Source organism: Mesorhizobium sp. M0894, assembly GCF_040319725.1.
GTDB lineage: Bacteria > Pseudomonadota > Alphaproteobacteria > Rhizobiales > Rhizobiaceae > Mesorhizobium.
This window is the reverse complement of record NZ_JAMYOG010000018.1, coordinates 57,672-113,728: the sequence shown is the minus strand read 5'-3', so window position 1 is coordinate 113,728 and position 56,057 is coordinate 57,672. Positions and strand designations below refer to the sequence as shown.

At 60.3% G+C, this 56,057-nt stretch carries 46 protein-coding genes, 1 tRNA gene and 7 pseudogenes (1 of these 54 only partly in view); 38 read left to right on the top strand and 16 right to left on the bottom strand.

Annotated elements, in window-relative coordinates; all coding sequences use genetic code 11:
- Window positions 1-255: 255 nt before the first annotated feature.
- On the bottom strand, window positions 256-435 hold the full coding sequence (locus NKH91_RS26800) for a hypothetical protein (protein ID WP_352484153.1): 180 nt from the start codon (window positions 433-435) through the stop codon (window positions 256-258).
- Window positions 436-688: 253 nt separating this feature from the next.
- Complete coding sequence (locus NKH91_RS26795) at window positions 689-1,078, bottom strand: hypothetical protein (RefSeq protein WP_023722055.1); 390 nt, start codon at window positions 1,076-1,078, stop codon at window positions 689-691.
- Window positions 1,079-1,689: 611 nt separating this feature from the next.
- Between NKH91_RS26795 and queC the strand changes: the two genes are divergently transcribed.
- Genes queC through queE form a run of 3 tightly spaced genes read left to right on the top strand, consistent with a single transcriptional unit; the run spans window position 1,690 to window position 3,475 of the window.
- Complete coding sequence (gene queC / locus NKH91_RS26790; protein ID WP_352484154.1) at window positions 1,690-2,388, top strand: 7-cyano-7-deazaguanine synthase QueC; 699 nt, start codon at window positions 1,690-1,692, stop codon at window positions 2,386-2,388.
- On the top strand, window positions 2,388-2,744 hold the full coding sequence (queD, locus tag NKH91_RS26785; protein WP_352484155.1) for a 6-carboxytetrahydropterin synthase QueD: 357 nt from the start codon (window positions 2,388-2,390) through the stop codon (window positions 2,742-2,744). Before queC ends, queD begins: the two co-directional genes overlap by 1 nt.
- Entirely contained in the window at window positions 2,741-3,475 is a 735-nt protein-coding gene (gene queE, locus NKH91_RS26780; protein WP_352468486.1) for a 7-carboxy-7-deazaguanine synthase QueE, read from the top strand. Before queD ends, queE begins: the two co-directional genes overlap by 4 nt.
- A gap of 559 nt (window positions 3,476-4,034) precedes the next feature.
- Here queE and hemN read toward each other — a convergent pair.
- Window positions 4,035-5,384: an oxygen-independent coproporphyrinogen III oxidase gene (gene hemN / locus NKH91_RS26775; protein WP_352885395.1), complete on the bottom strand. Its 1,350-nt coding sequence runs from the start codon at window positions 5,382-5,384 to the stop codon at window positions 4,035-4,037.
- Window positions 5,385-5,538: 154 nt separating this feature from the next.
- On the opposite strand from hemN, the gene NKH91_RS26770 reads away from it, so the two are divergent.
- The 11 genes from NKH91_RS26770 (at window position 5,539) to NKH91_RS26720 (ending at window position 16,415) form a co-directional block, all read left to right on the top strand.
- Window positions 5,539-6,285, top strand: a complete 747-nt coding sequence (locus NKH91_RS26770) for a Crp/Fnr family transcriptional regulator (protein ID WP_352484157.1) — start codon at window positions 5,539-5,541, stop codon at window positions 6,283-6,285.
- Window positions 6,286-6,541: 256 nt separating this feature from the next.
- Complete coding sequence (locus NKH91_RS26765) at window positions 6,542-6,844, top strand: hypothetical protein (protein ID WP_352885396.1); 303 nt, start codon at window positions 6,542-6,544, stop codon at window positions 6,842-6,844.
- Between the two features lie 45 nt (window positions 6,845-6,889).
- A complete protein-coding gene (gene ccoN, locus NKH91_RS26760; RefSeq protein WP_352813726.1) occupies window positions 6,890-8,521 on the top strand; it encodes a cytochrome-c oxidase, cbb3-type subunit I in 1,632 nt (543 codons plus the stop codon).
- Entirely contained in the window at window positions 8,512-9,243 is a 732-nt protein-coding gene (gene ccoO, locus NKH91_RS26755) for a cytochrome-c oxidase, cbb3-type subunit II (RefSeq protein WP_352516162.1), read from the top strand. Before ccoN ends, ccoO begins: the two co-directional genes overlap by 10 nt.
- Window positions 9,244-9,254: 11 nt before the next feature.
- On the top strand, window positions 9,255-9,404 hold the full coding sequence (locus tag NKH91_RS26750) for a cbb3-type cytochrome c oxidase subunit 3 (protein ID WP_023679629.1): 150 nt from the start codon (window positions 9,255-9,257) through the stop codon (window positions 9,402-9,404).
- Window positions 9,405-9,406: 2 nt separating this feature from the next.
- Complete coding sequence (gene ccoP / locus NKH91_RS26745; protein ID WP_352516163.1) at window positions 9,407-10,270, top strand: cytochrome-c oxidase, cbb3-type subunit III; 864 nt, start codon at window positions 9,407-9,409, stop codon at window positions 10,268-10,270.
- A 131-nt stretch (window positions 10,271-10,401) separates the two neighbouring features.
- The gene (gene ccoG, locus NKH91_RS26740; RefSeq protein ID WP_352813724.1) at window positions 10,402-11,961 is read left to right on the top strand and encodes a cytochrome c oxidase accessory protein CcoG; all 1,560 of its coding nucleotides are present in this window, start codon (window positions 10,402-10,404) and stop codon (window positions 11,959-11,961) included.
- Entirely contained in the window at window positions 11,958-12,455 is a 498-nt protein-coding gene (locus NKH91_RS26735) for a FixH family protein (protein WP_352516165.1), read from the top strand. Before ccoG ends, NKH91_RS26735 begins: the two co-directional genes overlap by 4 nt.
- Window positions 12,452-14,737 carry a cation-translocating P-type ATPase gene (locus NKH91_RS26730; RefSeq protein ID WP_352706906.1) on the top strand — a complete coding sequence of 762 codons (2,286 nt, stop codon included), beginning with the start codon at window positions 12,452-12,454 and terminating at the stop codon, window positions 14,735-14,737. The genes NKH91_RS26735 and NKH91_RS26730 overlap by 4 nt, the downstream gene beginning before the upstream one ends.
- Complete coding sequence (gene ccoS, locus NKH91_RS26725) at window positions 14,737-14,889, top strand: cbb3-type cytochrome oxidase assembly protein CcoS (protein WP_352595335.1); 153 nt, start codon at window positions 14,737-14,739, stop codon at window positions 14,887-14,889. Before NKH91_RS26730 ends, ccoS begins: the two co-directional genes overlap by 1 nt.
- A 1,154-nt stretch (window positions 14,890-16,043) precedes the next feature.
- Window positions 16,044-16,415, top strand: coding sequence for a hypothetical protein (locus NKH91_RS26720; RefSeq protein WP_352706909.1), 372 nt, complete (start codon window positions 16,044-16,046; stop codon window positions 16,413-16,415).
- A gap of 909 nt (window positions 16,416-17,324) precedes the next feature.
- Here NKH91_RS26720 and NKH91_RS26715 read toward each other — a convergent pair.
- From NKH91_RS26715 to NKH91_RS26700, 4 genes are all read right to left on the bottom strand, one after another.
- Complete coding sequence (locus NKH91_RS26715) at window positions 17,325-17,456, bottom strand: hypothetical protein (RefSeq protein ID WP_352706911.1); 132 nt, start codon at window positions 17,454-17,456, stop codon at window positions 17,325-17,327.
- Between the two features lie 414 nt (window positions 17,457-17,870).
- Window positions 17,871-18,494, bottom strand: coding sequence for a hypothetical protein (locus NKH91_RS26710; RefSeq protein ID WP_352813722.1), 624 nt, complete (start codon window positions 18,492-18,494; stop codon window positions 17,871-17,873).
- 23 nt (window positions 18,495-18,517) lie between these two features.
- Entirely contained in the window at window positions 18,518-19,630 is a 1,113-nt protein-coding gene (locus NKH91_RS26705) for a ComEC/Rec2 family competence protein (RefSeq protein WP_352706916.1), read from the bottom strand.
- A gap of 151 nt (window positions 19,631-19,781) precedes the next feature.
- A tRNA-Glu gene (locus NKH91_RS26700) sits at window positions 19,782-19,881 on the bottom strand.
- Between the two features lie 240 nt (window positions 19,882-20,121).
- On the opposite strand from NKH91_RS26700, the gene ubiM reads away from it, so the two are divergent.
- Both ubiM and NKH91_RS26690 read left to right on the top strand, forming a co-directional pair.
- Window positions 20,122-21,303 (top strand): 5-demethoxyubiquinol-8 5-hydroxylase UbiM, encoded by a 1,182-nt coding sequence (gene ubiM, locus NKH91_RS26695; RefSeq protein ID WP_352707063.1) that lies wholly within the window; start codon window positions 20,122-20,124, stop codon window positions 21,301-21,303.
- Window positions 21,304-21,605: 302 nt separating this feature from the next.
- Window positions 21,606-23,513: a putative bifunctional diguanylate cyclase/phosphodiesterase gene (locus NKH91_RS26690; protein ID WP_352813720.1), complete on the top strand. Its 1,908-nt coding sequence runs from the start codon at window positions 21,606-21,608 to the stop codon at window positions 23,511-23,513.
- 90 nt (window positions 23,514-23,603) lie between these two features.
- Here the strand turns inward: NKH91_RS26690 and NKH91_RS26685 are convergent, their stop codons facing one another.
- Complete coding sequence (locus NKH91_RS26685) at window positions 23,604-23,885, bottom strand: DNA -binding domain-containing protein (RefSeq protein ID WP_352813719.1); 282 nt, start codon at window positions 23,883-23,885, stop codon at window positions 23,604-23,606.
- 116 nt (window positions 23,886-24,001) lie between these two features.
- Between NKH91_RS26685 and NKH91_RS26680 the strand changes: the two genes are divergently transcribed.
- The 13 genes and pseudogenes from NKH91_RS26680 to nolL all read left to right on the top strand — a co-directional run bounded on the left by NKH91_RS26680 (window position 24,002) and on the right by nolL (window position 36,281).
- Window positions 24,002-24,253 carry a helix-turn-helix domain-containing protein gene (locus NKH91_RS26680; protein WP_023722035.1) on the top strand — a complete coding sequence of 84 codons (252 nt, stop codon included), beginning with the start codon at window positions 24,002-24,004 and terminating at the stop codon, window positions 24,251-24,253.
- A 135-nt stretch (window positions 24,254-24,388) separates the two neighbouring features.
- Window positions 24,389-24,616 carry a hypothetical protein gene (locus NKH91_RS26675; protein ID WP_352453620.1) on the top strand — a complete coding sequence of 76 codons (228 nt, stop codon included), beginning with the start codon at window positions 24,389-24,391 and terminating at the stop codon, window positions 24,614-24,616.
- A 58-nt stretch (window positions 24,617-24,674) separates the two neighbouring features.
- Window positions 24,675-24,995, top strand: a complete 321-nt coding sequence (locus NKH91_RS26670; RefSeq protein ID WP_352468497.1) for a sunset domain-containing protein — start codon at window positions 24,675-24,677, stop codon at window positions 24,993-24,995.
- Window positions 24,996-25,481: 486 nt separating this feature from the next.
- Entirely contained in the window at window positions 25,482-26,444 is a 963-nt protein-coding gene (locus NKH91_RS26665; protein WP_352778493.1) for an ArdC family protein, read from the top strand.
- Entirely contained in the window at window positions 26,441-26,644 is a 204-nt protein-coding gene (locus NKH91_RS26660; RefSeq protein WP_352593339.1) for a hypothetical protein, read from the top strand. Before NKH91_RS26665 ends, NKH91_RS26660 begins: the two co-directional genes overlap by 4 nt.
- A gap of 17 nt (window positions 26,645-26,661) precedes the next feature.
- Window positions 26,662-27,081, top strand: a complete 420-nt coding sequence (locus tag NKH91_RS26655) for a DUF2958 domain-containing protein (protein WP_352593336.1) — start codon at window positions 26,662-26,664, stop codon at window positions 27,079-27,081.
- A 78-nt stretch (window positions 27,082-27,159) separates the two neighbouring features.
- Complete coding sequence (locus NKH91_RS26650) at window positions 27,160-28,881, top strand: ParB/RepB/Spo0J family partition protein (RefSeq protein ID WP_352813717.1); 1,722 nt, start codon at window positions 27,160-27,162, stop codon at window positions 28,879-28,881.
- Window positions 28,882-29,426: 545 nt separating this feature from the next.
- Window positions 29,427-29,750 carry a DUF736 domain-containing protein gene (locus NKH91_RS26645; protein ID WP_023672372.1) on the top strand — a complete coding sequence of 108 codons (324 nt, stop codon included), beginning with the start codon at window positions 29,427-29,429 and terminating at the stop codon, window positions 29,748-29,750.
- A 151-nt stretch (window positions 29,751-29,901) separates the two neighbouring features.
- Window positions 29,902-30,171: a helix-turn-helix transcriptional regulator gene (locus NKH91_RS26640; protein ID WP_352549561.1), complete on the top strand. Its 270-nt coding sequence runs from the start codon at window positions 29,902-29,904 to the stop codon at window positions 30,169-30,171.
- Window positions 30,168-30,716 carry a signal peptidase I gene (lepB, locus tag NKH91_RS26635; RefSeq protein WP_352791161.1) on the top strand — a complete coding sequence of 183 codons (549 nt, stop codon included), beginning with the start codon at window positions 30,168-30,170 and terminating at the stop codon, window positions 30,714-30,716. Before NKH91_RS26640 ends, lepB begins: the two co-directional genes overlap by 4 nt.
- Window positions 30,704-31,390 carry a lytic transglycosylase domain-containing protein gene (locus NKH91_RS26630; protein ID WP_352813009.1) on the top strand — a complete coding sequence of 229 codons (687 nt, stop codon included), beginning with the start codon at window positions 30,704-30,706 and terminating at the stop codon, window positions 31,388-31,390. Before lepB ends, NKH91_RS26630 begins: the two co-directional genes overlap by 13 nt.
- 208 nt (window positions 31,391-31,598) lie before the next feature.
- Entirely contained in the window at window positions 31,599-33,569 is a 1,971-nt protein-coding gene (rlxS, locus tag NKH91_RS26625; RefSeq protein ID WP_352813011.1) for a relaxase/mobilization nuclease RlxS, read from the top strand.
- A 1,640-nt stretch (window positions 33,570-35,209) separates the two neighbouring features.
- A pseudogene (gene nolL / locus NKH91_RS26615) lies at window positions 35,210-36,281 on the top strand (nodulation factor fucose acetyltransferase NolL).
- A gap of 9 nt (window positions 36,282-36,290) precedes the next feature.
- On the opposite strand, the pseudogene NKH91_RS26610 reads toward nolL, so the two are convergent.
- Window positions 36,291-36,527 (bottom strand): annotated as a pseudogene (locus NKH91_RS26610) (hypothetical protein); the annotation flags it as partial.
- Window positions 36,528-37,080: 553 nt separating this feature from the next.
- Window positions 37,081-38,727 (bottom strand): MFS transporter, encoded by a 1,647-nt coding sequence (locus NKH91_RS26605; protein ID WP_352813012.1) that lies wholly within the window; start codon window positions 38,725-38,727, stop codon window positions 37,081-37,083.
- A 516-nt stretch (window positions 38,728-39,243) separates the two neighbouring features.
- Here NKH91_RS26605 and NKH91_RS26600 point away from each other — a divergent pair.
- A pseudogene (locus NKH91_RS26600) lies at window positions 39,244-40,220 on the top strand (class I tRNA ligase family protein); the annotation flags it as partial.
- A 196-nt stretch (window positions 40,221-40,416) separates the two neighbouring features.
- Here NKH91_RS26600 and NKH91_RS26595 read toward each other — a convergent pair.
- Window positions 40,417-41,610: a trans-sulfuration enzyme family protein gene (locus NKH91_RS26595; RefSeq protein WP_352813013.1), complete on the bottom strand. Its 1,194-nt coding sequence runs from the start codon at window positions 41,608-41,610 to the stop codon at window positions 40,417-40,419.
- 43 nt (window positions 41,611-41,653) lie between these two features.
- Between NKH91_RS26595 and NKH91_RS26590 the strand changes: the two genes are divergently transcribed.
- From NKH91_RS26590 to NKH91_RS26580, 3 genes and pseudogenes are all read left to right on the top strand, one after another.
- Window positions 41,654-42,316, top strand: coding sequence for a helix-turn-helix domain-containing protein (locus NKH91_RS26590; RefSeq protein ID WP_023722008.1), 663 nt, complete (start codon window positions 41,654-41,656; stop codon window positions 42,314-42,316).
- Window positions 42,234-42,805 (top strand): annotated as a pseudogene (locus NKH91_RS26585) (FMN-binding negative transcriptional regulator). Before NKH91_RS26590 ends, NKH91_RS26585 begins: the two are co-directional and overlap by 83 nt.
- Window positions 42,802-42,987, top strand: coding sequence for a hypothetical protein (locus NKH91_RS26580; RefSeq protein ID WP_352813015.1), 186 nt, complete (start codon window positions 42,802-42,804; stop codon window positions 42,985-42,987). Before NKH91_RS26585 ends, NKH91_RS26580 begins: the two are co-directional and overlap by 4 nt.
- A 585-nt stretch (window positions 42,988-43,572) precedes the next feature.
- Here NKH91_RS26580 and NKH91_RS26575 read toward each other — a convergent pair.
- Window positions 43,573-44,007, bottom strand: coding sequence for a hypothetical protein (locus NKH91_RS26575; protein ID WP_023722004.1), 435 nt, complete (start codon window positions 44,005-44,007; stop codon window positions 43,573-43,575).
- Between the two features lie 308 nt (window positions 44,008-44,315).
- Here NKH91_RS26575 and NKH91_RS26570 point away from each other — a divergent pair.
- Window positions 44,316-44,618 (top strand): annotated as a pseudogene (locus NKH91_RS26570) (transposase); the annotation flags it as partial.
- Window positions 44,619-44,896: 278 nt separating this feature from the next.
- Window positions 44,897-45,865, top strand: coding sequence for a glycosyltransferase family 10 domain-containing protein (locus NKH91_RS26565; protein WP_352813018.1), 969 nt, complete (start codon window positions 44,897-44,899; stop codon window positions 45,863-45,865).
- Between the two features lie 138 nt (window positions 45,866-46,003).
- Here the strand turns inward: NKH91_RS26565 and NKH91_RS26560 are convergent, their stop codons facing one another.
- From NKH91_RS26560 to NKH91_RS26550, 3 genes and pseudogenes are all read right to left on the bottom strand, one after another.
- Window positions 46,004-46,360: a hypothetical protein gene (locus tag NKH91_RS26560; protein WP_352764467.1), complete on the bottom strand. Its 357-nt coding sequence runs from the start codon at window positions 46,358-46,360 to the stop codon at window positions 46,004-46,006.
- Between the two features lie 83 nt (window positions 46,361-46,443).
- A complete protein-coding gene (locus NKH91_RS26555) occupies window positions 46,444-48,510 on the bottom strand; it encodes a carbamoyltransferase family protein (protein ID WP_352813021.1) in 2,067 nt (688 codons plus the stop codon).
- A 1,046-nt stretch (window positions 48,511-49,556) separates the two neighbouring features.
- A pseudogene (locus NKH91_RS26550) lies at window positions 49,557-49,967 on the bottom strand (type II toxin-antitoxin system VapC family toxin); the annotation flags it as partial.
- 155 nt (window positions 49,968-50,122) lie between these two features.
- Between NKH91_RS26550 and NKH91_RS26545 the strand changes: the two are divergent.
- The 3 genes and pseudogenes from NKH91_RS26545 to NKH91_RS26535 form a co-directional block, all read left to right on the top strand.
- Window positions 50,123-50,524: pseudogene (locus NKH91_RS26545) on the top strand (restriction endonuclease); the annotation flags it as partial.
- Between the two features lie 911 nt (window positions 50,525-51,435).
- On the top strand, window positions 51,436-53,190 hold the full coding sequence (locus NKH91_RS26540; protein WP_352885397.1) for a hypothetical protein: 1,755 nt from the start codon (window positions 51,436-51,438) through the stop codon (window positions 53,188-53,190).
- A 113-nt stretch (window positions 53,191-53,303) separates the two neighbouring features.
- Window positions 53,304-54,461 (top strand): NAD(P)/FAD-dependent oxidoreductase, encoded by a 1,158-nt coding sequence (locus NKH91_RS26535; RefSeq protein ID WP_352813028.1) that lies wholly within the window; start codon window positions 53,304-53,306, stop codon window positions 54,459-54,461.
- On the opposite strand, the gene NKH91_RS26530 is transcribed toward NKH91_RS26535, so the two are convergent.
- Window positions 54,400-56,057, bottom strand: the 3' portion of a protein-coding gene (locus tag NKH91_RS26530) for a LodA/GoxA family CTQ-dependent oxidase (RefSeq protein WP_352813030.1). 295 nt of this gene lie beyond the right edge of the window; 1,658 of the gene's 1,953 nt are visible here — the last part of the coding sequence; the start codon falls outside the window, past its right edge; the stop codon is at window positions 54,400-54,402. The two genes, NKH91_RS26535 and NKH91_RS26530, sit on opposite strands and share 62 nt — an antisense overlap.

Sequence of the window (56,057 nt, the reverse complement as noted above, 5' to 3'; positions counted from 1 at the left end):
GCGGCAGCGCAAGATCGTTCATGGTGGGTGTGGTCTCCGGGAAATGGTTCGGATCGGCTTAAGCAACCAAATCCTACGTCATTTCCGATCAGATCCCGAGCAGCCAGCCAGTATTCGACCGTCGCTTGCGCCTCTGCCCGCTGAGGCCTTGTGCTTCCTCCAGGGAGTCAAGCCGATCACCATGGGTGTCCTGGTGCTCACCCACGTGCCATTTGCGATCTCGTGTCGGTGAGAGCACCGCAAGCACCTCCCCTGCTAGAGGGCAAGGCGGCTTGCGTCGCCCGTGTTGTTACTATTCTTCGCTGTGGTCGGAGTTTTTTCCTTGGCTTTGGAATCGGGCCATTCGACTTTGCAAAAAAACAGGCCATCGTGGTCGATCGTCACGCCCCCGAGTTCGGCGGCACGATGCGACGACAACGGCAGCGCAAGCTCCATTTGCGCGAGGGGCTCGTCCCTTCAACTACTTGATGCATTTGCGCTTTGCGTACCTCCGTGCATGTTGCTCGATGCCAGGCGGAGATCTCCGTCTCAAACGATCGCGCATCGATGCAACGCCCACGCGTTGATCGCCATCATCGCGGCGATCGCTTCGCCGCGATCGCCGCCGCCGTTTTCGAGCACGACAATCATGCCGGCGGTTCGGCAGCGATGCGCATGCAAAAATTCACAGATGCATTCTGGCCAAATGCTAGCTGCCCAGCAAATGTCCGGCATTTCGCAAGGCCCCTAGGAAGAGACTGGCATGGCCGTTGGCATCGATCTTGGCCTGCATCGACAGGGGCATGCTGTGCCAGTTCTCCAAGGGCGCAATGAAATGTGAGAACGTACCGTTGACGATGCAATGGTGGGTAACAAGGCCCTGTCTGTCCAACGCCAGCACGCCGATCTGGTCGCCCTGATATCGGATGGCTGCGACCCGCTGGACCCCCGCATCACCGTCGACCCGCACGTCGAAAAGCAGGATGCCGCGGCTCCTGGTGGCTACCTCGGCGGCCTTTTCAGCGAAGCTTAAGGAGAGCGAGCGGACGCTTTCGACCGCCAGCTGTAAAACCATCAAATCCAGTTCATCCACTGCCATAAGGTACCTGCGCGCAACACATGGGTGATAGCAATCGACCACACCGCTTGTTCACAGATGTCGGCTCACGACCGATCATTCAGGTTGTTGCCGGACGTCCATTGACCGAGGGAGTGCTCCGGTTCGAACCGATCCTGAAGCGGAATGCGCTGGATCTACGGAACCCGAGAGCAGGCCAGCCAAAGTTGCCGCGACAATTGATGTCGTGATCATTCCAGACATCTGCATCGGCGTCGCTGAACATCCCACTGGTAAGTCCGTTCTCTTGCGGCAAGCCCATCCTCGGGCCGTCTTGTACCTGAAACCCTCGCGGTGGCGTCCCTCGAAGCTCGGGACCGCCGGGCGCTTGATCGTCGAGAACTTTGTTTACGAAGGTCCGGACCTCCTGCAGAGCATATTCTGGTGCGCTCGCCTTTGAGCATTCCGCTGAAGCGTGACGTTTCGCTAGTCCGTGTTCCTTGCAGGCTCACCGCGAGGGCGCCTTGCACACAGCGGCACGTCAGCGCATGAAACTCGTTCCCCGTTCACTTCACAAAATGGATTTCCTGAAGTACTGGGAGCGCAGAGAAATCTCCGGTCGCAGCCTACCCGGTTAAAACAAGGACCCAACGATGAAGACTCTCGTCGTCTGCTCCGGCGGATTGGACTCCGTTACCCTTGCTCACAAGGTGGCAGCGGAGCACGAACTCGCCGGCCTCCTATCTTTCGATTACGGCCAACGGCATAGGAAGGAATTGGGCTTCGCCGCCCTTTGCGCGGAGCGACTGACCGTCCCGCACCGCATCGTCGACATCCACGAAATCGGCGGCGGCCTTTTCGGCTCCGCGCTGACCGATAATGTGGACGTGCCCGACGGGCACTACGCCGAAGACACGATGAAGGTCACGGTGGTGCCGAACCGGAACGCCATCATGTTGGCCATTGCCTTCGGCTTCGCCGCAGCGCACGACGCTGACGCGGTGGCGACGGCCGTGCATGGTGGGGATCATTTCATTTATCCCGACTGCCGTCCGGCCTTCATCGACGCTTTCCAGATGATGCAGGACCATGCGCTCGACGGCTACGCGAAGATTCGCCTTTATGCGCCTTATGTGAACCTCACGAAGGCGGACATCGTTGAGGATGGAGCAAGATACGGCACACCATTTGCGCAGACCTGGTCCTGCTACAAGGGCGGCGAGCGTCACTGTGGACGGTGCGGGACCTGCGTCGAGCGGCGCGAGGCGTTTCATCTTGCAGGGCACCCGGACCCCACCGAGTACGAGGACTCCGACTTCTGGCTCGACGCGCTGCGCAGGAGGATCGTGTAATGTTCTGCATCACTAAGGAATTCCACTTCTCGGCCTCGCATCAGCTCACCTCTTTGCCGCCCGAGCACCAATGCGCGCGCCTGCACGGGCATAACTACATCGTCGAAGTAGAGCTTTCGGCGAAGGAACTGAACGAGCACGGCTTCGTGCGCGACTATCATGATCTGGCGCCGCTAAAACGCTACATCGACGAGAGCTTCGACCACCGACATCTCAACGACGTGCTGGGACATGAGCAAGTCACGGCGGAATATCTGGCCAGACATTTTTATGAATGGTGCAAGGCACGCCTGCCCGAAACCTCGGCCGTGCGGGTGAGCGAAACGCCGAAAACCTGGGCGGAATACCGGCCATGACCGATACGCATCCCGCAATCCGCGTGAGTGAGATTTTCGGGCCGACGATCCAGGGCGAGGGCGTGCTCATCGGTTTGCCGACGGTCTTCGTCAGAACCGGCGGGTGTGACTATCGCTGTTCCTGGTGCGACAGCCTGCATGCGGTGGACAATCAATTCCGCCATGAATGGGAGATGATGTCCATTGCCGCGGTGTGGCAAAACGTGCTTGCGCTTTCCGGTGGCCGCCCGCTGATGGTATCGCTGTCAGGCGGCAATCCGGCCATCCAGCCGCTCGGCGCGCTCATCGAGCGAGGCCATGGTGAAGGTTACCGTTTTGCGCTGGAAACCCAAGGTTCGGTGGCCAGGGACTGGTTTGCCGACCTTGACGTGCTAGTCCTCAGCCCAAAGCCGCCGTCAAGCCAAATGACGACCGATTGGGCCGCTTTCGAGGCGTGCCTCCAGGCGGCACAAGGCAGGCCGCAAGTCGTGCTCAAGCTCATTGTTTTCGACGAAAGGGACTACGCCTACGCGAAAGACGCCGCTGCGAGATTTCCGCGGCTTCCGATCTATCTGCAACCCGGCAATCACACGCCGCCACGCCCCGCAAATGAAGACGCTCCTGTCGACCTTGACGGAATATTGAAGCGCATGGAGTGGCTGGTTGATGCCGTGACCCGCGACAGGTGGTTCGAAGCCCGTGTGCTGCCGCAGCTGCACGTTATGCTCTGGGGTAACAAGAGAGCCGTCTAGCCTAGGCCCGCTTTTCACTGAAACTGCGCCGGCGGATATTCGGGTGGACGGGTTGTCCCACGCTTGACGGCGCTGCCGGGGTGCTTGCGGACTTTCTGCCACCGGGACCAAGAGCGTGGCCAGCCGCTTACGACTCGGAATGTTGCCGAGGCTCGGTTTCGACGGGCGTCGGCCTGGCGCGAACCAATCAAAGGTTAGCGCGAGCCACGGGTGGATAGTGTGGTGGTGCGATGCGGCGGCGCCTGCTGCAGCTGGCACGGTCCTTGCGGACCCTTGTTGCAAGGCCGAAGGGAGCTGTCGGCCGACAACCATGATCTGGCCAGGACGATTGTCGACTGCTTCCGATACAGAAAAGAGGCCGGACTCGACGTGGCGCTTCAGGGACTGCGAAATGGAATACGGCGCCGGAAGGCACGACCGGACGATATCGTCGCTATACCAAGACGCGTCTGGTCCGCTCCGAATCCTGTCTCGACACGACGGTCGCCGATCAACAGTGAAAAATGTAGCGCAATCGGTTCACGATCGACTGAGAACCATGACCGTTCCTCTGCGGTGCTCAGACTGCCGCTGAGTGCCTGGCCGTTCCACTTTCGAAATATTTGTCGAACTTTGCCGCGATGCTCCTGACAAAGGGCCGGCTTTCCGCAGGCACGACGAAGCGGTCACCATCAAGTTCAAGCAACCGCGCAGGATCTTGGAGGGCCGTGGAACTCGCCTTGAGGAGAAGTCTTTGGCCGGCTTCGCCAAAGCGCTCCACCAGCTCAATCGCCGAGAAGGCGAAGTCACACATCAATCGCTCGATGATCCAGCCGCGAACACGGTCGTCGTCGGAAAGCGCGATACCCCGAACAGCGGCCAGCCCGCCATCAGCAACCATGCGTCCATACTCGGCGGTCGAAGGCATATTCTGTGCATAGCCCTGGCGAAACTGGCTGATGGACGATGGGCCGAGGCCGATCAATGTCTCGTAGCAGTCCTCGGTGTAGCCTTGGAAGTTCCGGTGCAAAGTCCCGGCGCGTGCCGCAAGCGCCAGCGCATCGCCCGGCTTGGCGAAATGATCGAGCCCGATTGCTTCGTATCCCTGGTCCATGATCGCCCGCGCTGCCAATTGCCATTGGGCAAACCGCTCCTCTGGCCCTGGCAGCCACGCCTCGTCGATCATCGTCTGATGTTTCTTGAACCACGGCACATGGGCGTAGCCAAAAAGCGCGATCCGATCCGGTTCCAGGGTCAGGGCCTGTGCAACCGTGGAGGCGACGCTCTCCCTGGTCTGATGCGGCAGGCCGTAGAGCAGATCGAGATTGACGGATTCGACGCCGCGCGAACGAACGCCATCAACAACTGTCTTGGTCTGCAGAAAGCTCTGCTCGCGGTTGATCGCTTTCTGCACCTTCGGGTCGAAATCCTGGACGCCGAGGCTCGCCCTTGTCATGCCGATTTCGGCAAGTGCATCGAGGCGGGCATCGTCCATATCGTTGGGTTCGATCTCAACGCTGATCTTTGCACCGGGGAGAAACGTGAAGCTGTTGCGCAGGACGGTTCCCAGCGCCACGATATCTTCCGGTTTGAGCATCGTCGGCGAACCGCCGCCGAAATGGACGGCACGCACGCGGCCCTTGCCTGCGACAAGACTGGAGACGGTAGCGATCTCGGCATCCAGTGAGCGCAGATATGTGGTCACTGGTTCGTAGTGGCGTGTCTGCTTGGTGTGGCAAGCGCAGAACCAGCAAAGCTTGTCGCAATAGGGAATATGGAGGTAAAGCGATATCTCGTCACCACCTTGGAGCGCCTCCAACCAGCCTCGGTAAACGACGGCATCGACCCCCGCATGGAAATGCGGCGCGGTCGGATAGCTGGTATAGCGCGGGACGTTCTCGCCAAGTCTGGCAGCTAGCTCCAGTCGCATGTCGTGGTCCACCGTGTTTGCGTCGCCGGAACTGTGGATGCTTGGATGAGCCTAAGCCCTGATTTCGATCAACCTTCAGCACGGACAAACTGCCGCAAGGATTTTTCTACCGTCGATTGCTATCCTGCCCGCACTGGACCGGTAGAGCGATCGAATGACATTACGGCAGGACATTCACAGTTCCGGCATTCCCGTTCTTTGCCTGTCTTGCGAGGCACGGCACCGCGGTGTCTGTGGTGCGCTCGAACCAGACCATTTGGCTCAGCTTGCCAAGACGTCGTCGCGGCACAATATCGAGCCGGGGGTCGAACTGATCGGCGACGCCGAGACGGTCGACTGTTATTCAAACGTGCTTTCAGGCGTGGTGAAGCTGACGAAGAGCCTTTCGGACGGCCGCCAGCAGATCGTCGGCCTTCAGTTCGCGCCGGATTTTCTGGGACGGCCCTTCAAGATGAAAAGCGCGATCAATGCGGAAGCGGCAACAGCTGTCTCGCTATGCTCGTTTCCGAGAGCGGCCATCGAACGGATGATGAAGGAATCACCGGAATTTGTGCATCGCCTGCTCAAGCAGGCGCTGAACGAACTCGACGAGGCACGCGAATGGATGGTGACTCTGGGGCGCAAGACCGCACCGGAGAAGGTGGCGAGCTTTCTCCTCATGATCGCCCGGAATATCGGTTCCAGTGTTGACCCGGCGGCTAGGTCGGCGTGCTTCGAGCTGCCGATGACGCGTGCCGACATCTCTGATTTCCTTGGAATTACAAACGAGACCGTGAGCCGTCAGCTGACCAGCCTGAGAATGGACGGCGTGATTCGGATCGAGAACAACCGCCGTGTCACCGTGGACAGCATGAGCCGGCTGGAACGGCGCTGCGGCGGCCGAGGCGCAACCGCCGTTTGAATGACACCGAAGCTGCATGGCCTACGTCACTTACTTCGTTCGGGGCAGGGCATGCTCGCGTTGGGCTTAGAAGAAGTCGCATAGCGACAGCCCGCTCTCCATCCGATCGCATGAGCCAGGTGCGTTTCGGCCAACTCGTCGGCGAAGCATCCATCCTCGAGGTGCTCGACGTGCAACCGGCTGTTCCAGGCAGGATCGCACTCGGCCGAAGTCAATACGCCTCATACGCAGGGGAAAATCGCCGTCTCCCCGAACCATGAATGTCACGAAGGCAGCGCAACGCTGGCGCTGGCTGTCCCAAGGCATTGAAACGATCGACGTTCGGCAAGGCATCGGCCTACTTTCCAGCGTCACAGAAGGCGCGCTTCCCCACACGCCCGCGATCGCCTCCATACCCGGCCCGACCGGGGACGCGGGGCCTGTCCATAAGCGTGGCGGCCGGTGCTGCGCTTCCACATTCGATCGCCACAGTCTGATCGCACCGAGCTCGATGCTGCTCGAAGCAAAATCGTGCGGCTCTGACATGGATCAGGGCGAGCAGGCCACGGCTGCGCAATAAGGCACTGCGGTTGGCGCCCGCCGGAATTGGAAATCGGGGCTTGCGATGAAATTCGGCACAGAGATCGTCCTTCTAAGCCTGTTTGCGTTTGCGGCCCTGGTGGCTGCCGGCTTCGGCGTAGATGAACCTTTTCGCCGGCATATGTGGGTTTTGTTCTTCGCCGTGGCTGGCTTCACTGCAATTCTGTTGCGCAACACGGAATTCAAGCGGGCAGTTCCGATCGACCCCGCCGCTTACATGGATGGGCCGATCCGCTACGGCGCCATCGCCACCGTATTCTGGGGCGTCGTCGGCATGCTGGTCGGCGTGGTTATCGCCCTGCAGCTCGCCTACCCCGATCTCAACATCCAGCCCTGGTTCAATTTCGGCCGACTGCGGCCTTTGCATACTTCCGGCGTGGTTTTTGCCTTCGGCGGCAATGCACTCATCTGCACGTCACTTTATGTCGTGCAGCGGACCTGTCGTGCCAGGCTGTTCGGCGGCGATCTCGCCTGGTTCGTGTTCTGGGGCTATCAGCTGTTCATCGTCATGGCGGCAACCGGCTACCTGCTCGGTATCACCGAGAGCCGCGAATACGCCGAGCCCGAATGGTATGTGGACCTGTGGCTGACCATTGTCTGGGTCGCCTATCTCATCCTGTTCCTCGGCACGATCCTAAAGCGCAAGGAACCGCACATCTATGTCGCCAACTGGTTCTACCTTGCCTTCATCGTGACCATCGCAATGCTACATGTGATCAACAACCTGTCGATGCCGGTCTCCTTCCTGGGCTCCAAGAGCTATTCAGCCTTCTCCGGCGTACAGGACGCCCTGACGCAATGGTGGTACGGCCACAATGCCGTCGGCTTCTTCCTCACCGCCGGCTTCCTCGGGATGATGTATTATTTCGTGCCCAAGCAGGCCAACCGACCGGTCTATTCCTACCGGCTGTCGATCATCCACTTCTGGGCTTTGATCTTTCTCTACATCTGGGCCGGTCCGCACCACCTCCACTACACCGCCCTGCCGGACTGGGCCCAGACGCTCGGCATGGTGTTCTCGATCATGCTGTGGATGCCGTCATGGGGCGGCATGATAAACGGCCTGATGACGCTCTCGGGCGCCTGGGACAAGCTGCGCACCGACCCGATCATCCGTATGATGGTCATGGCCATCGCCTTCTACGGAATGTCGACTTTCGAAGGCCCGATGATGTCAATCAAGGCCGTCAACTCGCTCTCGCACTACACCGACTGGACCATCGGTCACGTCCATTCGGGCGCGCTCGGATGGGTTGGCATGATCTCGTTCGGCGCGATTTATTTCATGGTCCCGAAGTTATGGAACCGCGACCGACTTTATTCGCTGCGGCTCGTCAACTGGCACTTCTGGCTGGCGACGCTTGGGATCGTCGTTTACGCCGCGGTGATGTGGGTCTCCGGCGTCATGCAGGGCCTGATGTGGCGCGAATACAACGAGCAGGGCTTCCTGGTCTACTCCTTCGCCGAAACCGTCGCCGCCATGCATCCCTACTACATCATGCGTGCCATCGGCGGCGCGATGTATCTGTCGGGCGCCCTCATCATGGCCTGGAACATCGCCATGACCATCCTCGACTACCAGCGCGAGGAGGATCCGATGCCGCGCTCCATCCCCGCCCTCCATCCTGTGCGATCAGGAGCCAGAAAATGGTCCTGATGGACAGACACGCGGTCATCGAGAAGAACGCCACACTTCTTCTCCTCGGGTCCCTGCTGGTCGTGACAATCGGCGGCATCGTCGAGATCGCACCGCTCTTTTATCTCGACAACACCATCGAGAAGGTGGAAGGCATGCGGCCCTATTCGCCGCTCGAGCTCGCCGGGCGCAACATCTATGTGCGTGAGGGCTGTTACCTCTGCCACAGCCAGATGATAAGGCCGTTCCGCGACGAGGTCGAGCGCTACGGCCACTATAGCCTGGCGGCCGAGTCGATGTACGACCACCCGTTCCAGTGGGGCTCGAAGCGCACCGGGCCGGATCTCGCCCGGGTCGGCGACCGCTACTCGAACGGATGGCACGTCCAGCATCTCACCGAGCCGCGTTCGGTGGTGCCGGAATCGATCATGCCGAGCTACGCGTTCCTGAAGGACATGCCGATCGAGGTGAAGGATTTCTCGACGCATCTGATCGCCAACAGCCGTGTCGGTGTGCCCTATTCAGACGACATGATCGCTCATGCCAATGCCGATCTCATGGCGCAGGCCGATGCGAATGCCGACACATCGGGCCTGGAGAGACGCTATCCGAAAGCCAAGGTTGGGGACTTCGACGGCGATCCGCAGCAGGTCACCGAAATGGATGCGCTGGTCGCCTATTTGCAGATGCTCGGCACGCTGGTCGATTTCAGGACCTATGACGAAGCCGCCGGTTACCGCTGAGGAGAATGGCGATGACCTACAATTTCATGCGGGAGTTTGCCGACAGCTGGGGCCTGCTTGCCATGGCGCTTTTCTTCCTCGGATGCGTTGCCTTTGCACTTCGTCCCGGCAGCCGCAGGCAAGCCGAGAGAGCCGCTCACATTCCTCTCAAGGACGACTGATCATGGGCAGCGAGCATATCGACGAGGTTTCGGGTATCTCGACGACCGGCCATGAGTGGGACGGCATCAAGGAACTCAACAACCCGCTTCCCCGCTGGTGGGTCATCACCTTCTACATCACCATTGCCTGGGCGATCGGCTACACCGTCGTCTATCCGGCATGGCCGATGCTGACTTCCGCGACCAGGGGTGTGCTGGGGTATTCGAGCCGCAGAGACGTCAAGAATGAACTGGCCGCGGCCGAAGTGGCCAAGGGTAAATTTGTCGCTGCCATTCAGGCGAAGACCGTCTCCGAGATTACTGCCGACGATACGCTACGCGAATTCGCCGTCGCCGCAGGTGGCGCCGCGTTCAAGGTCAATTGCGTGCAGTGCCATGGCTCGGGCGCTCAAGGGTCCAAGGGTTTTCCCAACCTAAACGACGACGATTGGCTGTGGGGTGGCAACGCCGAACAGATCCAGCAGACGATTGCGCACGGCATCCGCTTCGCATCAGACCCGGATACGCGCCTGTCGGAAATGCCTGCTTTTGGCGACATCATCACGACGGATCAGATCAAGCAGGTCGGCGCCTATGTCGCAAGCCTCTCCGATCCTGTTCAGGACACAAGCCTGATCGAACTCGGCGCCAATGTTTTCGCCGAGAATTGTGCGGCCTGTCATGGTGAGAATGCAAAGGGCAACAGGGAGCTCGGCGCACCCGACCTGACCGACGCGATCTGGCTATACGGGTCTGGCGAAACAGCCATCGCCGCGCAGGTCCGCGCGCCGAAGCACGGCGTCATGCCGGCCTGGATCGGGCGTCTCGGCGAGATCAAGGCCAAGGAACTCGCGGTCTATGTCCATTCGCTTGGTGGCGGAGAATAGGTACGCAGCCTATTCTCGTCCTCCCCCCCGCCGCCAAGCGACGAGGCCCGGCGCGAGCCGGGCCTCGGCATCATCCAGAAACCGATGGGTCGGGCTTCCGGCGAAATCGTCGCTGGTGACTGGAGCTTCTCGTGCTCGATAACACGCAAATAGAACGGCTCGAAGCCGATGCGGTCAACTCCGCCAAGACCCGTCAGCCGCTCTATGCCGCACGCAAGAAGATCTTCCCGAACCGGGCCTCTGGCAGTTTCCGCCGCTTCAAGTGGTCGGTGATGGCAATCACGCTGGGGATCTACTACCTGACGTCCTGGCTGCGGTGGGATCGCGGGCCATTTGCCCCGGACCAGGCCGTGCTGGTCGATCTTGCCAACCGCCGCTTCTATTTCTTCTTCATCGAGATCTGGCCGCAGGAATTCTATTATGTGGCCGGCCTGCTGGTCATGGCCGGTATCGGCCTTTTCCTGATCACATCCACCGTCGGCCGGGCCTGGTGCGGCTATACGTGCCCGCAGACCGTGTGGGTCGATCTGTTTCTGGTCGTCGAGCGAGCCATCGAGGGCGACCGCAACGCGCGCATGAAGCTCGATGCCGGGCCCTGGACTGCGCGCAAACTCGTGCTGCGAACATCGAAACACGCCATTTGGCTGGTCATAGGGGTGCTGACCGGCGGCGCCTGGATCTTCTATTTCGCCGATGCGCCGACGCTGCTTGGCGAACTCTTCACCGGCACGGCAGCGCCTGTCACCTACATCACCGTCGCCGTGCTGACAGCGACGACCTATACGTTCGGCGGGCTGATGCGCGAGCAGGTCTGCACCTACATGTGCCCATGGCCGCGCATCCAGGCAGCCATGCTCGACGAGAATTCGCTCACTGTCACCTACAATGACTGGCGCGGCGAACCGCGCTCACGTCACGCCAAGAAGGTCCAGGCCGCCGGGCAGCCAGTCGGCGACTGCGTCGACTGCAATGCCTGTGTCGCGGTGTGCCCGATGGGGATCGACATTCGTGATGGCCAGCAGCTTGAATGCATCACCTGCGCGCTCTGCATTGATACCTGTGACGGTATCATGGACAAGCTCGGCAGGGAGCGCGGGTTGATCTCCTATGCGACGCTGGCCGACTACAACGCCAACATGATGCTGGCGACCCCGGGCGGCTCCGGTTCAGTCAACCCGTCACTGGTCAGGAGCGCTGACGGCCTGTTCTCCGACAACGTGGCCCGTTTCCATATCCGCAAGATCTTTCGCCCGCGCACCTTGATCTACATGGTCGCCTGGTCGGCGGCCGGTCTCGCGCTGCTCTATTCGCTGCTGACCCGCGAACGGCTCGAATTGAATGTCCTGCACGATCGCAACCCCCAGTTCGTGACGCTGTCCGACGGTTCGATCCGCAACGGCTACACCGTCAAGCTGCTCAACATGATCCCCGAACCAAGAACGATCATTGTCACGATGCAGGGCCTGCATGGAGCCGAAATGAGCGTTGTCGGCATCGACCTGCCGGCGGATCGTTCCTTCGCCATCCCGGTCGAACCCGACCGGCTGAAGATGCTCAAGGTTTTCGTGCGTCAGCCGGCAGATCAGGTTCGGGGTGCAGCGCAAAGCTTCAAGTTCCGGGTCGAAAACAAGGCAACGTTCGAGTCGGACGAATACACGGCCACTTTCAACGCACCGGAGAGCGCCAGATGAGCGACACCTCGCGACAATCCCGCGAATTCACCGGCAGGCATATGCTGTTCACCATCCTTGGCTTCTTCGGCGTGGTCATAGCGGTCAATCTGACAATGGCGACGCTCGCCAACACGAGCTGGACCGGCCTTGTCGTCGAAAACACCTATGTGGCGAGCCAGCAGTTCAACAAGAAGGCCGAGGAGGGGCGAGCTCAGGCAGCCCTCGGCTGGACTGGCAAACTGACCATCGCAGGCGGTGAGGTCCGCTACAGCCTCACCGATGCTGTCGGCAAGCCGGTTGCCTTGCATGGCGTCAAGGTGCTGTTTCGTCATCCCGCCTACGAGGCCGAGGACAAATCCGTCACTCTTGCCGCTGCCTCCGGTCAGATATTCGCCGCGCACCACATGCCCACGGATGGCGTCTGGATCGTCGAAATCGACGCCGATGCGAGCCTTGCGGAACCCTATCGCGACGTTCGCCGGATCATGATTTCCCGCGGGGCGCTGCAATGAGCTGCTGCGCGCCAGGCGCCGAAATGGCATTGGACCTGGAAAAGGTCACACTGGTCCTGCCTTCTGGCCAGGAAATCAGACTGGCGAGCCGCTCGATTGGCGAAAATCTTCGCCAGACCGACCTTTCGGTGCCGGCTGTGCATTGTGCCGCCTGCATCCAGACGATCGAGACGGCGATCGGCAAGCTGGATCGCGTCGAAGGCGCTCGTGTCAATCTTTCAACGAAACGTGTTTCGGTCCGGTGGCGCGGCGACGAGGTTCCGCCATTCGTCGCCACACTTGGACGGCTGGGCTATGGCGCGCACCTGTTCGATCCCGAGGCTGACGGGAAGGACAGGACGCTCTCGGAACTGATCCGCGCCGTCGCGGTCGCCGGCTTTGCGGCGGGCAACATCATGCTGCTATCAGTCTCCGTCTGGTCCGGCGCGCAAGGCGCGACCCGCGACCTGTTCCATTGGGTCTCGGCCTTGATTGCCATTCCTGCGCTCGCTTTCGCCGGCGGCATCTTCTTCAAGTCGGCCTGGAATGCGCTGCGCCACAGCCGCATGAACATGGACGTGCCGATCGCGGTCGGGGTATCGCTCGCTTACGCCATGAGCCTCTACGAGACGATCAACCATGGCGACCATGCTTATTTCGACGCGTCGGTGTCGCTGCTGTTCTTTCTGCTGATCGGCCGCACGCTGGATCACGTGATGCGGGAACGGGCGCGGACGGCCGTGAACGGACTGGCTCGGCTGGCGGCGCGCGGCGCCATGGTGCTGCGCGAGGATGGTTCGCGCGACTACTTGCCGGTTGGCGAGATCGAACCAGGAATGGCGCTCTTGATTGCGGCTGGCGAGAGGGTGCCCATCGACGGCAGGATCATTGGCGGGGCATCGGATCTCGACTGTTCCCTGGTTTCCGGGGAAAGCACGCCCAGAACGGTGGGCCCGGGGGCGCAGGTCCAGGCCGGTACACTCAATCTCACCGGTCCACTGACCATCGAGGCGACGGCCGCCGCGAAGGATTCCTTCCTGGCCGAAATGGTTCGGCTGATGGAAGCGGCAGAGGGCGGCCGCGCCCGCCATCGCAGGATCGCCGATCGCGTCTCCGCGCTCTACGCCCCCGTGGTCCACCTCACCGCCTTTGTGACGTTCCTCGGCTGGATGGCGGCGACCGGCGACTGGCACCGGGCAATAACAATCGCGATCGCCGTTTTGATCATTACATGCCCGTGTGCGCTCGGTCTCGCCGTGCCGATCGTGCAGGTGGTCGCTGCGCGGCGGCTGTTTGAAAGCGGCGTCATGGTCAGGGACGGCTCCGCCATGGAGCGCCTGGCCGGGATCGACACGGCATTGTTCGACAAAACCGGCACGCTTACGCTCGGACTGCCCAGGCTGATCAATGCGCCGTCCATCGATCCGACGATGCTCGCCATGGCGGCCGAGATGGCAGCGCATTCCCGCCATCCCTTTTCGAAGGCAATCGCTGGCAACGCAGCCTTTGCCGGCCAGGCGAAACTCGTGTCCGTCAGCGAGCATCCGGGCTTCGGCATCGAAGCCATCGCCGAGGGCAGTACCTGGCGGCTGGGTCGCCGCGGATGGGGTGAGTTGAAAGCCCGCACCGGCGGCGAAGGCAAACAAGGCTATGGCGGAACCGTTCTGACGAAGGACGGGGTCATTGTCGCGACTTTCGATTTCGAGGATGAGCTGCGTGCCGATGCCAAGGCGGCCATCGAGCAACTGAACGGCGCCGGCGTGTCGGTGGAGATGCTGTCGGGCGACACAGAAGCTGCCTGCGGCGAGGTCGCGGAAGCACTGGGCGTCGAGCGCTTCGTTCCCGCGTTGCTTCCCTCCGGAAAGGTCGAACAGATCGAAGCATTGACCCGAACTGCCCACAAGGTTCTGATGGTCGGCGATGGGCTCAACGACACGCCTGCATTGGGCGCCGCACACGTTTCGATCGCTCCGGCCACGGCGGCGGATATCGGGCGCAACGCCGCGGATTTCGTGTTCCTGCGTAAAAGTCTTCTGGCGGTCCCACTTGCTTTAGACATTTCGCGGAAGGCCGGACGGCTGATCCGGCAGAACATCGCCATCGCGATCGTTTACAATGGCATCGCCGTGCCGGTCGCCATTCTGGGGCACGTTACGCCACTGATCGCGGCGGTCGCGATGTCCGCCTCGTCCCTCCTGGTCATCGGCAATGCGCTACGCCTGCAAGGTTTCGTGTCAAATGCATCGGTGCAAGATGCCCGACATGACAGGCGCTCCGACATTGGCGCACTGGCACAATCCTGATGACGACGCTCGCCTACCTCGTACCTGTGGCCCTGTTCCTCGGGGCGCTTGGGCTGGCCGGGTTCCTGTGGGCCTTGAGGAGCGGCCAATATGAAGATCTCGATGGCGCCGCCGAGCGGATCCTGATCGACCGCGACGAGCCACGCACTTGACCCAGCCTGCCCTGCGAGGACTCGCTCGAATATTTTCCCCGGTTGCTTCGCCTCATGCCGATTTCGGCGCGCGACGGGTGCGAACGGATCAGCCAGAATACGTTGCCGAACTTTCGGCCAGGAAAGTGCTGCGTTTGTGCCGCTCCGCGCATTGCTATTTTTCCATACGTTTCCATATAATCCAATAAGTTAGCGGGCATCTCTCCATTGGCCTCCACAGGTCTACGCGGGGCGATATTAGGCGAATATTAGACGAGTCGCGGGGGAAGTGATGCTAAGAACGCTTGAAGAGTCGGCGGTCACGACTAAGGCCGCGGGTGCGAAATTGGCGCCCGGAACTCATTGGCGATCAATCGACCCGACCGTGCACCTGGGCTACCGCGTCGCGCCGCAGAAGACTGGTCGAGGCAAAACGTATCGAGGCCGTCTCAAAGGCCGCTGGCGACCCTGTAACTGTCCGCAGTGTCACCGAGGCTTACATACTAGAACGCGAGAAGGTTGAGCGCGCTCGCGGCGCTCGCCTTGATGCCGGCAATCGTATGCGAAAGCACATTCTGTCCGACGCCGCTATTGCTCACAAAGAATTGCATTGCTTGACGGAAGCCGACCTGCAGGATTGGCGCGGCCGTTTGCCTGCCAATTCGCCCGAGCAACCGTGCTCCGCGTTAACAACGACTTCAAAGCTGCCCTGAATGCGGGCGTCAGCAAGCACGCACGGCGGCTTCAATCCTTGAATGCCTCTCACGTCGGCGTCGTCGTCAAGAACGGCTTGGCTGCGACGGATGCGGTTTCCCCCCGTTGCCCGAGATAAGATCATACGCACGGCGGACCCGCACGCCTCCGGCAGGCTCTGGCTGTCCGGCACAATTCATCTATCGGGCGACGAGCCGCATAGAGAGTGTCGCGAGCACGCGCCTGCACTGACTCCTTAGCATTCGGGGATTCTAGACCTCCGTTTGTATATCGCAAACTAAAAATCAGTATCGTTTGCATATCGCAAACAACATTGGAAGATATCTTCCGCCATCACCTGATAAAACGTGGCAAGCACGTTTTGTACTTGATTTGCGAATGGATTTGTCGAAGTGTGAGTGAACCGGCGAGTGATAGAAACACTCGCCGGCTCTAACCACAACCAAAGAGGACGCTTCGATATGGCCGTCACCCAAAATATAGAATTGCCCGAATTCAGCAAGTTGATCTTGGCCGCAGCCAGGCTCGCTAAAGCCGGTCAAGACCAAGATCTTGGCGAACCAATCGACGTCAGGACCGGCGGAACCTATCGCACCCGAGGCGGCCTCTGTGTCGGGCCGCTCCGCCCTTTTCGAGACGAGGAGGACGGCGCCCACACCGATGCCGCCGGGCGTTCCGCATGGTTCTTCGCCCCAGGTATCGGCGCCTATGACCGATACGGCTGCATCCTGTCCGGCGAGATCCCGGAAAGCCAGTTGGACTGCGTCGCCCCGTGGCCTCGCCATCCTCTTGATATAGATCTAGAGTTCTCAAACAAGGAAATGCAGACATGATCGCTTTCGAAACCGGCAAGACCTTGACCGCCGGAACGTAACAATCTCAATCTGCGAGCTTTTTTCCTTTCAAGAGCGACATTAGCTCTTGCTTCGTCAATCCGTTGATTGACATATAAAGAGAGTGACTCTTCTTCTCAACCAGCGTGTCCCTACAGCCCTTGCTGCAGGTTTTTGCGGTGGCATCCCAAGACGCATAGCAGCGCTTGGGGCATGTTATGCTGCAAGAGTCTTTCCCCGTATCGCACGTATCAGAATACGCCGCCGTAGGTAACAAACCCGTTGCGGCGACAAGTAGGATCTTGCCGTAAGCTTTCATTGCAGACCCCTTTTCATCTCGGAAACAAGCCATAATACAAGCCGCTACTAAATTAGTAAATAGAAAAGTACTGCCAAAGTAACAGGTCACGCAATTCCGGGCGTCTCGCCGACTTTTCAGTAGTGTAAACATATGCTTGTCTGTGTAGACCGGCGCTAGCCGGCGCAGTGCCGTAGGCGCGGACTATCCCGTTGGCCTTGCCTTGGCAGGGGTAACACGGGCGCTCACACTTGCTATCGCAGATCATAAGTGCGACTCGGCGGCCGTTGGTTTCGCCGAGGCAGTCAACAGCTTCAATCCGACGAATAGTGCGGTATCCGGGGAGAGCGTGACCCGCTTCCCCGCGTTGGCGCACACCATGATAAGCGCGGGATAGTTCGGCCTCATCAGCCCATCGCCTCGGCATTCTTCACCGTATGAATTTATTCCTACACTTGAACGGAATAGGAACATCGGTCAAGGCCAACTTACCACTCGGTGACGTCTATGCCGCCGTCCGGCTGGAACGTGACACGGTAGGAAAAGTCGGCGAAGACGTTGTCGGTTCCATCGTCGGGACCGCAATGCACCTTGACGCATCGCCTCGGGCATCAGGCCCTTTCTTCTATGCGCTCGGCGGGCGGATTGTCGTAGCTGGCGTTGGTGACGGTGACGCGTTCGAACTCGAAAGCCGCCGCCGAGCATGCCGAAAGGGCGAGCGCCACGACGGCAAGTGCAGACATAAGAAATGTGTATTTCGACCACGAACCTTGAACGCCAAGTCATATGATCCCGCTGGTGTCATCACCTTGGCCGGCGACGAATTCACGCCATCGGTAAATTGCAGGGTCCGGTGGCGGGCGCCGGCATGGGGAGCCACACAACACATCGCCAGGCTCTTCAATGTCACTGACGGTGTTGTGGTCGCCTCCGGCTCTAGCGCGGTGGCTGACACCAGCCCTCACCAACAAACCGACTCGTTCGGATGGGGAACCGCTCTCGCCGGCAAGGCGCACCGCGTCGAGCATTGGTGTTCGGGAACCAACAACACGGCCGGGTTTGGACTAGCCGCCGCCTCGGGCGAGTCCGAACTCTTTACCAGCGTCGAGGTTTGGAGGACGGCGTGAGGGTAAGAGGAGCCTATACTACCCGGAAATTCAAACCGTCTTCGCTGCGTGGCGCGCCAGCACCGTTGTTACCAACCGGACACCATAGGTTGCCGCCGAGTGGCGAACAACCAAGAACTGTAGCAGCAGAACGGCGCAATAGATAAACGACACCCTCAGGGACTGCACCATGAAAACCGCTGCGGTCCCAAAGCCGAAAAGAAACAGGAACGAAAAAGCGGCGTAGTCGCGAGTAAACAGAAATTCCCTGTGAGCATGGAGGATTGCGGTCTCTGACTCGACGTCTTTGTAAAACCGATACCACAGGCGATTTTCGTCACCCGGTGTTCGGGGAAAAGTATCTCCCAAAGAGTCTTTCAGTCGAGACATATCGATGCGAGGATCTGTCGGCCCGTGCCTGCTAAAGGCTCGATGTCCAGGCAATGCAAAGTGCCATCGAAGAAACACCAAGCGGGCTTTCGCAGCGGCGTTCAGAAGGCCGTTTGCGACTGATGTAACAATGAGAGCTAGCCCGACCGGAAGAAGGTTTGCGGCCCCCACCAGCAGGCCCTTGATGCCGGAAACCGCAAGAGCGTCAGACTGTGCCACCCCATAAAACAAAGCAAAATTCGCGGCAATCGTAAGCCAAAGCTGCCAGCGGGTCTGATCTTTCAACGAGCGCGGCGGTCCATCTGTGCTCACGTATATTCCTCGACCTGTGTGTAGAATGGCAGACTTTCCGCAACGTCATATCCAGCACGTGCCGGGAAACCTCCCCAATGAACCTTGCCGATGCCTTGAGTTGCAATGATATGGCCGCCACGGCGCTTAAAGGCGTTTAACACGATCCGGCGGGGATGTTTTTCGTCGTCCTTAGGTGCAGAAACAAAAGCACTGAAACGTGATGCAGAAACCTCCGCCTGAATTTCTCCTAAAAGACGCGTAAGAATCGTGGGGCCGACGTTGCGTCGACTGCCGTGATGGGGGATTTGCACAAAGCTAAACTTTTGAAGTGGAAGGCCTACGCTCTCCGCATAAATGGCCGCCCATCGCAATCCATTTACCCCTGTGTCCCCCGTGAGAAGCACACGGGCGTCGTTCTCAAAAGAGCCATACAGTACGACGCTCGTTTCATTGCTGGCGCTGGTGATTCCCCCGTCTTGCAAACGCTCGTTTTCCCAACTCTCCGTCGTCCAACCATGCAGCGCGGCCTTCGCTGCTTCCAAGATCTTGCGCGCGAGCGACTCCTTGCCTAACCACATCTGTGCCGCCTCAATCGCGGCCTGGTCCGGATCGGGAGTCTTTTCGAATTGCGGCAAGAGATAACTGTACGAAACGCGGCTGGGCGAGCATACGCGGAAAGGGCCGATGTCCGTGCCTTGGAATGGAAAGAAAATATTGGTGCCAGCTTCCGAAGCTAAGTCGTAGATTTCGCTGATCGTCCCGTATTCGGCCTTTACAGCGGACTTCAGCCCCTCAGCAGTCCATCGCTTATCCGAAAAAAGGTGACGGGACTCCTCGGCGAGGAGCCAAGGGATATGCATCCAGAGATTTCGCACAGGAATCTCGCTCAAAACCGTGCGCAGCCCCGAAGCATGGTCCGCATCGGAATGCGTCAACACCACATGCTCCAGAACAGGAAATGGCCCGAACTGCTTCTTGAGATGCGCTACGATGTTGTCTCCGGTTTCTGCATGTCCGCCGTCGACCAACATCAGATGATAAGCGGCAGCGTCGCCATAACGCACTACAATGGCGTCACCGGCTTTGGAGCCGGAGCCAACCGGCAGAAACTCAACCTCACAATGCATCTGGCCCCCCAAGCACTCATATAGGAGCCAATTTCAACGTTCGGCTATCTGATTCCATCAATCTCCACCCAAATCCACCTTTTTCCACATGACAAAATTAGATGAATCTTAGACGAGTTTGCGGAAACATATGCTAAGTGCTTGATTTTGCTGGTACGCCCAAGGGGAATCGAACCCCTGTTACCGCCTTGAAAGGGCCGCACCGAACGGGAAGCCGGCCATTCCATGATGACCTGACCAGACCATGGCGTGGCGATCGACCAGTCGACCGTGAACCCGCCGTTGCCGCGTTTATCGAGCCTGGTTGATCCACATCAGGGTTATCTCTTCATAGGCATGGTTTATTGAGCATTTTTGAACGGAGAACGGATGTCTAACGGACGGTTAGGTCGCGTGGAGACGCTTGGGGAGATGAGCCGCAAACCGTGGATCGATTGCGATGCGTTCCAGTGCCCTTCGTCGCAGGTAGCCGACGCTATGGCGGCACGCTGATGGCCGGCTCTGTCGATAGATTCGACGTCATTGTCGTCGGAGCCGGGCCGGTCGGACTTTCCTTCGCCGCATCGCTTGCCCAGAGCCGACTCAAGGTGGCAGTGGTTGAACGGCAGTCGCTCGAAAGCCTGGCGAATCCGGCTTTCGACGGTCGCGAGATCGCGCTAACCCACGCATCGGTTGGAATCCTTCGCGAGCTCGGCGCCTGGGATGCCATCCCCGCTTCGGACAAATCACCGCTACAAGGCGCGCGCGTGCTCAACGGATCGAGCCCTTTCGCCCTGAGCTTCGATTCTCCCAGCGGATCTGGGGAACCACTCGGAATTCTGGTCCCAAATTGTCGGATCCGCGACGCCCTGTTCAAGCTTGTCCACTTCCAGGATCATGCCCAGCTGCTGTGCGGCCGCTCGGTCGTCAATGCAACAACCAGCCACAAAGAAGCAGTCATAACGCTCTCTGATGGCAGGCAATTGGCCGCTCGGCTGCTCGTTGCAGCGGATTCGCGTTTGTCCGCGACGCGCGACCTGCTCGGCATTGGCGCCGACATCAATCGGCTTGGCAACTCCATGCTGATTTGCCGGGTGAGGCACGAGCGCGCCCATCACCAGATCGCGGTCGAATGGTTCGATCACCATCAGACGATAGCGATGTTGCCGCTCATGGAAGGCGTGTCGTCGCTGCTTCTCACTTTGCGCTCAAGCGAGGCCGACAGACTGCTTGCTCTCGACGACGATTTGTTCCTCACGGAATCGACGAGCCGGTGTCGAGGACGCCTCGGAGAGATGACCTTGGCAAGCACCCGCCATGCCTATCCGCTGGTCACGACCTTGGCGCACAAGTTCTGGGCTCCGAGTGCGGCACTGATCGGCGATGCTGCCCTCGGCATGCACCCGGTGACCGCGCATGGCTTCAACATCGGCCTCAGTGGCCAGAAGCAACTCGCCGACAGAATGCTGGCGGCATGTCGCGAGCGCCGCGACATTGCTGATCCCGACATACTCGGCAGATACGAAAGCCGGCTGCGTCTGTCGGCGGCACCGCTCTATCATGCTACGAATGCGCTTGTCGCTCTCTACTCAGGCGAGCACCCGGCGGCACGGCTTGCAAGACATGCAGGGCTTCGCTTTGCCCAATATCTTCCCTTTATCCGCCATGGCATTTCGGCCATGCTCAGGCGGTGAATCGCAGGCAGCGCTGCCGCTCTGGAACGCTATCTCGGCCCGGCTTCCTTTTGTCTCGCCGGGCGCGTTGATGCCGTTGGCAGGGCTGATTCCATGGTGACGTTGCCGATCCTGGGATGATTCGGATCAAGGCACGCGTGCGGGCAAGAGCTCGATGGTCAGACGGCAAGGCCAAGAGCAGACGTGCGACCCGGAGCCATGGTGAGCGCACTGGTTACCCCCGCTGGATAGTTAACCCGTCCTTCAGTGGGCTTGCGTAAGCTTGTCGTCGCGAACAACGATGGGAGCAAGCCGGTCCGTCCATGGCCCCGAAAAATGAAGACACGCTGGAGGCCAAAATCCGTCAGGATCAGCTTGCTGACCTGAGGACCGGCCTCTTCGTGTCGATGCCGATAAGCGGTATCCTGTCAGGCCTGATTTGGGCGGTGCACGCCCTTTCTGGCAGCGGCTTTGCCGCTGCAATCTGGTTCCTGGTCGTCAATGCGATAAATGCCGCCCGCCTTGCACTCGCGCGTTATCAGCTAAAGGAAACGGGGCGCCATGACGGTTTAGTGGGGGTTTTGCCGCGGCTTCGCTGGTTTGGCATCCTTGCTCTTCTGGCAGGGTTTGCCTGGTCCTTCCTGGCCGTCCTGACTGTTGGATACACGACACCTCAAGCACCGCTGCATCTGGTCATTCTGGCGGGCATTTCCGCTGGTGCGGTTACATACGGCAGTTCGTATGCCGCGGCGGCGACCAACTTCATCACACCTCCGCTCCTCATCACGGTGGCTTGCCTTTTGGCGAAAGGCAATTTTGAAGACTACATTCTGGCTTTTACCGTTCTGCTCTTCATGGGCGGCTTGGTTCGAGCTTCGTTTGTTGGGCAAGCACGGTTCCGCGAAGCGAGCCGCCTGAGGCATGAGGCCGAGCGGCTTGCGGCGGAGATGAAGGCCAGTTCCAGGCAGGACCACCTGACGGCCCTTCTCAACAGGCGTGGCCTCGAAGACGCAATAGGACGTTTCGAGACCGCGGATGGCCCCTTCGTGGCAATGCTGGTTGATCTGGACGGGTTCAAATCCGTCAACGATACCTACGGTCACAGGACCGGTGATGAACTGCTTGTCAGGATCGCCCGCCGCATAGAGGAGGAAGCACCGGAAGGCTCAACGCTCGCTCGTATCGGCGGCGATGAATTCGTGCTGTTTTTTCCCTCAACGAGGGTTTCGCTTTCTGCCAATGATCTCGCCTCCAATATCATAGCAAAAATTGCCCGCCCCTATCGGGAGGTCGCGTCCGTCCGGGTCGGGGCATCAATAGGAATATACCTGGCGGAAAGCCCGGGCCTGACCGAAATGTTGTTGCGGGCGGATATCGCCCTTTACACGGCCAAGCGTCGTGGCAGGAACGAATTTTGCCTGTTCGATGCCGAACTCGACAGGGAACTGCAACGCCGCCAGTCCGTCGAACGGGACCTTCATTCGGCGATAAAGACGAGAAGCTTGCAACCTTGGTTCCAGCCGATCGTGAAACTCGACACCGAGGCCGTGGTCGGTTTTGAAGCCTTGCTGAGGTGGTCCCATCCGACTCATGGTGCCATCTCTCCACCCGAAATCATCACAGCTGCACGCGAAACCGGAATGCTTCAGCTGCTGACGCAAACCGTCTTCGCCGACTGTTGTGCTTTTATCGACGGCTTGGTGAAAGCTGACTGTCGTGATTTCCGTGTGGCGATGAATGTTTCGCCGCGCGAACTGGAAGCCGGCGATATCGACGACATGGTTTTGGATGGTCTGGCGGCAAAAGGCCTCCCTGCAACGATGTTCGAAATCGAGATTACCGAAGAATCCCCGGTGGACCCGGACAGAGTGGATGAAAAGCTCGGACGGCTTTCACATGCGGGCATTTCCATCGCGCTCGATGACTTCGGCACCGGCTTTTCTACGTTGGCATCGCTCAAGGACAGTCGGATACGCAAGGTCAAAATAGACCAGGGCTTCATTCGCGGCTTGGCCAAGTCCCGAGAGGACCGACTGCTTGTCAAATCGGTCATCGATCTCGGTAACATGCTCGGGATCGAGGTCATGGCCGAGGGCGTCGAAACAGAGGCGGATCGGCAAACCCTGCACAAGCTTGGCTGCCGAACCGCTCAAGGCTACCTGTTCTCCAAGGCTGTGCCTCTGAGCCAAGCACTGGAAATGGCAGTCAAACAGCACGCGAAGCAGTTGTGACCGCATCCGCCACCCCGTCTCTCGCGACCGTGCGCTCACGAATGGCCATCGTGAGTTCCTTGCCTGAAAAGTGACAGTCCGCCCCGCGCGTCAGCCGGCGAACAGTTCCTTGTAGCCGGTCGTCACTATCCAGTTCGCCCGGTCGATATGGCTGCGAAGAGCCTTGCGGGCGCGGACCGGTTCAAGGGCCGGGTCGATGCCTAGAATGAGATCGGCCATCTCCTCTACGCTGGCATTGTCGGCGCAGGCGTCGAGGATCCTCAGATAGATCTTGAAATGCTGCCTGTCATAGCTCGTGAGGCTCTCCGACCAGGGGACTTCATCGCGCAGTGTTGAGCTTTGAGTCCCGTCGGTTCCCGTTGATCCATTCATGTCTGCCGCGAACCTCGCATGTTGATCGCTGGATGCAACGCAGCATATCCCAAAATGGGATAATCCGAAACCGGGATTAGTCGCTGATCCGGTCTTTACCCGACCGGTTCGCCTACATGCCCAAATCTCTTCGCTCGCCCCGCCACCAGCGGTTTCTGGCCCAGCTGGTTTCCCTGCGCAAGGCCAAAGGCCTGACTCAGGCGCAGGTGGCCGAGAAGCTTGATCGTCCCCAATCCTTCGTGGCCAAGTACGAGGGTGGAGAGCGGCGTCTCGATGTCATCGAGTTTCTCGACTTAACTGCGGCGCTTGACGCTGATCCGTGCGAGATTCTGTCCAGCCTGCGGGCTAACGGGCGCCTGCGCGTCTAACGGCTCGCGCCGGTGCCGTGAACCGAGCGTGCTTTTCTTCGGCAAGCTGCCATTCCGCTGCGGGTGGGTCTTTACCAAGCCATGCCGATATAGGATGATAATCCTAGGTGGGGCGATTCCTCAACGGAGATCGCAATGGCTAGGACCAAACTTTCCAAGCAGCTTTCACAGGCTGAAATCGAGCGCTTTCTCGCGGAGGCGGAACGGCTGCACCAGAGCATCGTCCAGCCGCTTCTATCACCTACCAGCAACCATTACCGGGCTCTCCAACGCACCCATGAAGCGCTGTTGAAGACGGTGAAGGATATCACCGGTAAGGATGCGCCGTTCATTCAATGGTTCGGAACAGGACCGGTGAATTAGACCAGACTTATAGACTCCAGGCTGCAAACGTCGCATTCTCTCTTCGGGGAGAAGGGGCGTGGGCAACCATCGCTATCAAGACAATCGGTACAACCGTCGCAGGTATGGCGAGCGCCATCGTTCGAAGGACGTTCCGTTGTGGGCAAAGATCGTTGCTGGTGGAACAATCCTGGCTGGCTTTCTTGCCTTCGAAATCGGCCCTGCCGCTCTCGGCTGCAACATCAAAGCCAATATCAGCTACAACACGGGCGAGCGCATCTATCATGTTCCCGGACAGGAATATTACTGGGAGACGCGCATCAACCTGTTGAAAGGCGAGCGCTGGTTTTGTTCGGAGGAAGCCGCGCGCAAGGCTGGGTGGCGGAAGTCTCGGGTCTGAGCGTCCGTGGTAAATGGTTGCGAAAATGCTGCATCGCACATGTTTTCGGTGCAGCATTCATTTAAGTATTTATCGCGATCCGTTCGAAAAATCTGTCCAGCCTGCCGTCCTGGCGGGCGCCCGCGCGCCTGACGACGCGCACCAGGTGCTCGTGAACCGAGCCCGCTTTTCTTCGGCAAGCTCAGGCGGTCTCGGCCATTCGGCTTCGCCCCTTGGCGTGGGCAGCCCTTCGGGCTGTGACGGCCGCCGCCCTTGCGGGCGGCGCGGTTTGTCTGTTGGCCTTTCCCGGTGGCGCGGGGTGGGCGGCACTCCCTTCTAGGCCCGCCGCGGCAGCCCGCAACCCTTCGCGTGCCGCTCAGGGTCCTGCTCTTCGTTCCGGTCCTTCGGATGCGGTCCGCCTACCACGGCGGGCCTTTCCGGTCGCGACTCGCCGCCCATCCCGCTTCCGGGGAAAGGCGCGGCGATTGGCGAGCGAAGGATGAGACGATGCATGCAAACAGCAAGCGTTGTGCCAGCACAGAGGCTGGCGCAGGCAAGGGCGGGCGCCCCGGCGCCAGCCTTTATCAGGAGATCACCGACCGCATCATTGCCGAGCTGGAGCGCGGCACCGTGCCATGGGTCAAGCCATGGGGCAGGGCAAAGGCAGGCCTTGGCCTGCCGAGGAATGCATCCTCTGGCCGCACCTATTCCGGCATCAATATCCTTATCCTGTGGGGCGCGGTGATCGAGCGCAGCTATCCCAGCCAGAACTGGCTCACCTTCCGGCAGGCGCTCGTCCTTGGCGGCAACGTCAGGAAGGGCGAGCGCGGCACGACCATCGTGCATGCCGACCGCTTTGTCCCCAAGGACGAGAAGGAGCGCGCACGCCACGAGGGCGATGAACCACAGGCCGTGCCTTTTTTGAAGCGCTTCACCGTCTTCAATGTCGCGCAGTGCGATAATCTTCCGGAAGACCTCTATGCCGCCGCCGAGCCGCTGCCTCAGTGCGAGATCGTGCCGCAGGCCGAGACGCTCATTCGCGCCAGCGGTGCGGATTTCAGGGTCGGCGGCGATCGCGCTTTCTACATGCCGGGCAGCGACCACATTCAGGTGCCGCCGCAGCCGGCGTTCCATCACCAGATCGACTATTACCGGACCTGCTTTCACGAGCTTGGCCACTGGACCGGCCACCCGACGCGGCTTGCTCGCGACCTCTCCGGCTCGTTCGGCTCCAAGGCTTACGCGCGTGAAGAATTGGTCGCCGAAATCACTGCCGCCTTCGTCTGCAGCAATCTCGGTATCGAGCCGACCGTGCGTCATGCCGATTACATCGGCTCATGGCTGAAGGTGCTGCGCGAGGACAATCGCGCCATCTTCCGTGCCGCCAGTCTTGCTTCCAAGGCCGCCGATTTCCTGCTTGGCCTTCAGGCCGATGCCGAAGGCGAGGCGCAGGAAGGGATTGCGGCATGACGATGCGCGATCCTCAACTGACCGCGAGCGAGCCGACGCCGCAAGGCGAGCAGATGCTCATTCCCGGTGTCCGGCCGATCACCACGCGCGATCGGCTCACCCTCCTGATGGACGCGCCGATGTGTCCGCGCGCGGCGCAAAAGCCGCTCGATATCGGCCTCTTCGATGAAGCCAGCAGAAATCAATTCGACCTGTTCTGACAAGGAGTCTTCTTTCCATGATCCTGATCACCGATCCACTGCGCGCACGACTGCTCGCCAATGGCGCCGCCGACGCCGACATCGACCATTTTCCCGTTGTGAAACTGTTTAATCCCACAGGTGCCGCCACGTGGCTTCTGAGCGAACTCGACGCCGATGGCGACACGCTGTTCGGCCTTTGCGATCTCGGCTTCGGCTTCCCCGAACTCGGCAGCGTCAGTCTGGCCGAGCTTGCATCCGTAAAAGGTCCGCTTGGCCTCGGCATCGAGCGCGACCTGCATTTCCAGGCGCGCTTTCCGCTCTCCGTCTATGCCGAAGCCGCCCGCATTTGCGGCCACATCACCGAGGCCGAGCGACTTCTGCGGCAGGCAGCAGACGCCCTTTCAAAGCCCCATTCCGAGCTTCCGCCCGACACGGCGGAACAGCAGCGCCGATAGGCGCAAAAACCGTCCCGCCGCGCCGGCCTTCGGCCTCTGCGGCGGGGACAACCTCAACCAAAGCGAAGGAGAGTAACCATGCAGCTTGCCCACATCCGTTTGGATCGGCTCAACATTTCCGCGCTCAACATGCGCCATGGAAAACGCGCGCCCGACATTTCCGACATCTTGCCATCCGTGCGTGCGCGCGGCGTGCTGGTGCCTCTCCTTGTGCGGCCGAACGGCCAGCCGGAAACCTTCGAGATCGTCGCCGGCAGGCGGCGCTATTTCGCCGCGAAATCGCTTGCCGACGAGCGCGGCGAAGGCGATCCCTTGCCCTGCGCCATCATGGAGGATGGCGACGACGCCGATGCGCTGGAAGCCTCGCTGATCGAAAACCTCGCCCGTCTCGATCCTGACGAAGTATCGCAATGGGAGACGTTTTCGCGGCTCGTCAGGCAAGGCCGCACCGTTCCCGATATCGCTGCGACCTTCGGCATCACTGACCTGAAGGTCAAACGCATTCTGGCGCTTGGCGACCTCTTGCCCAAAATCCGCGAAGCCTACCGGCGCGAGGAGATCGATACCGAGACGGTGCGCCATCTCACCATGGCGTCCAAGGCGCAGCAGAAGGACTGGCTGGCACTCTGTGCCGATCCCGATCAATACGCGCCGCGTGGCTATCAATTGAAGCAATGGCTGTTCGGCGGCCAGTCGATTTCCACCAAGGTGGCGCTGTTTGCCATCGACGAATATCCCGGCCTGATCACGTCGGACCTGTTCGGCGAGGACAGCTATTTCGCCGATGCCGACCTGTTCTGGCAAAAGCAGAACGAAGCGATTGCCACCAGACGCGACACCTATCTCAACGACGGCTGGAGCGAGGTGGTGCTGCTGGAACCGGGCCAATATTTCCACGCATGGGACCACGAGAAGACCCCGAAGAAGAAGGGCGGCAAGGTCTTCATCGCGGTCACGTATCGCGGCGAGGTCGAGTGTCACGAGGGCTGGCTGTCACACAAGCAAGTCCGCCGCGCCCGCGAGGGCGGCGAGCAAGAAGAAACAGCCGCCAAGCCGCCGCGCCCCGAACTCACCGGCCCGATGCAGAACTATGTCGATCTGCATCGCCATGCTGCCGTGCGTGCGGCCATGCTCGACCATCCCGCCGTGGCGCTGCGCCTCGTGGTGGCGCACGCCATCACCGGTTCCGGCCTGTGGCAGGTGCGCCGTGAACCACAGCGCGCAGTCAACGAGACGGTGACTGCCAGCCTTGCCGGCTGCAAGGCTGAAGCTGCATTCGGCAAAAAGCGGCGCGAGGTGTTGGCCCTGGTCGGATCACCGGATGAGGATGGAGTGGTGGCCGGCGGCAATGGCGACGCCTTTGCTATCGCCGGCGTGTTCGCGCGCCTCTTGGCGCTCTGCGACGACGATGTCATGCGCGTTCTCACCCTTGTCATGGCCGAGACGCTTGCAGCCGGCAGCGCTGTCATCGAGGCACTTGGCAATCATCTGAACGTGGATATGGGCGCATGGTGGGAACCGGACGATGCGTTCTTCGACCTCTTGCGCGACAAGGAAATCGCCAATTCGATGCTCGCCGATGTCGGCGGCAAGCTTGTTGCCGACGGCAATGTCGCCGAGAAGGTCAAGACGCAAAAGAAGATCATCCGCGACTTCCTGGCGGGCGAGAATGGCCGCCAGAAGATCGAGACCTGGCTGCCGCGCTGGATGAAATTCCCGGCCGAAAGCTACACCAGCCGCGGCGGCTTCCGCACCGCCGATCAGTGGGCACAAGTGCAGCCGCTGTTCGTCCGCAAATAGTCGATCAGGGCCCGAGCGGCGGTTCTCTCGATTACCGCCGCTCAGGTCGCGCGCGCCGCTCCGGGCCGCGCCGGCTGCCGATTGGTCGTCTTGTCGAGCCAGTGCCTTGCGCGAGAAATCCCGACGCCAATTCGCCCCCGTTTCGGCAGCCCTGCACCACGCCGGGTTGCTTGCCGAGGCGCCAGGCGCATGGGTCCAATTGTCCGATCGGGTTGCCGACAGAGCCCGCGCAGCCGGCGCCCTGTAATGCCGCCTGCTCGTTGTGCCGCCGATCGCGCCACCTGTCTCCATGTGTCTCAGGGACCATTCCCCTGCGGCTGGCTTGACGACCTATGGGCGGATCCGGCCCACCCGAAACCCTCGCCAGCAGCTTTTTTCCCCGCCGCCTGCGGCGGCTTCCTCGCGCCGCTTCGCTTCAAAAAAGCTGCCCGCTCGGGTCCTCCGCTATCGCTGCGGCCGTCCCGGTTCCGGCGGTCCGGACGCGCCCATCACGGTTCGCCATCGCAGGGGAATGGTCCCCGGCGAGCACCAAAAGGAGACTGAAAATGACCGCGATCGGATACGTCACCAAACAGGAAAACGGCGGCTACAAGGGCCAGCTCAAGACGCTCAGCGTGCGCGCCGACATCGACATCGTGCCCAATCAGGCAAAGAGCGCCGACACCCATCCCGACTTCCGGGTGCTGACGCAAGGGGTCGAAGTAGGGGCCGGCTGGATCCGCACCGGCGAGACCTCCGGCAAGGACTATGTGAGCCTGTCGATTGCCGCCCCGGAGTTCGGTCCGCGCAAGCTCTACGCCAATCTGGGCCGCGCCGCCGGCCAGGATGACGACGACACATACGCCATCATCTGGAACCCCGTCGACTGAACCGCCAGCCTCGAGCCCCGCGCCGCAACCGGCGCGGGGCTCTTCTCAAGAAGGGGCGGCGAAAACTCGCCCCCCACTCTTCGCCCGTCCCCAAAACGATCTCGCTCGCCGATCCTCGCCTTCGCTTGTCCGTAACGAAACGAGGATCATCATGGACGACGAAAACGAACGCGCGGCCCGCGCCAAGAAGGGCAGTCCGTTTCTCAACACCGCGCAGGCCGCCTTCTATATCGGGCTGTCCCAGCGCACGCTGGAGAAGATGCGGCTCAAAGGCGGCGGCCCGCAATTTCGCAAGCACGGCCGCTATGTCCGCTATCACATCGACGAGCTCGACGACTGGTCGAAGGGACGCGCGCAGGAGACCACGCCCGAGGATGGCGGGCACGATTCCGGCTCGGCCGGTGAGGGAGGCCGCTCATGAGCCGGCGTCCCACCATCCGTCTGATCGGCAGCCATCTGCGGCGCATTCGGGCGCGCAAGACGATCGCCGTGGCCACAATAGGCCTCGGCCTGATCGGCTTCGCCGCTTTCGACAACCCATCGCCCTGGCTGGTCTGGAACGTCTCGGCCAGTGCGCCGGTCGGCCTCTATCGCGTCGCGTCCGGATCACCGGCTCGTGGCGACCTCGTGCTCGTCCGCCCGCCAAAACCGGTCGCCGATCTCGCCGCCGAACGCTTCTATCTGCCCAGCAATGTGCCGCTGGTCAAGCGCCTTGCCGCGCTGCCTGGCGAGCATGTCTGCGCCTTCGGCGACGCCATCATCATCGGCGGCGAGATTGTCGCGCGCCGGCTGGCAACCGACACGCAGCACCGTCCGCTGCCTTGGTGGAATGCCTGCCACAAGCTCGCCGCCGACGAGTTTTTCCTGCTCGGCAACGATAGAAACCGCTCCTTCGACAGCCGCTATTTCGGGCCGGTGCCGGCCGAAAATATTGCCGGGAGGCTCGTGCCGCTATGGACCGAGTAACCCTCCTGATGCTGGGCATGGTCGCGATAGCGCCATGCGCCTGTTCCGCCGCGACCGACGCTCAGCCGGCCGCCATCTCCCGTGGTCCGCAGCTGGCAAGATGGCAGCCCTTGATAGCCGAAGCAAGCCGGCGTTTCAGCATTCCACAGCCCTGGATTTATGCCGTCATGGATGCCGAAAGCCGGGGGCAGACAATGCTGGACGGACGGCCGATCGCCTCACACGCCGGCGCCATTGGCCTCATGCAGGTGATGCCCGGCACCTACGAGGAGATGCGCGCAGAGCTTGGCCTGGGGGCCGATCCGCACGACCCTCGCGACAACATTCTGGCAGGCACTGCCTATCTGCGCGCCATGTATGACCGCTTCGGCTTTCCCGGCCTGTTTGCCGCCTATAACGCTGGGCCGGACCGCTACGAACAGCATTTGCAGCGTGGGCGACCGCTGCCCAGCGAGACGGTTTCGTATTTGGAACAGCTCAAGGCTGCCGGGATTTCGGCCGCCGACATGGACGCGTTCACCGGCAAATCCCGTTCCGGAAAAGCGCCGGAAATCCCGTCCGGGCAGTCGCTGTTTTTCCTGCGAAACGGTGTTTCCGCGACCGATCCGAATGGCCAAATTGTGGTGCCGCTCGGATCGGAGCGAGCAAGGTCAGGCCGGCCGGATCGCAGGTGAGGGCAGGGTACCGTGGGTCGGGCGGGGCAGGGAGGCAGGGAGGCAGGGAGGCAGGGAGGCAGGTCCGCGGAAGGCAAGATAAAGGCATCGCCTCCTGGAGGCGGCGAAGTCTTTGTCTGCACATCGTTTTTCATGGAGGCTGCCTTCAGCGTCAGGAGAGCTTCTGCCGACAAAGCTTTGATTTTGCTCAAGATTACTAGGAGGCTCAATGCAGGATGAAGAGTTCAAGCCGAGCCTGGGCAAAATCGGATCGCGCGGCTCGAAGGCAGGCAAGCGTTTCGCCGGCCAGATCCGCGCCGCGATCAACCGAGCCGGCGGCGGCAGCGGTCGCCGTGGCCGCTTCATCGGAAGCCGGGCGGGGCGCGGCGGGGCTGCTGCCGCCGTTCTCAGAGCGCGCGACCGCCACGCGGCGTTTCGGCAGCGGCGCGCCGTCGTCAAGGCGCGTATCGTCAAGCTGGCCGGCAAGGGTGTTGACGGGGCACGTGCACACCTTCGCTACCTCCAGCGCGACGGCGTCACCCGCGAAGGGGAGCCTGGCGAGCTCTATAGCGCCGACAGCGACCGCGTCGATGGCAAGGCGTTCATCGATCGTGCCGATGGCGACCGGCATCAGTTCCGCTTCATCGTCGCACCTGAAGACGGCATCGAGTATGATGACCTGAAGCCGCTCACGCGGCGCCTCATGGCGCAGATGGAAGAAGACCTCGGCACCAAGCTCGACTGGGTCGCTGTCGATCATTTCAACACTGGTCATCCGCATACCCATATTATCGTCCGCGGCAAGGACGACCGCGGCGAAAATCTTGTCATCGCGCGAGACTACATCTCGTCTGGAATCCGTGAACGGGCGGCCGAGCTGGTCAGCCTCGACCTTGGCCCGAGAACGGACCGCGAGATCAAGCAACGCCTGCGCCAGGAAATGGAGCGGGAACGCTTCACCAGCATCGATCGGCAGCTGCTCCGCCTGCGCGACGATGACGGGCATGTCTCACCGGCCAGCCGAGACACGTTTCGCCAGACGCTGCACCAGGGGCGCCTGCGTAAGCTCGAGCGGATGGGTCTGGCTGAGGAAGTCGGCTCGGGCCGCTGGCGCCTTGATGGCGAGCTTGAAGCGACGCTGCGCCGCATCGGCGAGCGGGGCGACATCATCAAGACCATGCACCGCGAACTGACCGGCAAGGGGCTCGCCCGCAGTGTCGCCGACTATGTTGTCCATGATCGTTCTGCAGAGCAGATGCAGCCTGTCGTCGGCCGCATCATTGCGCGCGGCCTGGCCGACGAAATCACTGACCGCCATTACCTCGTCGTCGACGGCGTGGACGGCAAAAGCCACTATGTTGATATCGGCAAAGGCGAGGCCACCCAACCGACGCCAGAGGGCTGCATAGTGCGGGTCACGCCGAGGGACACCGGGCCAAGGCAAGTCGACCGCACAATTGCCGAGATCGCCACGGCCCATGACGGGCGCTACAGCATCGATATCCATCTCAAGCATGACCCGTCGGCCACCGAACGCTTTGCCGAAACGCACGTGCGGCGACTGGAGGCGATCCGCCGGGCGACCGGTCGTGTCGAGCGCGAGCCGGACGGCACCTGGATCGTCGCACCGGATCATCTCGACCGTGTGTCCGACTACGAGCGTCAGCGGGCCGGGGCCGAGCCTGTCACGGTTGACAAGCTCTCATCGACGCCGCTGGAACAACAAGTCAGCTTCGACGGCGCCACCTGGCTCGATCGAGAGCTGGTTTCCGACATACCGGAGGCCTTGCACAGCTCTGGTTTCGGCCGCGATGTCCGAGAGGCGCAAGGCCGCCGACGGCAGTGGCTGATTGCGCAAGGTCTTGCTCGGGCAGAGCAGGACCGGATCGTCTATCGCGCCAACATGCTTTCGATGCTGCGCCAACGCGAGTTGAACCGCGTGGCCGGCCAGTTGTCGAACGAACTCGGTCTGCCCTATTCTGAAGCCCAGAGTGGAGATCGAATAGAAGGCACGCTCCGCCGCTCCGTCGAGCTCGCCGGCGGAAAATACGCTGTCATCGAGAAATCGCGCGAGTTCACGCTGGTGCCATGGCGGCCGGTGCTTGAGCATCATATCGGCAAGGAGGTTTCCGGCGTCGTGCGTGCAGAGGGGATTTCATGGACCATCGGCCGGCAGAGAAGCGGACCAAGCATTTCGTGACATGACTACACAACTTCTTTTGCCCGCGTTGAAACAGGTACTCAGTCCGGACGGAGTTCGCCTGCTAACTGCCCGCGGCATTGATCTCGCGAGGGATAAATGGCTGGTCGTGCAAGACTTATCGTTCGCTCTACAAAAAGCGCCGCGATGATTCATCGTGTTCCATGATTCTGAGCCAAAACCCTCCTGCGACACCACGGCACTCTTCCCGGTGCCACGGAGCCGCGCCGACGACGGCGGTGCCGGCCTGGTTGCGCAGGGCTGCCCCGACCCAAACAGTTGCGGCGCATTGAGGACATTGCAATCACTGCCGGTGCGGCCATCGGCGCGCTCGATGAGATGGTCCGCCAGCTAGAGAGGTGGGCTGGCGCCTGGTGACAGCGCCTAGGGCTTTCGGCGGCCGCGGTACGGCGAGCAGGCTCGCGGCGTCGAGGATGAAGCCGCACTTCGCGATGTTCTTCTGCTCACACGACCGGGAGACGAGGTCGGCCCCGCGGGCCGGATGCTGTTGACCGGGCGTGAACTGGCAGCCCATCCCGCTGAGGATCTTCTAACGGGAGAAACCTCGCTGCGGTGGGGAAGATTTCGGTCGACGCCCGCGACGACGAGGCGGTCAGCGACCTGGCCAGACGAGCTCGGCAGCTTTCCGCTGCGGCATGGTGACCGGCGCGATCATGGCCGCCGAATGAGATCGCTTCGAACGCACCGTCGGATGCTGGCTCGCCGACGCTTTACTGGCTGGGTTGGGGCCATGCGGTGCCGCTACTGGGCACCGAGGCAGCTTTGGGCATGAGACCCGATCAATCGCGGCGGGCCCGACGGTCATTGCGGCATCTGGAGTCGAGGCCGGGTCAGACCGGGCGAAAAACCTGCTCGTCGCGCAGGAGCCCCGCGTTGCGCCGTCGATCTTTCCGCCCAACTCAGCGCCGCGCCGACCAGGGCTTGCCATTCCCCGAAACTGAGGCCAAGGCGACGGACCCCCCTGCATATACCGACGCCATACGCGCGCCCGTCGGCGAGCGAACCGTGGACCTCACACAATCTGAGGTGCTGGTGACGATGTGCATCGCCTACTTCCATCCGCACTCCACCCACGAGCTCACCCGTGCGCCCGCGGTGCTGCGAACCCGCCGACGAATATTTGGCAGAAGCCGGAGTGGGCGCTCAGCCGCGACGTTTTTTTGGCCTTGACCGGGCCGGGCGGCGACCCGAGCGTCGGGACAAAAACCCGCAAAGGCGGAGGGCACCGGCCCGGTTGAGGCGAGGCCATGATGATGTGAGGACGATCTCCGGGCAAAAATTTGCGGAGATCGATGCTGTCCTGGCGCGCTCGTCGAAGATTCTGAGCGGCGCCGACCTGGCTGCTCGAAGGGAGAACACTTTACTACGTGACCGGCCGGACCTGATTGCGATCTCCATTGGAATAAAGAAGAACGACGGCCGAATTCCGGTTGATCCACATTCCAGGCGGCGGCACTGCCGCTATTGAGGCGATGAGGACGAAGTTCAATGGAAATATTGCGGCCATTACCGGCTGGATTGGGATGCGACAGTCCAGAATGGGATCCGAAGATGCCGTGCGTGAACCACTCTAGAACCAAAGTGGAAGCAGTAACGGCAGGATATCGGCTGGAGGTCTGATGCTTAATCACAAAACAGTCGGTTCGAAGGGGCGCGACCCGTGCCCAGAAGGGACAAAGGCCAGAGACCTAAGCTTCGATTTCGCCAAAGGCGTCCTCATTATCTTGGTGATAATTGGGCATTTGTTACAATATGTTATCTATCGAGGCACTGACGCCTTTTGGCTGTCGCCATATTTTAAGTCGATCTACATGTTTCACATGCCTCTGTTTATGGCGATAAGTGGATATCTTTCTTCGGGAGCGATTCTGCGCAAATCGTTCCCTCAAGGCGTCAGTGATCGAGCAATGCAACTAGTATTGCCCATGCTTTTTTGGTGTGCGTTGATTTGGATATCGAAGGCCGCCGTAATGTCTTCGGCGAACAGTTTAACCAGTGGAATGTTGGATTTTTTTAGGGAATTCATTGGCACATACTGGTTCATCTGGGCAGCTTTCGCGTCCTTCGTCCTGATAAAGTTGCTCACGACTTTCAATGGCTCGTCGGTTGGATCATAGGCGCATCTGCAATTGCGATCGCATTCGCACCCGTCCCGTGGTCAATAACCCCGTTGGTACGATACACATACCCATTCTTTTGTTTGGGGTTCTTGTTTGCGCAGCCGATCGGATGGCAGGCAGCCAGCATCAGGCGCCACAAGGCTATTTTTGTGGTGTTACTTTCGATGGCTGCGTTCATGTGCTTTCTTGTTTGGGGAAAGGAGACGTACGTCTACAACAATCTTGTTTTGATCTACGATGCACAGTCGGCCAAACAAGTGTTGCTGATGTTCGCTGGCTCGGTAGCAACTTCTGCAGTGGCGATGCAGCTTATATTCCTATGCTGGAGAGTTGGCTATTCAACTCGCGTAGCTCGCTTTGTCGCGCTGGAGCTTGGTCAGAGCACACTGCTGCTTTACCTGCTTCAGGGTGCCGTGTTTCGCTTCATGGAATAATACCGTTCGGAGAGCTTTGGGATCTCAGGAGCAGAATCGAGTTCGCCACTTTGCTTGGTGCGGCGATTGTTGTCACAGCGATGACAATTCGCAGGATTGTGCGCCACCTTGGATATGTGTCGCGGAGCTATGCATAATTTATGATGTGACTGCCGACAGTTGGCATTGAAATCATTGGCGAGCCATGCCGGCGTGGCATTCCCCTCACGGATCACTTGATCCGCCGCCCGAAGTAAGGCGTGCCTGTAGGCCGGGATCGGTCCCGAATGCTCGTAGGACGGCAATTCGCTCGGGAGCCCGATCAGATTTGAAGCTCCGCGACCGTCTGGCGCCGAGCGCAGCCAATAGAAGCGCTTCTGACCAATCGTCGCGTTCATCTCCAGGAAGCCCGCCTAGCAGGTTGTGACCACTGCTGTGGCAATGCAGCAGTCCTGGATGGCTGCATCAAATAAGTCCAAGATGCCCCGGGTGCGCTTCCACCGCACCACCGGGACCTTCGCTGCAGCTAAACGCAGAAAATTCAGGCGCGTGCTGAAGCATCGTGAAAAATTCATGGATTATGTCAGCTGATAAAATGACCCGATCCAATTTCAGTCGATCAATCAGCGCCCTTCGTCGGGGCTGTCGGTCCGCATCGCGCCTGACGGCGGCGCTATGCTGGTGCCCCTACCGCCGCCCTGTTGAACCGCTTTCTCCAGCACCGAACCGCTCGCCGCGATGCAGGGGGACAGGCGACCTGAACCCCTGCCCAAGCCGATCTGATGGCAGAGGCGGTGGGGCTGGACATGGGCCCGTGGTGGACATACGTGCCACACAAATCCTCATGCTCGCCTAACCGGCCGCAACGTATGGCGATCCGGGCAGACCCGACGAAAAAAGGAGTAGGTCTCGGCCATTCCCGTGTCCGAACCCGACCCAGAAAAGTTACTGCTTTCCTTACGGGCGCGATACAAAGGGCACAGGCTGGACTTGGCCGCCGGGGGCGGGGCTTGTCGACCGCTCGATCGAAAGTGAGAGACGAGGAGGAGAATCACCGACCTGCAGAGCGGCAAGGCGCTCGCCTACCTCCCTGTCAGTCACCGTTAGCCGATGGTTTAGACGAAGATAGTCCGTCCATGTCGGCGTGCGGAATGTCTCGGTCCAAAGAGTCGAGTTCTGAAGATCGCGCTGGAGGGTCCAGTCCCGCGCACCGGCACGGCTCTGAACGCGCCGCCTTTCGCGCATGCAGCTCAGAAATTCCTCGATATTCTCCTCGGGTATCGAGTACTCCACCTTGATCACGATCGGGCCGCTCCTGGGCTTCAAATCGAGGGCCAGTTCTGGTGGCCTGAAGTCGAAGGCCCCTTGATCCGATTCCTCCCATAGCCGTACCGGCAATAGCTTTCCCACAGCTGCAACCAGCAACAGCGCCGCTGCAGCACCTTCCAAAGCCCACGTCAGGGAATAGTACTGCGCGACAGCACCCCAGATCCAGCTGCCCGCTGCCATGCCGCCGTAGGTCAGGGCGTAATAGATCGACAGGGTGCGACCAACGACCCACCTTGGGCTTGCCAACTGCACACACACGTCGGTTCCGGTCCAGGTGACAACCCAGCCTGCGCCAGCGATTGCAAGCGCGATCGCTGCTACAGCCACCGAGGATGTGAGAGCCAGTAAAAGGCAACACGTTGCGCAAGCAACGGACGCGAGCGTGATCAATCGATTTTGGGACGTGATGCGTCTCAAGTAGCTATTGCCAATGCCCGCCATGAAGGCGCCTGTGCCGAAGCCGGCCAACAGAACGCCGTAAACAATTGGCCCCCCCGCCAGTTGGTCGCGAACTAGGAGGGGGAGCAGAGCAAGGATCGAGATGCTTGACAGCCCGAACAGGGTTGCACGCACGATCGCCACTCTGATCTCCGAGGAGATTGCCGTGAAGCGCATGCCATCATGAATGGCCGTCGTCATCCGCTCGCGCGGAAGAGGCGAAGAGCGAACTTGCCACTTGGAGCGCAGCACAGCGCTCAACGGGACCAGGTCGGTCAGCGCAGCGAAGGCGAAAGCCGTAAGGGGGCCCAGCAAAGCCAAAATTACACCGCCCAGCGCCGGTCCTATGCTCCGAACCACGTTGTACCCCACCGACATCAGCGTCACTGCAGCGGGTATGTCGCGCTTTTCCAGGATGTCGCCGACCGAGGCGTGCCAGGCTGGATCATTCAAGGCAAAGCCGCATCCCGCCAAGAAACTCAGTCCCAAGATCAGCCATGGACTGACAAAGCCCAGTCCAACAGAGAGAGCCAGCGCCGTGGATGCCAGTGCGATCAGGCAATGTCCGGCAAGCATCACGCCGCGGCGGCTGAAGCTGTCTGCAATCGCTCCAGCAAGGATCGACAAGAAGAAGGCGGGCAGTGTCGATGCAGCCTGCACGAGCGCAACCATCAGATCGGAGGCTGAAATCGTTGCCATAAGCCAGCTTATAGCCACGCTCTGCACCAGCCAGCCAAGGCTGGATATCTGCGTGGCTGTCCAGATCGAACGAAAGACCGGATTCTGAAGAGGGATCAGTGTGTCTGCCGCAAAGGGCGGGGAATCTTGACGCCGCATGACTTATCACCTCCATCACGTAGTTCTTTCGCTCACTCACTTGCTGACAGCGGTGCGCTTACGCACAAGCTGCGTCACAACGAAGTTCCGATATCGCGCTCGCAACAAAGTAGATGTCGCATCCACGGTGCTGATGCGCGATGAGTGTGCCAGTTGGGCGTCAGCTGGTCTGGGTCGCGCAGCCCGATGGGGTGCGGTCTGCCCTGCGACTCTTGGCCTTGGACGGTGCTACCGCCCCGATGGCCGGGTTGTCAAACTGCCACGGTGCTAGCAGCGCCCATCCCATCCTGACAGGCATGAGCGTACGACGCAGCGCATCACTGGTATTGGAGGCGGGTGCAAGATCAAGGGTGGCATCGTCTTGACAAGTACGAGCTGGTGGACGCCTTCGCCCGACCTATCACATCGGCGATTTATGGGGCCGCCGCTCAACTCGTTGGTCTATGCACAAAAAGACATAATACGCTTGAAAAGACGTTTCGTGTCGGGGCAGGCGCCGAGGAGGGCGCGGAAGCCTTCACCATCGTCATCCCGCCACCGAACGTCACCGGCTCGCTGCATATGGGCCATGCGCTCAACAACACGCTGCAGAACATTCTGGTGCGCTTCGAGCGTATGCGCGGCAAGAATGTTCTTTGGCAACCAGGCATGGACCATGCCAGCATCGCCACGCAGATGGTGGTCGAGCGCCAGCTTGTGGAGAAGCAGATCCACCGCCGTGACCTGACGCGCGACGAGTTCATTGAGAAAGTCTGGGAGTGGAAAGCCGAATCCGGCGGCGCGATCTTCAACCAGTTGAAGCGGCTCGGGGCCTCGGCCGACTGGAGCGGAGAACGTTTCACCATGGACGAGGGCCTATCCAAGGCGGTGCTCGAAGTGTTCGTCACGCTCTACAAGGAAGGCCTGATCTACAAGGACAAGCGCTTGTCAACTGGGACCCGAAGCTCTTGACCGCGATTTCCGACCTGGAGGTCGAACAGCAGGAGGTCAACGGCAACCTCTGGCATTTCCGCTACCCCGTCGAGGGCGAGGTTTTCGATCCGGAAAATCCTAAAACGTTCATCACCATGGCGACGACACGCCCCGAGACGATGCTGGGCGATACGGCGGTGGCGGTGCATCCCGACGACGAGCGTTTTCGGCATCTGGTCGGCAAGAACCTCATCCTGCCGATCGTCGGCCGCAAGATCCCGGTGGTGGCGGACGAGTATTCCGATCCCGAAAAAGGCAGCGGTGCGGTCAAGATCACGCCGGCGCATGACTTCAACGATTTCGAGGTCGGCAAGCGCCACCGGCTGCCGGCGGTCAACATCCTCACCGTCAATGCGGCGGTGAGCCTCAAGGACAATGAGGCCTTTCTGGCCGGACTGGAGGTGACGCCGTAGCGCCATGCGGTCCGGGACGAGCTCGACGGTCTCGACCGTTTCGTCGCGCGCAAGAAGATCGCCGAGCTGATGCAGACCGGCGGTTTCCTCGAAAAGGTCGAGCCGCATCGCCAGACCTGAAGCGGCGGTTACGGCGATCCTGAACAAGGTGCGGTCTCTCCGCGCCAACGCATCCGACACGGAGATTTTCGATCGAAATCTAAGCATCGTCGAAGATGCTTTGCCTGATCTGGGCGCCCAACCGTAGCAGGCCGCATTGCTGCGCCAGCCGCCACGTAAAGGTGCCAGAGTTCTTGCACCCGCGTCATTCGGCTGCCGCTTTGAAGGTTCCGCCTAGGGCCTGCATCAGGTCATCGATAATGTCCTGAGGATGCTCAAGTCCCACTGACATTCGCAGCAATCCGCCTGGCGCCTTGGACTTGGCACCCTCGACGGATGCGCGATGCTCAATCAGAGAGTGCGTCCCGCCAAGGCTTGTCGCCCGGGCAACAATCTCGAGGCGGCCGGCCACGGCCATCGCAGCATCGGCTCCGCCTTTAACGATAAAGGATAGCATCGCTCCGTAATGCCTCATTTGCCGCTTAGCGAGATCGTGTCCCGGATCAGTTTGCAGGCCAGGAAAGAGTACTTTTTCGACGCGCGGATGAGACGCCAAGGCCTCAGCAACCTTCTGGGCGCCTTCGCAATGCGCGCGCATGCGTACCGGCAATGTCTGGAGGCCCCGCAATGCCAGCCAACAGTCGAATGGCGCTGCGACGCTGCCCTTGTGTCTCTGGATCATCCGCAGTGGGCGACCGAGGGGTGACGAGTGCGGGACAATGACGACACCCGCCATCAAATCCGAGTGGCCGCCTATGTACTTTGTCGCCGAGTGCATCACCGCGTCCGCCCCAACTTCGAGCGGCCGTTGGAGCACTGGGGTGGCCCACGTATTGTCCACCACCGCCAAGGCGCCGGCCTCGTGCGCGATTTTGCAGATGGCCGAAATGTCGACAACGCGGATCATCGGGTTTGACGGCGTCTCAACCCAGACGAGGCCAGTCCGCTTCGATGTGACCGCGGCGCGCACGGCATCCAGATCGCGCATGTCGACGGCCGCAAAGTCGAAGCGAGACCCAATGTCGGTCTCGTCAATCAGCGAACGAATGCCGAAATACATGTCATCCGGCAGAACGATCCGACCCGTCGACGGATGGCTCTCAAAGACTGCAGCGATTGCAGCCATGCCCGACGCGAAGGCAATGCCATCTTCTCCGCCCTCGAGCGCGGCCATGGCCATTTCGAACGCGTTGCGTGTCGGATTTCCATCCCGGGTGTATTCGAATCCGGAAGGAAACGAGCCGTCGACGCTACGTTGGAACGTCGTGCTGGTGTTCAGCGGCAGGGACACCGCCCCCGTGGAAGCGTCGACAGCTCGGCCGCAATGGATCGCCTTTGTTTCAAAACGCATCGGCAATTCCTCGCTAACGGGGCAGTTGCACAATTTCAGGCCGGTCATTATATTGACCGTAATAAGTGAGCCGAGGCACTAAGTCGATATAATGACCGATGTTACGACAGCGTTGGACCCCGAGCGGGTGCTTGGCCAAGCGATAGCGGTTCGGATCCGACAATTGAGGCGCGACCAAAACCTGACCCTGGATCGACTGGCAAAACTGAGCGGCTTATCCAAGGGAACCGTCGTCACGCTGGAGCAAGGCAAGGCGAACCCCAGCATCGGCATACTTTGCCGACTGGCGGCGGCGTTTTCGCTTTCGGTGGCCGATTTGTTGAATGACCATCCTTCCACAGTTCGCCTTCCTATTGAGCGGACAGAGACGAGGACGCTTTGGACAAGCGCTAAAGGAAGCTTTGCACAACTTCATTCATCGATCTCGGGACGAACGATGTTCGAACTGTGGAGCTGGGCCATTATGCCGGGCGACGTGTTTTCCGCAGATGCTCATAGTCCGGATACGCGCGAGCTGATCTCGGTGACTCAGGGGTCCCTAAGTGTCGTGGTGGGTACCCACGCAGTAATTTTGAGCCAAGGCGAGAGTGTGCGGCTTGTCACTGACCAACCGCACTCATACGCGGCGGCATCTGATCTGCCTGCCCACTTCTCGATGGCAGTTCTTGAGCGTGGTGGACAGCGAGATCCGGGGCCCTCTTCGCCGGCAACGAAGATGCCCGGGCCCGTTCCGCAAGACACCGCCGCTCGCTAACGACCGCCCATTCGCGACAGGAGATCCACCGTTGTACGTTCCGCCCCATTTTGCCGTCCCCGATCGCAACACCCTGCTTGACCTAATCGAGAGACATCCGCTCGGTATCCTGGTCACCCACAGCAAAGGCACACTCGCGCGAACCACATTCCCTTCGAGCTTGACCGCTCGAAGGGAGACAAAGGCGTCCTCAATTGCCATGTTGCACGCAAAAATCGAGTCTGGGAGGAAGTTGCCAATGGCGATGAAGTCCTCGTTATCTTCCGTGCGGCCGACGCTTACATCTCGCCGAACTGGTATCCAAGCAAGCATGAATTCCATAAGCAGGTGCCGACATGGAACTATCTCGTCGTCCACGCCCACGGACGCATCACTGTCCGGGATGATGAGCACCATGTGCGCCGTAACGTGGCGAAGCTCACTCACATGCATGAAGCCTCGCAGCCTGGCCCCGTGGAAGATGGGCGACGCGCCGAAGGACTTCATTGACACGATGGTTAAACGCGATCGTCGCCCTGGAAATCGAGATCACCGGCCTGGTTGGTAAATCAAAACTCAGCCAGAACAAAGAGGTGCGCGACATTCAGAACGCTGGTGAAATGCTGAATGCCCGAGGCGTCAATGGGATGGGAGAAGCGATGCTCGCGGCTGCGGCGGCCAAATCCCAATAGCATCTATCTTGTCCCGACAAGCCGCTGGTGCTGGATTTCCAAGGGGTGACCTTGAGAGACAAATGCTTCGGCTCGCCGGAAACGCGACCAGCACCTGACCACCCGCTATGCGGCAGATGGACAAGAACTCAGGCCGCCATCGCCAGCCAGATCCGCAATGCCGCCGGATCGATGGAAGCTGCTTACCCCGCCAGCCTTTCCGGTCACGTCGCCTACGTCGTCAATACCTCGAACAGCAGCCTGGCGCTTAAACCGAGTTGCGTGTTCGGTATGGCGGCATAGCGGTTTCGAGATCCGAGCCGACTGGCAGCGAACGCCACGCCCCACGGTGGCGATGCCTCGCAGCCAGGTTGGATGACCAAGCAGCCGGGATGTTCAGCAGGCTTGCACCCGCTTCAGATGCGAGACGGGTCAAGACGATCATCCTGCACAACGTCACGCGGCGGTGGGCCGGTTCCGAAAAGGGCCGGCCCCGGCCGTTCATACAAGTGGAGTTGGGGGCGCGGGGCCGGGTCAAGCCTGTCGGGTCGGACCCGCCGGGACAGCGCGTACATCATCCTGGCAACGCCAGGCGCTCGTCCGGCGTCATGCGGGCTTCGGCTTGGCGCGCCGAATGTCTGGACCGGCATCGCGGAGCATGGCGCACCCCATGCTGCCCCTGGCCAGATCGCAAATGACGCACGGCTTGTTCGTAACCGTTCGGCCAAGGCCGCGGTGGCTATGATTTCGGGCGATGGTTTCTGCGGTAGGTTTGGGCGGTGCGTGGCCCGCAGCCCTGCGCTCGTCGACGATATGCCGAAGGTTGTTGATGCCGTCTTCGGTGAAGACGACGGTAGGTTCGCTTAATTCGGATGCGGGATAGTCGTCGTAGCGGCCTGGTGACGTCTCGTGGACGGATGGCCTCAGGACTTCTCGCGCATCGGTACTTCTCGGCTTCTCGCCCGCAATCGCCATTGCCGCAATCCAGAGCAAGGTGGCTTTGGTCAGCTCCGGCGGATCAATACGGCTTAGGACGCGCATGTGTTTTTTAGCGGCCGGATGAGCGGCTCCAGAAGCGAAGTCGCTGCCATGACTGTCGCCGGAAGCCCCGGCTATGCCGAACCCTGATGAACATCTGACGCGATGGCGACTTTTTTCGAGCCGTCACGCCACAAAGGAGGAACGGCTGTGAAGGCTGGGCGGCGGCACTTTCATTCTCAGGCGCCGCTCTATGCCACCTGCCGGCCAAGCGCGGTTGGCACAAATCTTGAACCTCTCTTTGCGCGGCGGCAGGAGCTGCAATCGCACGTTCGGCCTCACGCAATGAAAGACCGGTCACGATTGCCATGATGCACAGGCTTGCCATGCGCTTCCGCTGCATTTTGCGGGGCCGTGAATTGGACAAGCTCGACACCTGGATCGACGATGCCGTCAACGCCGGGCTCCTCGCCATCACGCGTTTCGCTCGGGTCCTACGCCGTGACATTGACGCCGTTCGCAATGCCATTGAATTACCGTGGAGCAACGGCCAGGCGGAAAGGCAGATCAACCGCCTGAAGACGATCAAGCGTACGATGTACGGCAGAGCGGGCTCCGAACTCCTTAGGGCACGCATGCTGCCACTCAACCGGCCTGATCACCACACAAAGTGAGGAAGAACCTCGTTAAGTGCAAAGCGACATTGCCTCGACAGCGGGTCCCGGAAGGTTTATGCTGCCCAGTGTTACCGCAATCCGGAATGGCGATGAGTACCTTCACGAGTGAAGGGATTCCCGCGGTCTTAGAGATGAGTTGTCGAATGGCGCGAAGTCGCACAGAATCGTGTGTTTGATAACGATCAGGATCGCGAGCTATTTCAGGCGCAGAGAGGTCTTGCGCCCGATGCACAAGTTGCTCCCGGTCCAACGGAAGTGAATGGGGTGGAACTGCCTTGTCGGCCAAATTGTTGACGGAACGTCCGGCGCCCATTGTTGCTACATGTCTGGATTCTTGGGGCAATTTGGATGATGCAATCCACCATCTCACTCCAAAGGGGAGTGGAATCTGGAACAATGTCGCTTTTGTACGCACGACATCCTTCGCGCCCGATTGGCATATTGTCTTTAACTCTGCTTCTCTTTTTGGGCTCCCTGTTGATATCGAGGCGAGCCCAAACAGGATAATTTTTGCAATCGGCGAACCGCCGACGAAAGCTCATCGCGCATTTCATGAAGGGCAGGGGAAAAATACTATAATCCTGACGTCTGACGCAGAGCTGGCTGCTCGGCAGAATGCAGGGCGCCGATTCGTATTGTCTCCACCTATCACTCGGTCTTGGTCTGTAAACAAGACATATGACCAACTTCTGGTCAGCGAAGTCGTGGACAAGCCGCTTCGGCTCTCATGGATTACCAGTAACATCGCCCTGCTTAGAGGGCATCGATATCGGCTGGCGTTTCTGGAACGGCTGAGAGAGGAGCTCGATTTTGACCTGTTCGGCCGAGGTTTTCGGCTGATTGGAGATAAATGGAACGCACTCGCACCTTACCGTTACAGTATAGCTTTCGAGAATACTCGTGCTGATTACTATTTTACAGAGAAGCTTATGGACTGCTTCGTTGCTGAAACAATGCCGATCTATTACGGCAGCCCGGCAATCACGAGGTTCTTCCCTTCGGACTCAATGGTTCTGATTGACCCAGAGGACAAGAACGTAATCCAAAAAATTCAAGGAATCATCAACTCGGACCTGTGGAAGGAGCGTCGCGGCGCAATACTAGAGGCGAAGCGGTTGGTTCTCGAGAAATACAATACGTTTGCTTATCTCGCGGGCTTCATCGAAAGCGTTCAGGATAAACCCTTACCACCGGAAGTTATACACATCGGTTCGCCTGCGGTCGATTTTGGGAGAGACGCATGAAGTACTCCAACGCTCGCTTCGCGTGCCCGGCGGTTGGTGGTCTGGCGAGATCGGTACGGAACGCTCGGCGGAGAATGTCTACCTGCACAGACGGGCCGGCACGGGCGCACGAGGTCATGCGCACCCGGCCGCCGCTGATCAGACGAACTGGGGAAGGCCAGGAACGGAATTGAGGACCTCGTCCACGAGTTCGTCGCCGGCATGTTCCTTGGCGAAGGCGATCGTCTCGTTGGCGAGGGCGGCGATCTTTAGAATGCTGAGACCCTCACTCATCAATTGCTGGCCGAGCCCAATGAGGCCGCCTCCGCCCTCTGGGTCGTCGCCATGATACTTCGCCACTAATTCCGAAGCTCCGGGAATGGCCTCGATCATGCGCGCAACGGGACCGTCGGCCGCGTGGCGTTGCAGGAAACCCAGCATTAACCCAACGGCCTTCTCTGCGAGAGCCGGGCCGATGCCGGCACCAGTGGCGATGCGCGATAAGAATTCTTCCATGGCAGGGTTCCTCTCTCTTTAATGAGGTTTACACGGGGCCGGTCCGGCGCCCAAAGCGCCGAGCTTGGATAGCGGCATCGCTATCACGCTGAGAGCCCGTTATGCTGGTCCAGCGTTTGATCGCAGTCTTGATCCATGCGAGCAGCTTGTGAGGGATGCAACCGAACGAGGCGCTGCTCCCACAGTCGTCGCAGGCCCTCCATCAAAGCGTCACGCTTAGCCTGATCCGGCGCAATTGTATTGAGGAGATCTCCCAACATGGCTTCGCCCTCAATCCGCATCAGCAGATTAAACAAGTCGTGTGAAATTCGCACACTGTCACTGCTGAAGTGGGTCGTGCTGATCTCGCAGTGAGTCTCCCGACGATCTGGCGCTTTGTAAGCGCGGGTTTGATGGAGGGACACATAGGGCGGCAACGAAACCGCAAGCGCAGTCCAATCCTGCAGCGTTGCAGCCCGCTTTTTTACCAGGAAGGGCCCGACCACAAGTCCATCCAGCTCTGTCGTCAGAAAGGTGGCAATCGCGTCTGCAACCGAATCCACGATCGGTTCGGCATTGTTGTTAAAGGAGGTATTGAGCAGAATTGGAGTGCCTGTGCGCTTCTTGAACGCATTGATGACCTCCCAGTACGCGGGATTGGCGTTGCGCGATACTGTTTGCAGGCGAGCGGTACCGTCGACGTGCGTGATGGCACCGAGCAAGGCGCGCTTTGAGTCACGCACGCGAACGACGAAATTCATGAATGGAAATTCGTGCCTACCGTCCGGGAGGTCGAAAAATTCGCTCGCATCCTCCTCCAGCACAGATGGCGCGAAGGGCCGATAGCCTTCGCGCTTCTTGACCATCGCATTGATCCGGTCCTTGTTTGCGGCGGGCCGAGGGTCGGCAAGAATGCTGCGGTTGCCCAGCGCACGTGGCCCAAACTCCGAACGACCCTGCACCCAGCCGATCACGGCGCCGTTGGCGATCCAGTCGGCTGCACTGCTTGCCACGTCATCAGAGCGTTCAGCCTCGAGATGTCCGGCCCATGCATTCAGTTCCTGTTGCACGGCGCGCTCGCTCCCGAGATCAGGACCCCAATAGACCTCCTGCAGTCGCTCACACGGCGCGGGGCGGCCCATCTCGTTAGAGACTATCAGCGCAGCTCCCAATGCGCAGCCAGCGTCGTGAGACGCGGGTTGCACGAAGATGTCTTCGAAAAGCCCTGAATACAGCAGCTTACCGTTCATCGTGCAGTTGTGGGCCACCCCCCCCGCCAGGCACAACCGCTTCATGCCGGTGGCCTCACGGTGATGCCGGAGAATGTGGAACACGATCCGCTCAAGCGCTTCCTGCAGTGACGCACTCACATCTCGATGCTGCTGGGTGAAGGGCATTCCCTTTCGCCTGACCTCGATATTGCGGAGCAACGCCGGACCGATGCGGTCGAGGTGAACACGGTAGCCACCGCCATTGGCGGAGAGCTCGTAGAACTGCTCGAAGAGCTCGCGATAGGGAGCGGGGTCGCCGTAGGGCGCGAGTCCCATTACCTTATACTCGTCGAACAAGCCGTAGCCGAGATAGCGGATCGTCTCGAGATAAAACAGCCCAAGAGAATTGTTCTCGGGGAAAGCCTCGAGTTGCGTAATTTCTGTGCCAGACCCTACCGCCACGAGGCCCGATAGGAAATCACCAGAGCCATCAATCGCTAGAATGAGACTTTGTTCGAAGCCCGACATTGCAAAGGCGCTCACGGCGTGCGCCTGATGATGACTTACGAATGAAATACGCGAACTGTCCAACTTAGTGCCGAACTCACGCGTTAACAGATCCTGCACCAACGTTTTAGCACCCAACGGAATGGAGAGAATGTCCGGGTGGGATGCGGACATACCTTCAAGCATGGCATTGGCATAGGGCTCGCTGGCGTAGAGCGCGACACGATCAATGTCGTTGAGCTGAACCCCCGCCGCTGACAGACAGTATTGAATCGAACGAATTGGGAGCTTGTTGGAGTGTTTCATCCGATTGAGGCGTTCCTCTTCGACGGCTGCTATCACCCGTCCGTCTCGGACGAGCACCGCGGCGCCATCGTGCATAAAGGCGTTCCGAAGCTCGAATCGGTTTTCATGGACTTGGTCAAGTCCGCCGCTAATTCCTAGACACAGCATTTCTTTCTCCACATAGTGACGGGCAAGCCAAATTGGCCTGCCTCCGTTTCCAACTAAATAGGCCGCGTTGTCGCTTGCAGCTGCAACCGCCTGTCAGGCATCACCGGCATCAAAGAACGCCTCATAAGGGGTCCGCCTGAATCAACATGAGATGCTTCGATCGTGGCGCCTGCCGTTCCATGACGCCGAGAGTTTGGCTGGATCCGAATCTTGAGCGGCTGCTGACTTGCATGCCGGCGATGCCGTTTTCATCTGCAGCACGAACTTGTGACGCGGGGTGCCTGTATCCTTGCGAAGGGGCGGCTGTTGACGAATAATACCGCGCCGTGAACTGGCCCGATTTCATTCCCCGAAAGACCATCGCACAGGCGAGTGACACGTGCTGCACTGTCCGCCTGCTTCCCGGTCGCACATCCGATAACGCCTTCGCTTGTGCAGGAGGCCGCATCGCGTCATGCGTCGGCCAAACATGGCACCGACTGGAAGCAGGGCAATACCGCGTAGATGTAAAGTGCGCTGATGTTGTATGGTAGCGCACCGGCCGGGTCTCCAATCCGCTGCCCAGACGAGCCGACCGGATCTGCCTGCGGCAATAAGCCTGCCACAAGCAGAAACGCGCTGGGCAGCTGGCTCCCTGCAAGACTTCGCAGCTCAGGAACATTGAGGGACGACTAGCGTCGGACCGCCGACATGGTCGGCCAGTTGCAACTCATTTCTCGGGACGACCTCCACTGCACGTCAGGGCGCATGGAAGATTTTCTCCTTTGGATGGGTGATCGGTGCGGGATGTGCTTTTGTCCATGCAAGATTTCCGAAGAGTTATGAAATCGTTTGTTTCGATCAAAGTCATCCACGCTATGAATAGCTGCCGGACATGCGCTTCAAAGTGCTTCAGGCCTCCCGGACGGCTACTCCGATTTAAAGCGCGTGGCATTCCATGCGCTCTGTCACAACATTTTTCAGCAAAGGGTATGAGAGCAAACCCACACTTCTTGTTCGAAAGTCGCTTCGCGCATTCGGGATGAGGTGCTGGGCGATTCACGCATCCACGAATCGAAGAGCTCTATTCCGAAGCCTTCGAAATCCTTCGGATTACGCGTTACCAGAGTGAGCCCTGGGCAATGGCTGTGGCTGCGATCAATCCGTCCATTGACGTCAGCACGCGGCCGCGGCGCTTCGCAAGACCAATCAGATCGCAGGCCAGAGCAACCGGCTCGTCGACGGGGAGGACTCTCTGCTCTAAAACGCTAAGGCAGGTCTCGGGCAAGCCATTCGGCCAGTGCCTCATGCTTCCGACCCTCGCCCAAGAGAGCAACGCCGCGCCGGATTTCGGCGATCGAGACCACGCTGATGAACGAGCGATCCTCGTCGAGCTTGTCCAGCCATTCCAGAACGCGTGCGTCCGGCGCCGGCCTTGTCACCTCGGACAGGATATTCGTGTCCAGCAGTAGCCTCACAGCGGCAGATCACGCGGTTCATCGCGTTGACGCTCAAGGTCGAGTTCCGCGCCGCGTAGCGGCGACTCCAGCAGAAACTCCTCAAGCGTACCCTTGCGCACAGCCACGGCCGTCATCCGTCTGATCCCTGCCGACGTCGAGGCCATTTCGAGAGGCTTTTGACCGAGCTTTTCAACGCCTGGGGAATGGATGCGCGCGGCGGCTTCCGTTTGGCTGGGGAGCAGATCGATGGCTCGTTCCAGCTCAATGGCGACACCTATCTCCTCGAGGCGAAATGGCATCGTGTAAAGACGGATGCCAACACCCTCCATGGATTTCAAGGCACGGTAAGCGAGCGCCCGGAATGGACGCGCGGGCTGTTCGTGAGCTTTGCTGGTTTCACTGATGTTGGCCTTGGGGCATTCACCGCCAGAAAGATCATCCTTGCAGACGGGATGAATATTTACGATGCATTGGCGCGGCGTTTGTCGATCCCAGAGATAATCGCGGCAAAAATCCGACACGCCTCTGAGTATCGGAATCCGTTTGAACGTGTGAGAACTTTGTTTCCATTGTGAGGGACGGCGTCCATGAGGCGGGTTTCGGCAAAGAAGGCGGGAGCAGCGCGACTTCAAAGGGACCATAGGCTTGGGTGATTTCTCTCTGTATGGACGTATGCTCGAACACGGCACTCTCGCGGAACCGCCTGGCGATATTCCCGACGCGCGCTTCGCCTTACCCTCGACAATCCACTGGATGCGTGGCCTCGCCATTCTCGCGGAGGCTGCCGATGCCAGCTTTTTGTCGGCACGGGCGTTTTATGCGTCTGTACCACGGCGAGCGATGGCAGAACGTGAGATCAACACGGTCTGCGAGCAGATGCTGTTCGCCCTACACCAACTTGCCGCCCTGGCGGCGCTTGAGCTCGCGCCGAACAAGGCCGACGTAGCGCGCAGTACCTGGTACTATGGGATCTATGGTGCTGCTTCCGCCATGATCGCTGCCGGCGACGGGTCCTTCCCCGACACCCATGCCGCGACCGCGCAACAATGGGACCGCCAGTTTGCGGCCAACCGGCTCGTCGTCGCGCCCTTCGCCGACCGGCTGTCGAATCTGACCGATGTCGAGCTCAAAAAGCAACTCGAGGGTCCGCGGGGTCGCGGCAAGCACTCTCTGACAGTCAAGCCCGTTTCGGAGGAACAAGCGTGGGGCTGCATCGCCGAGTATCTCGCCGGGACTGCCGACTGGGAGCAATGGAACATCCGGGAGCGCGTACGCGCAAGCCGTGAGTTCAGGGATCTGGGCGCCGACAGCTTTCGCACGGCGGCCGCCCGTGGCCTGCGCGACGCGGCCTATGCCAAGCGCAGCATCGCCTTTCTGCATCAGGCCTCGCGCTATCGCGGAAAGGCCAATTATCGCGACGCCATCTATCTCGGCTACGGCAAGTCTGTGCCCCAGTTGCTCGACGGGTTCATTGTCGATCTCGCCAGTGTTCTCCGGGCGTTTTCAGGCATGGCGGCGGCCTATTGCGCCGCGCGGCTCGGCCGCCAGATCTGGTCTGACTTCGTCGCCGACCTTGAGGCGAAACGGGCGCTTTCGCTTTCGCCGTCATCGATGTGGGCTATATGAGGCGGGCCGCGTCATGAAAAAGGAGTTTGAGGATCTTACTCGGCGGATCGATGCGATCCGCGCCGAGATTGACCCACTACTGCCGAAGCTCGCCGCAGCCAGGCATGCCCATTTCTCCAATCCGACCAAGCAGAACGAAGCCGACCTTGATGCGATCCAGGCAGACGTGCTGGCTCTGCATAAGGAAAGCTCTCGCCTCGTCGCGGAGCTACCTGCTGCGAGCGGTCTACCGCTTGAGATGTTCGAGAATGTGATGACAGATGAGGGTGCACCGGGCGGTCGCCCGGACCATCTTCCCCGGCAGAACCTGACGGTGGATCAGATCGAGACGACAGCCGACATCGATGCCCTGCTTCCCGACGCGCTCGACCGCATGGAGAGCCTCCTGCCCAAGGGATGGCTCGCGGATCAACCAAGAGAAGCAGGCCGCCTCGGCTCGCTTCTGGACTCGGAGGCCTTTCTGTCGCTGACAAAGGGAACCCGACTCGACAGCGCGAACTCTGCCCTGCACCGGCTTCGGCAGGCGATCTTCGTGGGCCGGGACTACCAGGAGGGCCACAAGCTTTATGATCACTTCGCCGGCGCGGCTCTCATCCCGGCGATGGTCAGGCTTGCAACGCAGGGCTATCACATCGGTCAAGTCGGCGGCGAAAGGGACGAACGGCTCCGGCATCTCTGGCATGGGCCGAGTTCGCAGGTCGACGCCACTATATTCGAGTTGCTGACTGCTGCTGCGTGCGTCGAGATGGGGCGCAGCGTCGAATTTCTGACGGCAACGGACAAGAAGTCGCCCGACATCCGCTGCCACGATCCGTTCCCGCTCGTCATCGAGTGCAAGAGGCAAGAGACGGTCTCGCAATACGAGGCTTTGGAAGAGGCGCGCATGCGGGCGTTGTTTGCGGTGCTGCGTGCCGAGGCCAGCAAGCGAGGTCTTTGCGGAGGGTTCAGGCTGACACTCTCGGTCGAAGCATCGCAGATCGACATCAGCGACGTTGCCGCCAAGCTCGTCAGCCAACGCCTCGCACCACACCCCGAACGACCCTTGCGCTACGATTGGGGTACGATTGCCCTTGTGCCCATCCCCTTGTCGGTGGACCTTCCGTCCAACATGCGGCTCTACAGCCCGAACATGCTCCAATATCTGTTCGACTGGTCAACGGACCTGCCTGACTGGGACGGCATCTGCTGCTCGGTCGCCATGGGCGGCGAGCCGAGCACCGACAGGGTACGCTCGCCGATCGCGATGATGTGGCGCAACGACTCGTCCGAGGCCCTGAAGAAGCGTACCTGGGCGCCGTCGAATCTGTTCGGCGCGGCGAGCTTCCAGGTGCCGGCGGGAGAATTCGGCATCGTTTATGTGAACTATGTCGAGGGCGCCCGCGCCGAAATCGCCGACATGCGCGTGAAAGCGTTCAGCGATCGCCTGCACGAATTCGAGCACTCGGCAAAGGTCCGAATTCCGATTGCGGTTCTCAGCCGCCTCTATCCAAGGCCGCTCAACGAAGGACAGCCTGACCTCATCGAGAGCAGCGTTCGATATGTGAGCGGCCTCTACGGCGAGCCTGTTCTCTTCGGTTCCTTCCCAACAACCTTGTTCACGCTGGCAGGCGCGTAGAACAGGACGAACATTGCACACTGTCCCGCCGAAACCTACGCTCGCTTTCTTCGCCGGCATCGGTCGAGACACCTTTTTTAGCTATTTCAATCAGCGGGGTGGTCAGTCTCTGCATGGCACAGCGCGTTCTCATACTTGGAAACGGCGTAAGCGGACATGCGCTGGCCGTGTCTTTGCGGCGCCGTGGCCACGATGTCTACCTCGTAGGAACTACGAGGGCCGGTCCACGCGGATCGATTGGAGAACACCTCGCGCCAGAAGCGCTTCCTCACCTTCAGGCACTCGGCATGGAGGACTTGGTTCAGGACCGGGCGCATTTGCGAAGTCCCGGAGCAGTCAGTCTTTGGCAAGGCAGAATGGCGATCAAGGACTATTCATTCTCGCTTGGCGGTGACGGCTACAATCTAGACCGCGCCGTTTTCGATGCCCATCTGCGCGTATTCGCAGACCAGGTCGGCGTAACACTGCTTGATCGTGTCTCCCTGAGGGCAATTCGACGTGCCGCAAATTCCTGGGTTGTCGAGCTCGGGTCAAAACTGTCGACCATACGGATCGAGGCGGATCTGCTGGTCGATGCATCAGGACGGTCCGCCACACTGGCCCGGCGCTTGGGGGCTCGGAGACGGTTCCTCGACAATCTGATTGCTGTTGCGGGCCGCTATCGCGGAGAAGATCGAGGCGACGCTCGGCTAATCGTCGAATCTGCCGGCGAGGGCTGGTGGTACGCTGCGCGTCAGACGCAGCATCGGCGCATCGCTGTCTATATCACAGAGCCGGCTGATGTCGCAGGTTCGGACCAGACTGCGCTTTGGCAGAGCAAACATTCAGAAACTGAGCTCGTGAAAACTCTTGGTCCGCCTCAAGAGGCGATGGTAGCCGCATGGGACGCCAGAAGCATGGTTCTCCTGCCACAAGGTGGAGCCGGCTGGATCTCGATCGGTGATGCGGCGATGGCATTCGACCCGCTTTCAGCGGCAGGCATCACCAAGGCGCTGGCCGACGCCTGCGCGGTTGCCGCGCTGGTCTCCGACCGAGGAGCAATCGAGAGTGAAGGGGTTGGTCGATTGTTTGTGGATCGTGGCAGGCGCTGGCGCGGCTATATTGCCGGGCTTCAGGCCAGCTATGGTGGCCTGGCATCGGATCAAGGGCAGTGTTGGGCCAAGCGTCGTCGCTGGGCAACGGAGCTCGATTCGGTCGAGCCCGCCGGATTCAGCGGTCCCGCAGATGGGGGAAACGCGCTCGCAGATACGAGTGGCGCTCGGAGTCACTAGACCATCCTGCCTTTTGGGCCTGCAGATCGGCTTCGCTTGGCGTTCCCTGGAGCTGACGGAGCGCTGCGAACTCGGCACGAAAGCCCGCTCGTGCCGTTTTCTCCGCATGTAGGTGCTCGACATAGATTTCCTTGGGCACCCCAAGCTGCGCGGCATCGTCAGGCCCGGGCAACAGGCACACGATTCCGAGCTTTTGAAGATGATCGATCATGCGCTGAATTGCGTTGGCGAACGATACGTCCGGGCCCAAGGGTGCGTACCAGCTCTTGCGGGTCGTGAAGGCGCCAATTCTTTCTTCTCGCGACTTCGTCTTGTCCATCAGGATCTCGTAATCCTCGCCGGTAAGCACGTGGTTGGGCACGCGGGCCGGCCAGAATGTTGGGAGGTAAGGGTCCAAGTCGGGGAAGTACCCTGAGCGACACCCCAGCGTATCCATCTGCCATGGCAATGCCATCCATCGCGTTAGATCGCCCGGCCCTTGCGCCTGAAGGGGACCGTTGGCGGCGAATATGGCCTCTCGTGTGAGCCCGTTGCCGTAGTCCTGTGGCAGTCCTGCGCCTCGCATCCTGATGCGATATGGAGCTTCGTACAGGCCTGGGTGGCGCAAGAGCCAAGTCAGCTCGCAGCCGGGATGAAATGCGTCGGCGAGGCAAAAATGCATTGCGGCGCGATCGAGCAGTCGCGGCTGTTCGGCGAGCGGTACGTCTTCGAACGACTGCACTGGCGGGGGACCGCTCCAGTCGGGGTCAAAATGACCTGTGACCCATTTATCGACGTTCCTTTTCGCCCGATCCCACAGGCTGAGCAGATTGCCAGGCTGATCCGCTTCTGAACCGCCGATGGTTCCAAACGTGTCACCATAGATCGGCGGCAACCCTTGCCACGACGTGCCGTCCTTGCCCCGGAACAGATTGGCTAGTGAGCGACGGAGCGGCTGGTAGGTATCAGCCTCGCCGTTGTGGATGCGCGCAATCTTGTCGATGAAGTCAGGAGCCGTGAAGTCCGTTACGCCATGTGCGCCGAAGATATTGGCGATGCCCTGGTTAACCCATTGAAGTCGCGCGAGACGCTCGAACAGGGGGTAAATGTCGTGCGAGAAGGAGGGCAGGGCAGGCCTGTCGAGCCAGCGTGCGTTGGTGAACACGTCCTGCATCAAGTCGTCCAGCGTCCGCCAACCCAGAATGTCGGGAGCAAAATTCGGCGGCGCCGAGGCTACCCAGCCGTTTGAGCACGGTATTTTGCGACCATCTACGCGAACCGTGGCCGTAACCGGGCCGTCGGCAATGTCGTCGTACCAGCCGCTGGTGTTGCCGAACCAGTCATCGTCCTCGGTGCTGATAGGCGGCAGCCCCCCTGGCGATCCGCTCACGCCTCTGCCTGCCGCCACGACAAGCCGGCCGGCTTCGTCCGTGGCGAGATCGCCGAGCAGAACCTCCGCCCCAGCGTCCCGATACGCGAAGCGCCCACGGCACTGAGCAGCGCTATTGCGGCCACCGGTCGTCACCGGACCGGGGTCGATACTCAGATCCGAGCGCTTCGAGGGCTCGTAATCCGGATTGCGCCTGCGCAGCACTCGATCCTTCATCTCCGGGCGGT

What these genes read in the sequence shown, in the direction of transcription:
- NKH91_RS26800 (WP_352484153.1), bottom strand. Translation starts at nt 435, where the DNA reads ATGGAGCTTGCGCTGCCGTTGTCGTCGCATCGTGCCGCCGAACTCGGG.
- NKH91_RS26795 (WP_023722055.1), bottom strand. Translation starts at nt 1,078, where the DNA reads ATGGCAGTGGATGAACTGGATTTGATGGTTTTACAGCTGGCGGTCGAA.
- queC (WP_352484154.1), top strand. Translation starts at nt 1,690, where the DNA reads ATGAAGACTCTCGTCGTCTGCTCCGGCGGATTGGACTCCGTTACCCTT.
- queD (WP_352484155.1), top strand. Translation starts at nt 2,388, where the DNA reads ATGTTCTGCATCACTAAGGAATTCCACTTCTCGGCCTCGCATCAGCTC.
- queE (WP_352468486.1), top strand. Translation starts at nt 2,741, where the DNA reads ATGACCGATACGCATCCCGCAATCCGCGTGAGTGAGATTTTCGGGCCG.
- hemN (WP_352885395.1), bottom strand. Translation starts at nt 5,384, where the DNA reads ATGCGACTGGAGCTAGCTGCCAGACTTGGCGAGAACGTCCCGCGCTAT.
- NKH91_RS26770 (WP_352484157.1), top strand. Translation starts at nt 5,539, where the DNA reads ATGACATTACGGCAGGACATTCACAGTTCCGGCATTCCCGTTCTTTGC.
- NKH91_RS26765 (WP_352885396.1), top strand. Translation starts at nt 6,542, where the DNA reads ATGAATGTCACGAAGGCAGCGCAACGCTGGCGCTGGCTGTCCCAAGGC.
- ccoN (WP_352813726.1), top strand. Translation starts at nt 6,890, where the DNA reads ATGAAATTCGGCACAGAGATCGTCCTTCTAAGCCTGTTTGCGTTTGCG.
- ccoO (WP_352516162.1), top strand. Translation starts at nt 8,512, where the DNA reads ATGGTCCTGATGGACAGACACGCGGTCATCGAGAAGAACGCCACACTT.
- NKH91_RS26750 (WP_023679629.1), top strand. Translation starts at nt 9,255, where the DNA reads ATGACCTACAATTTCATGCGGGAGTTTGCCGACAGCTGGGGCCTGCTT.
- ccoP (WP_352516163.1), top strand. Translation starts at nt 9,407, where the DNA reads ATGGGCAGCGAGCATATCGACGAGGTTTCGGGTATCTCGACGACCGGC.
- NKH91_RS26735 (WP_352516165.1), top strand. Translation starts at nt 11,958, where the DNA reads ATGAGCGACACCTCGCGACAATCCCGCGAATTCACCGGCAGGCATATG.
- NKH91_RS26730 (WP_352706906.1), top strand. Translation starts at nt 12,452, where the DNA reads ATGAGCTGCTGCGCGCCAGGCGCCGAAATGGCATTGGACCTGGAAAAG.
- ccoS (WP_352595335.1), top strand. Translation starts at nt 14,737, where the DNA reads ATGACGACGCTCGCCTACCTCGTACCTGTGGCCCTGTTCCTCGGGGCG.
- NKH91_RS26720 (WP_352706909.1), top strand. Translation starts at nt 16,044, where the DNA reads ATGGCCGTCACCCAAAATATAGAATTGCCCGAATTCAGCAAGTTGATC.
- NKH91_RS26715 (WP_352706911.1), bottom strand. Translation starts at nt 17,456, where the DNA reads ATGTCTGCACTTGCCGTCGTGGCGCTCGCCCTTTCGGCATGCTCGGCG.
- NKH91_RS26705 (WP_352706916.1), bottom strand. Translation starts at nt 19,630, where the DNA reads ATGCATTGTGAGGTTGAGTTTCTGCCGGTTGGCTCCGGCTCCAAAGCC.
- ubiM (WP_352707063.1), top strand. Translation starts at nt 20,122, where the DNA reads ATGGCCGGCTCTGTCGATAGATTCGACGTCATTGTCGTCGGAGCCGGG.
- NKH91_RS26690 (WP_352813720.1), top strand. Translation starts at nt 21,606, where the DNA reads ATGGCCCCGAAAAATGAAGACACGCTGGAGGCCAAAATCCGTCAGGAT.
- NKH91_RS26685 (WP_352813719.1), bottom strand. Translation starts at nt 23,885, where the DNA reads ATGAATGGATCAACGGGAACCGACGGGACTCAAAGCTCAACACTGCGC.
- NKH91_RS26680 (WP_023722035.1), top strand. Translation starts at nt 24,002, where the DNA reads ATGCCCAAATCTCTTCGCTCGCCCCGCCACCAGCGGTTTCTGGCCCAG.
- NKH91_RS26675 (WP_352453620.1), top strand. Translation starts at nt 24,389, where the DNA reads ATGGCTAGGACCAAACTTTCCAAGCAGCTTTCACAGGCTGAAATCGAG.
- NKH91_RS26665 (WP_352778493.1), top strand. Translation starts at nt 25,482, where the DNA reads ATGCATGCAAACAGCAAGCGTTGTGCCAGCACAGAGGCTGGCGCAGGC.
- NKH91_RS26660 (WP_352593339.1), top strand. Translation starts at nt 26,441, where the DNA reads ATGACGATGCGCGATCCTCAACTGACCGCGAGCGAGCCGACGCCGCAA.
- NKH91_RS26655 (WP_352593336.1), top strand. Translation starts at nt 26,662, where the DNA reads ATGATCCTGATCACCGATCCACTGCGCGCACGACTGCTCGCCAATGGC.
- NKH91_RS26650 (WP_352813717.1), top strand. Translation starts at nt 27,160, where the DNA reads ATGCAGCTTGCCCACATCCGTTTGGATCGGCTCAACATTTCCGCGCTC.
- NKH91_RS26645 (WP_023672372.1), top strand. Translation starts at nt 29,427, where the DNA reads ATGACCGCGATCGGATACGTCACCAAACAGGAAAACGGCGGCTACAAG.
- NKH91_RS26640 (WP_352549561.1), top strand. Translation starts at nt 29,902, where the DNA reads ATGGACGACGAAAACGAACGCGCGGCCCGCGCCAAGAAGGGCAGTCCG.
- lepB (WP_352791161.1), top strand. Translation starts at nt 30,168, where the DNA reads ATGAGCCGGCGTCCCACCATCCGTCTGATCGGCAGCCATCTGCGGCGC.
- NKH91_RS26630 (WP_352813009.1), top strand. Translation starts at nt 30,704, where the DNA reads ATGGACCGAGTAACCCTCCTGATGCTGGGCATGGTCGCGATAGCGCCA.
- rlxS (WP_352813011.1), top strand. Translation starts at nt 31,599, where the DNA reads ATGCAGGATGAAGAGTTCAAGCCGAGCCTGGGCAAAATCGGATCGCGC.
- NKH91_RS26605 (WP_352813012.1), bottom strand. Translation starts at nt 38,727, where the DNA reads ATGCGGCGTCAAGATTCCCCGCCCTTTGCGGCAGACACACTGATCCCT.
- NKH91_RS26595 (WP_352813013.1), bottom strand. Translation starts at nt 41,610, where the DNA reads ATGACCGGCCTGAAATTGTGCAACTGCCCCGTTAGCGAGGAATTGCCG.
- NKH91_RS26590 (WP_023722008.1), top strand. Translation starts at nt 41,654, where the DNA reads ATGACCGATGTTACGACAGCGTTGGACCCCGAGCGGGTGCTTGGCCAA.
- NKH91_RS26575 (WP_023722004.1), bottom strand. Translation starts at nt 44,007, where the DNA reads ATGCGCGTCCTAAGCCGTATTGATCCGCCGGAGCTGACCAAAGCCACC.
- NKH91_RS26560 (WP_352764467.1), bottom strand. Translation starts at nt 46,360, where the DNA reads ATGGAAGAATTCTTATCGCGCATCGCCACTGGTGCCGGCATCGGCCCG.
- NKH91_RS26555 (WP_352813021.1), bottom strand. Translation starts at nt 48,510, where the DNA reads ATGCTGTGTCTAGGAATTAGCGGCGGACTTGACCAAGTCCATGAAAAC.
- NKH91_RS26535 (WP_352813028.1), top strand. Translation starts at nt 53,304, where the DNA reads ATGGCACAGCGCGTTCTCATACTTGGAAACGGCGTAAGCGGACATGCG.